A 57671-nucleotide genomic window follows, 5' to 3' on the forward strand; every position below is an offset into this window, starting at 1 on the left:
GGCCCAGATGACGCCCCGCAGGGGTGTAAGATCCAAAATGGCCGGAAAAACACTCTGAATATTCGGCCATATATCGTCGAGAGTAAAAATCACCTCAGAACCTTGGGGTTATTCAGACTCTCCCTAGCTTTTCTGATACGTTACGAGCCACTTTTAGCGGATCATCTACCTCGATCATAAGATGATCTATTTCAAACATTTTGTATCTACCTCATTCGGTCTATGTCTCGGTTCACTTTGGTATTGCAGCATTCTTGTGTAAACCGTGTAGTAGCCAGCTACGCATTTTTCAATTTCAAATTCCCGAAGATACCTCCTCCAGCCCACTGATTCCAGTGCGAAAAATCCCGGAAATTCGAACTATTAAATTCACTGTTCATGGCTAGATCAACACTGGCTTCCGCGATAGCACAGCTGTAAACGCTTCGTTACAGACAGCACCTCTAAAAGCCCATTTTCTTCGCTGCAAACCCAATTAATGTAGCCGGTTATTCACCACGCAATTTATCACCATGCGCTATTAAAAAAACTTCTTTTATACATTATATGAGCCCGCTATCAATCGTATAAATTTTATCCATTAACACTCCCCCCATTCCTTGGCTACCATGATTAGGCGGTATAAAAAATAAGCAGCGGGCTTGCTGCGCCTAAAAATTACTCTGAGGAGAAACGCTATGTCATTAAAAGGCTCAAAAACAGAGCAGAACCTGAAAGACGCCTTTGCGGGTGAAAGTCAGGCGAATCGTCGTTATCTCTATTTCGCCGCCAAAGCTGACGTTGAAGGCTACAACGATGTCGCAGCGGTGTTCCGTTCTACTGCTGAAGGTGAAACCGGTCATGCCCATGGTCATCTTGAATACCTGGAAGAAGTAGGAGATCCGGCAACCGGCCTGCCCATCGGCGGAACCTCATTAAATTTGAAAGCCGCTATCGCGGGCGAGACTCATGAATACACCGACATGTATCCGGGCATGTGCAAACAGGCGCGCGAAGAAGGTTTCGATGAAATTGCCGATTGGTTCGAAACCCTGGCCAAGGCTGAGCGTAGCCACGCCAATCGCTTCCAGAAAGCTCTGGACAACCTCGACGCCTGAGTCTGAGTGCAGCAGTTTTTGAGGGCTATCTGACAGGCCCTCACATTCTCAAAATAATAACAGTGCACTGGAGTGGGCGCGGATCAACTTTCCCTTGACGGGACAGGCTCCCGCTCCAGGCACAATACTGTGCTTACTCTTGAGGAGTCTACCTATGAGCCAGGAAAAGACGACACGAGAAGGAAGTCTTGAGGCCCCTACCCGCCACGCCCTTGATTGGCAATCACCGGACTTTTATAACGAGGAATCACTCAATAAAGAGCTGGAGCGCGTCTTTGACATCTGTCACGGCTGCAGACGCTGTGTCAACCTGTGTCAGTCATTTCCGACGCTATTTGATCTTGTCGATGAATCAGACACCATGGAGGTTGATGGCGTCGACAAAGCCGATTACAAGAAGGTCGTTGACCAATGCTACCTCTGCGACCTCTGCTATATGACCAAATGCCCTTACGTGCCGCCGCATGAATGGAACGTGGACTTTCCCCACTTAATGCTGCGTGCCAAAGCGGCACACTTTAAAAATCACGGCGCTTCATTCAGGGACAAGGTTCTGACAAGCACTGATGCTGTCGGAAAAATGTCGACGATTCCGGTGATCAATACCGTGGTTAACACCATGAATGAAAATGCCGGCTTCCGGAAAATTCTGCAAAGCCAGTTGGGAGTACATGAAGACGCTGTCGTCCCCAAATACTATTCACCAACCATGCGGCAACGATTGAAGAACACCAAAGCATCCGGGCAGACTGACGCCAAAGTTGCCCTGTTCTCAACTTGCTATGGCAACTACAACAGTCCCCATCTGGGTGAAGACTTGGTCAAGGTGTTCCAACACAACAATATTGACGTTGAACTGGTTCCCAGCGAATGCTGTTGCGGCATGCCCAAACTTGAATTAGGAGATCTGGAAACGGTCAAGCAGCACAAAGAATACAACATCCCCATCATGGCCCGACTGGCAGACCAGGGATATAAAATTACAGCGCTGGTCCCTTCCTGTGTACTGATGTTCAAGCAAGAGCTTCCGTTGATGTTTCCTGATGACCCGGAAGTGAAGAAGGTACAGGAGGCGTTCGTGGACCCATTTGAGTATCTTTTCATGCAATATAGAGCCGGGGTATTAAAGCTCGATTTCAAGGAATCCCTGGGAGACATCAGTTATCACGTTGCCTGCCATCTTCGCGTACAGAATATCGGCCTTAAAGCCAGAGATATTCTCAGTTTGATACCGGATACCAACATTCATCCGCAGGAACGTTGCTCGGGCCATGACGGCACCTATGCCGTCAAAGTGGAGTCCCATGAAAAAGCCGTCAAGATTGGCCGCCCGGTAGCACGCAAGGTGGATCAATTGAAATCTCCACACTTCGCCAGCGATTGCCCGATGGCTGCCAATCACATCGCTCATATTTCAGAATCTGTCAGCGAGGCCAGGCACCCTATCTCTCTGTTAAGACAAGCCTATGGACTTTGAGGAGGACAACATGCAAACCTCAATCAATAAACTCACCCACGAAGATCTGTGGTCGCTGGAGGAATACGATACCCGCCGCCAGGATTTTCGTACCGAGGTGATGCACCACAAAAAAAATCGTCAGGTGGCACTCAACGAACATATGCGACTCTACTTTGAAGACCGTATCACCGTGCAATACCAGATTCAGGAAATGCTGAGAATCGAGAAACTGTTCAAGCGAGCTGAAATCCAGGACGAGTTGGATGCCTATAATCCTTTGATCCCGGACGGCAATAATTTGAAAGCCACGTTTATGCTGGAATACGATGACCCGGCAGAGCGCAAGGTGGAACTGAAACGTCTGCGAGGCATTGAAAAGGCTCTTTCGTTGAAGATCGCTGGATATGGACTGATATCTGCGATCGCGGATGAAGATCTTGAGCGGGAAGATGATGAAAAGACCTCATCCGTTCACTTTCTTCGCTTCGAACTTTCTCCGGAGATTGTGTCTGCGATCAAACAGGGAGCCGATATTGGATTTGTCATCGATCACCCGGAATTTCATCAGACACTGGAAGCGGTACCGGAAAATGTCAGGAAATCACTGGCTAATGACTTGGCAGGGGAAGTGGTATAGAAAGGCTTTGAACGATAGCGGCTGGTATTGTTATTACTCATAGTACGGCCGCCAGATTTCTATATACTTGGTCCCTGGCTTTAGTCATCGCACTACCTCTTATTTATTTAAGCTTGGTAAGCATGAAACGAAGTGGGCTCAGTTCTTTCGCATCACATTAGTATTGCGCCAATAGTTAGCCCACCCTCGTGAACACGGTAAGGAAAAACAGTGAATAAAGGCGAATGGATCTGGGTAGCCATACGTATTTTCGGGATATTTCTACTTGTCCTGGGCATCAAGGCAATCCCTGACGCCGTGAGTGGCATTTATGGGTATATCCAAATATCTGCAGCAATAGGCGATAACGCTGAACTGGCACAAGTCGTGGCAGCCACTCAAAAAGCTGCGCTTACAGGTAGTGTGAAAGCCATTACAAGCATTCTGGTATATTTACCCTTCTCCTATTACTTTCTCAGACATGGAAAGTGGTTACACAGGTTGGCCTCTTCAGAAACGGCCTGATCGTGCTTGACGCTGTCAGGTATCCACACGAGTAGACAAACTTGGTTGCAAGTGAGGTAATCTGGACGCCTCTTGGTTAGAGACCAATCAGCAGACATAAATTCAACCCAATAAGAATCAGAAAGTGTTTCCCTGTATGGGTGGCACGACATACCTCAATGGAGAAAAAATGAAAATTTCAGGAACGTTTGACGTAAAACTCACTCCTCTGGAATCCTATGCTGAAGGAGTGGATGGGGTTAACCTTGGGCACATGTCTATAGACAAAATTTTTCACGGCGATCTCGATGCCACGAGCCAAGGGGAAATGCTCAGCGCAATGACAACGATCCAGGGTTCAGCAGGATATGTGGCTATCGAACAGGTCAACGGGACGTTATCCGGTAAGAAAGGAAGCTTTGTGTTGCAGCATTTTGGCACCATGAATAAAGGCACCGACAGACTGATACTTGAGGTCGTTCCTGATTCAGCATCCGGAGAGCTTATTGGCTTGACCGGTAGCATGAAAATCAATATCGAAGGTGGCCAGCACTTCTATGAGTTTGAATATGAGTTGGTGTAACGGTGCGTCACAACTAATGGCGTAACAAGGATATTGGCCGCCTATTCCCTCCCCTTTAAATTCGATTTAGCATGGACGCTCATACAATCACTAACAACTAACCACTAAAAGAAGAAAGGAACATCCTATGACCTACAAAGGAAGCTGCCATTGCGGAAAAATTTCTTTTGAAGTTGAAGGAGAGCTCGCTGGCGCTATGTCCTGCAATTGCTCCATCTGTTCACGGAAGGGTGCACTGATGTGGTTTGTTCCTCGAGCCGCTTTAACCGTGACAGCTGCAGACGAAGACATGGGTACCTACACTTTCAACAAACACGTCATCAAGCACCGCTTCTGTAAACATTGCGGTATACACCCCTATGGCGAAGGTGTTGACCCTAAAGGAAATGAAATGGCTGCGATCAATATCCGCTGTCTGGGAGACATTGATCTGGCGTCAATTCCCGTTCAGGAGTTTGATGGACGATCAGTTTAAGGAAACTCAGATCCGGCAAAATCTATGAACGTTGAACAAGTCAGGGCATTCTGCCTTTCTTTGCCCGAAACCTATGAAAAAGTCAGTGGCGAGCCCGCTAACATTCACGTATTCAAAATACGGGATAAGCAGTTTGCCTATTTCAAAACCAGCGAACCTGAGAAGTGGCGCTTCAGCCTCCGGGTATCTCCAGAACGGTTTCTTGAGTTAACCGATCAGGAAGGTGTTAAGCCCGCCAGATATATGCATCGGTATCATTGGATATCCGTTGTTGAAGTCGATAAATTTGATGAGAACTATCTGCGGGAACTGATTCAGTGGTCTTATCATAAGGTGATCGCTTCGCTTTCCAAAAAAGATCAGTTACAGATAAAGTCTGCGATCGAATACGACTCTCAATAAACCAGACATCAGGATTGAACCAGGACAACCCAATGATCGTCATCTATGGAATCAAGGAATACCTTAATCCAATCAAGGCACAATTGTCTGACGCCATTCATCAATGCATGCAGGATGTTCTCGGTATGCCCGAAGATAAACGGGCGCATCGGTTCATCCCCATGGAAAAAGAGGATTTCTACTACCCCGGCGGTCGCAGCGATGCCTATACTGTGATCGAAATCAACATGATGGAAGGCCGGAAAGTCGAGACCAAGAAACTATTAATCAAGTCCCTGTTTTCCACTATCGGGCAGCGACTTGATATCCAGCCGGTGGACATTGAAATCATGATCAAAGAACAGCCGCCCCACTGCTGGGGATTTCGTGGCATGACCGGTGATGAGGTTACGGACCTGAAGTATCAGGTTAATGTTTGAGGAATTACGACATGCTTGGAATTGAAGATCTCTGGTTCTTTCTAACCGCCAGTATCATCCTCTGGATCACTCCAGGCCCGGATACCATGTACATTCTGGGCCGTACCATTTCCCAGGGGCGTACCGCCGGTGTGGTTTCGGTATTGGGCATCGGTGCGGGAATTCTGGCCCATACATTTTTTGCTGCGGTAGGCCTTTCTGCGATCCTGATGGCTTCCGCAACGGCCTTTACTCTGATCAAGGTGGCCGGAGCCGCCTATCTGATATATCTGGGTATTCAGACCTATCGCAGTGGCAAAGAACTCAAAGCCGCCCACCCGCTTCCCCATCAGAAACACTGGAAAGTATTTCGCCAGGGGTTTCTTACCAATCTTCTGAATCCCAAAATCGCCATATTTTTCCTGGCCTTTCTTCCGCAGTTTGTTTCTCCTGCGGAGCAACACCCGGCAGCCGCTTTCACCCTGCTGGGCGGTATATTTGTTGTTGGGGGAACTCTCTGGTGTTTGTCACTGGTGCTGTTCGCAGCCAGATTTACTCGCATGGTACGCTCCAATGAGAGTCTGTCTGCGCGGATTAATCGTATCGTAGGGGTGGTTTACGTGGGTCTGGGACTGAATCTTCTCAGCAGCAAACTGCAATCATGAGGTCCAGCTATTTACCAAAACGACAATCTATGGAAATTTGTGGGTTGAAAACCGGAACACGATCCCCATTTACAACGATTACGGGTATCGATGCAGTTCCTGACCGGGAATCGGTGGATACCTAAAGTCGAAACCAATAGGAGAGCAACATGGCACGAGCATCCGCACGCCACATTCTGGTAAGTACTGAAGATCAGTGCAACCAACTGAAAACCGAGATCCAAAACGGCGCGGACTTTGCCGAATTGGCTAAAGCACATTCTACCTGCCCATCCGGCCGCCAAGGCGGTGAATTGGGTGAATTTGGTCCTGGTCAGATGGTTAAAGAATTTGATGAGGTCGTCTTCAGCGCCCCCGTAGGTGAAGTTCAAGGTCCGGTGAAAACCCAGTTCGGTTTCCACCTGGTCGAAGTTACCAAGCGTACTGACTGAGACTCACTTCAATTAGTAGAACAGTTTATTCAGAAGGGAGCCACGGCTCCCTTTTTTGGGTCCGAAAATTCGTTTATAAGCCTCCTCGATTCAGTATGACCTGGCGGTCTGAAGAACGATCGGCGAACAGGCACTGAGCTGGTGCCACCACAACCCTGGACATGCGCTTAATATGCAGAAGACCCGCTGGCGTGCCATTCGGATGGCTTCACAATTTCTGTCGCCCTACCGAAGACAAATTACTTACGCCCTTTCAGCCCTGCTCTTCACTGCCGCTATCACACTTTCCATCGGCCAGGGTGTCCGGCTCTTGATTGACCAGGGGTTTGCCACCGCATCGGCGGAACTTCTTACACAGTATGTCCTGGTATTTCTGGGTCTGATTGTGGCTTTGGCAGTTGGAACATTCACCCGCTTCTATTGGGTCACCTGGCTGGGTGAGCGGGTCGTTGCCGACATCCGGGAAAAAGTCTTCCGGCATTTGGTCGAGCTACATCCAGGCTTCTTTGAACAGAACCGCAGCATGGAAATACAATCCCGCCTGACTGCGGACACCACACTTTTGCAGTCAGTGATCGGTTCTTCTGTTTCGACGGCCCTGCGTAATCTGATCATGATGATGGGCGGCATCGTGTGGCTGTTTATCACCAATATCAAGCTCACCGCTATCGTCATGATCTCCGTTCCTCTAGTAGTCACTCCCATTCTTTTCTATGGACGCCAGGTTCGCCTTTTGTCCAGAATCAGTCAGGACAAAGTCGCCAACGTTGGCGCTTATGTGGGAGAAATCCTTGGACAGCTGAAAACAGTACAAGCCTATAACCACCAGGAAATAGATAAGCAACGCTTTCACCAGCACGTGGAAGAAGCCTTCCAGGTGGCCAAGCACAGAACTGTGAAGCGGGGATTATTGGTCACCTCTGTCATTGTCCTGGTACTTGGCGCTGTCGCACTAATGTTGTGGATTGGCGGCCTGGATGTGATCGAAGGAAGGATTACGGGCGGCGAGCTGGCAGCTTTTGTGTTTTACAGCGTGATTGTCGGTTCCGCCGTGGGCTCCATTTCAGAGGTGATCGGAGAACTGCAAAGAGCCGCCGGTGCCACAGAACGTATTGTCGAGTTGCTGGAATCGCGCAGCGAAATCCTGTCACCGGAACATCCGGTGGCGCTGTCTCAGCCGGTGCGGGGAGAAATCAATATCCAGCAACTCGAGTTTGCTTATCCCTCACGCCAGGAGCAGCCTGCCATTAACAGTTTATCGCTAAGGGTCTCCGCAGGCGAAACCCTTGCGCTTGTCGGACCGTCCGGCGCAGGCAAATCTACATTGTTTGATTTACTCCTACGCTTTTTCGACGCCAATAAAGGCTCCATTCTCCTGGATGGCATCGATACCCGAGAATTGGCTACAGGTGACCTGCGCCGCTGCTTTGCCCTGGTATCACAAAACCCCGTGCTTTTCTTTGGCACGGTTGAGGAGAATCTCAAGTATGCCCGACAGGACATTTCAGATGAGGAAATGATTGCGGCAGCCAAAGCGGCTCACGCTCACGACTTTATTTCCGCCCTTCCCGATGGTTATCAAACCCGCCTGGGTGATGCCGGCACCGGACTTTCCGGCGGCCAGAAACAACGCCTGGCGATTGCCCGGGCGATTCTGGCGGATGCGCCGATACTATTACTGGACGAGGCGACCAGTGCCCTGGATGCACAAAGCGAGCACTGGGTTCAGCAGGCTCTGGATCAGTTGATGATCGGCCGCACCACCCTGGTGATTGCCCACCGGTTGGCAACAGTGAAGAATGCTGACCGAATAGCGGTACTTGATCAGGGCAAACTCGATGCCCTGGGAACCCATGATGAACTCATGCAGAAGAGTGGTCTTTATGCCCGTCTGGCATCCCTGCAATTCAGGGACAGAGCGCCGGGCGAAACCGAATATGAGGGTATTAATGAATGAGGAATTTAACAGCGAGGTAACAGCAGCTTAACCCACAGCCGCCCCAGCCTGTTGTTGCACCAACAGATCGTGTATGGCCTGACCTGCTTCAAGAATGTGTTTTCTCAGCAGTTCAGTGGCTGATTTCTTGTCGCGCTTACGACAATGTTCAAGCAATGCCATATGCTCACGTTCGGCTTTATCGATTCCCGTGGTCAATAAAAGTTGTAACCGGATATAACGGTCCGATTTGATATTGAGGTTATGTATCACTTCCATAGCCTGAGGAAGATTGGCCGGCTTATACAGCGCTGCATGCAACTCATAGTTGAGATCACTCCAGGTTTGCACTTTGGTGCCACTCTCCACAGCTTCCTCGAACGCTTTGAGAACTTTGCCTGCAACTTCCAGATCCTGGTCTGTCATGTTGTCGATGGCCTGCTCCAGAACGTAGCACTCAACCAACGCCCGCAATTCAAAGAGTTCACGTATTTCTGACGGCAACAATTCCGTCGCCGTTGCACCTTTATGCGGTTCAAAACAGACAAGCCCTTGGGCTTCCAGCTGCAATAATGCCTCCCGGACCGGAATGCGGCTGACATTGAACTCCTTGGCAATCGCATCCTGGCGCAGGGGCTCACCCGCAACGATTTCACCGGAGAGAATTTTCTTACGCAGAATATCTGCCACCATCTGGGTGCGGGTTTTATATACGAGATCAGAATTCATAGAACTAAGACAGATTACCTTGGATATCTGAGGAGTGGAGCAATAGTAACATTTATATTCCTCATCGCTGTAGTAGAAAGCCTCATCGTTGTAGCGAAAAGCCTGGTTGCTGAGATAGACAACCCAGACACTGCGGGAGATAACGGCCGGTCGTTACCTCCGGACCCGCCGTGCAGATTGTCGGTTATTTCACTTCAAAGCCATGGGCATAAGGATCTTCACTGTCCACCCAGATGGTATTGTGACCATAGACTCTGGCCCACCCCTGCACACTTGGCATGATGCCCTCATACCTTCCCACTTGAGCAGCGCCTTCAATTCTTCCTTCGAAGGTACTGCCGATAATACTTTCGTGAACAAATTGATCGCCAATGCCCAATTTTCCCTTGGCATACCATTGCGCCATACGGGCACTGGTCCCGGTACCACACGGAGAACGGTCAATGGCACGATCACCGTAAAATACCGCATTGCGGGCATCCACACCGGGTCTGCTCGGCTCTCCGGTCCAGAGCACATGGGACACGCCGCGCACAGTCGGGTCATCCGGATGCACACATTCAACCGCTTCATCGACAATTCGCCGAACAATCGGACTGAGATGCAGAATCTGGTCGACACTGAAATGTTCCAGACCAGGAAAATTCTTTTGTGGATCAACAATGGCATAGTAGTTTCCGCCATAGGATACATCCACCACCAATTCCCCCAGATCAGGCACTTGCACAGCAACCCCGGTATGAGCGAGGTAGGCAGGCACATTATAAATACGCACCTTCTCCACTTTGGCTCCGTTCTGTTCGTACTCCACGGTAATTTTTCCGGCAGGCACATCCAATATCAATCTGCCCGGAACCCGCGGGCGGATAATGGCATTCTCAATGGCGGCGGTGACGGTGCCGATAGTGCCGTGACCACACATGGGCAAACATCCGCTGGTTTCGATAAACAGGATTGAGGCATCCGCATCATCAGAACATGGAGGGTATACGATAGAGCCTGACATCATTGAATGACCCCGTGGCTCAAACATCAGTGCATGGCGAATCCAGTCATAATGTTTCAGAAAGAATTGGCGTTTCTGGCTCATGGTTTCCCCTTCCAGCGCCGGATAGCCTCCGGCAACCAGTCTTACCGGGTTCCCACAGGTGTGCGCGTCAATACAGAAAAACGTGCCTTCTCTCATATCGAAATACCTTATTTAATCTTATTGGTCGGTGGCGCTTTTCAGTCTCTCATTGTACGAGAATTAAAAACTGTATATTTTATACAATATTTACAACAGCAAATGAAGAGGAGTTTTTATGCAAAAGCTGGATACCGATATTGCCGTCGTTGGCGCCGGAATCGTTGGCGTAAGTTGTGCCCTCTCCCTGCAAAAGGCCGGCCTCAGGGTAACCTTGATTGATCGCCAGGGTATCGGTGAAGGCTGTTCACGCGGAAACGCCGGTCATTTTGCGACAGAACAGGTTCATCCCCTGGCGACGCCGGGCCTGCTATGGAAGATTCCCGGCATGTTGCTCGATCCTCTGGGACCGGTGGCCATCCGCTGGTCCTATTTGCCGCACATCACTCCCTGGTTGATCCGCTTTATGCTCAATACCCGAAAGCGTCCGTTTGACAGAGGGAGTCAGGCACTACAGGCACTGAACGAAGCCTCCCTGCCCGCCTGGAAACGCCTGCTTGAAGGAAGTGGGGTGGAGAATCTAATCCGAGTTAATGGCTCTTTGCTCACCTTTGAACAGGACTCGAGCTTTTACAACTACCAAGCTTCCACCCTGGAATCCCTTCGTAACCATGGCGTCAAAGCCCAGATATTGGACGGTGATCAGGCTCGTGAACTGGAACCGGGATTGAGCTCGACCATCCGTCATGCCGTGCTGTTTCCCAATACGGGCCATACCGCCAATCCCTACCAACTGGCACATTCCCTAGGAGAACTCTTTCAGCAACGGGGCGGGCAAGTGCTTCTGCAGCCCGCCAGTGAATTCAAGCAAATCGACGATGGCGTTCAGTTAAAGCTCAATGGACAGCCTGTCCAAGTACCCAAGATCGTTTTGGCTACCGGGGCCTGGTCTAAACCAATGGTGAGGGAGTTAACCGGCAGATCAATTCCATTGGATACGGAGCGAGGCTATCACCTGATGCTGCCCAACTCAGGTGCTTCCCTCTCCATGCCAGTCACTTCTGCCGAGCGTCGCTTCATCATGACACCCATGAGCGAGGGGTTACGTTTGGCAGGTACAGTGGAGTTCGGGGGACTGGATCTTCCGGCTAATATGCAGCGTGCCGCCATGCTGGCTTTTCATGCGAAGGCCATATTGCCTGGGTTGGATGACTCACCGGGAGAGACCTGGATGGGCTTCCGTCCCTCCCTGCCCGACTCTCTCCCGATCATTGACCAGGTAGGCAGCCGGAATCAGATTGTGCTGGCTCTTGGCCATCAGCATCTTGGCCTGACCCAGGCGGCTCTGACCGGCGAATTGGTGCGAAAGTTGGTCACCAATCAACCAACAGGATTGGATTTGACACCTTTTGGATTGAACAGATTTTAATCGCTTTCGTGTCAAAAAATTTTGTTTTTGTATATTGTATAAAATATACATATCCCATAGGATAAAAAACACTCCACCAAAATCGGTGCCGGAAATTAAGAGTTTGACCTCAGATATCCGGCCCTTAATCCAACCAATCCGGAGAGAAGTGCAAAATGAAAAACACAATAAAAAACTTATCCTTTGCATCTGTGGCGCTGCTGCTCAGCAGCCAGGTACTGGCGGATAACAGCCTGACCGTGGTGTCCTGGGGAGGCTCCTTCACCAAGAGCCAGGTAGAGGCTTACCACAAGCCGTTCACGGCCAAGACCGGCACCCATATAGTGTCGGAAGATTTCAGTGGAGGACTTGCGGAGATCAAGGCCCAGGTGGAATCCGGTAATGTGACGTGGGATCTGGTCTCACTGGACAAGCCCGATATCGTGCGCGGTTGCGCCGAAGGTCTACTGGAACCGCTGGACCCCACTATCCTGCTGACAGGCTCTGACGGCACTCCCGCGAAAGAGGATTTTGTCGATGGCGCCATCCATGAATGTGCTGTCGCCTCCATCGTGGTCTCCAACATCCTCGCCTATGACAAAACCCGGTATGAAGGACAGGCGGCGCCATCAAAGCTGGCTGATTTATTCGATCTCAAGAAATTCCCGGGACGCCGTGCCTTGCAAAAACAACCTCAGGGTAACCTGGAGTGGGCCTTGTTGGCGGATGGCGTCGCGCCAAACCAGATCTATAAAACTCTGGAAACCCGCGAAGGCCGTGATCGCGCCTTCAAGAAGCTGGAATCTATTAAGAGCAATGTAGTGTGGTGGACAACCGGCGCGCAGCCAGCACAGCTTCTGGCTGACGGCGAAGTCATCATGACCTCTGCTTTTAACGGCCGCATTGATAGCGCTCAACACGCAGAAGGCAAGCCTTTCAAAATTATCTGGGACCACCAGATTGGTTACATGAACGGTTGGGCCATTCCCAAAGGCACCAAGCATCTTCAGAAAGCCTTGGAATTCGCCGTATTTTCTTCCAGCACTCAGGCTCTGGCCGACCAGGCACAGTGGATTGCCTATGGTCCGACCCGTAAATCCTCCGCCGCCATGCTAGACCAGGAACTGCTGGCCCGCCTGCCGACTGCTCCGGAAAACTACAAGACAGCCTTTCTGTTTGATGACGAATGGTGGATCGACTACGCCGACGAGTTGAACGAGGAGTTCAATACCTGGCTGGCACGCTGAGCCCTAAGAAATTTAGGAATATAGAAAACGTCAAAACATAGGGAACTTCGAAAAATAGAAAACTTCGGAATATAGGGAAATTCGGAATAGATGGCTGAGCGCTTGCGCTGATGGTCCGTTAGTCAAAGCCTCAGCCTTCACACTGACAGAGTAGAAAATAAGAATTCAGGTTCTGCAGAATGAGTACGCTAGATAACAGTTATGTGCGTTTTCAGAACGTGCGAAAAACCTACGACGGCGAAATTCTGGTCGTCAAAGATTTCAATCTCGATATTGCCCAGGGCGAATTCGTGACGATGCTGGGCCCTTCCGGCTCAGGTAAAACCACCTGTCTGATGATGCTGGCCGGTTTTGAGAGCGCCACTCAAGGCGAAATATATATCGATGGCACCCCCGTCAATAACCTGGCTCCCCATAAAAGGGATATCGGTATGGTGTTCCAGAACTATGCCCTCTTCCCTCACCTGACCATTGCCGAAAATCTGAGTTTTCCACTGAAGGTCAGGAAGCTCTCCAAAAGTGATATTGAGCAAAAGGTCAAACGCGCACTGGACATGATTGAACTGCCGCAAGTGGCCGGCAGACGACCGGGACAACTTTCCGGTGGCCAGCAACAGCGTGTTGCCCTGGCCCGGGCGCTGGTATTTGAACCCAAGCTTGTCTTAATGGATGAACCACTCGGAGCGCTGGACAAACAACTGCGTGAGCAGATGCAGTATGAGATCAAACATCTGCATGAACGTCTTGGCATTACGGTGCTTTACGTCACCCATGACCAGACCGAAGCCTTGACCATGTCGGACCGTATCGCGGTATTCAATCAGGGGGTCGTGCAACAGCTGGCCTCTCCAACGGAACTGTATGAGCAACCGGCCAATTCCTTCGTTGCCCAGTTTATCGGTGAGAACAATAAATTATCCGGCAAAGTGGAAAAAATCGGCAATGACCGCTGCGTCGTCAGCGTCGAAGGCTGCAATGTCCAGGCATTGCCGGTAAACGTATACCAATCCGGTGAAGCCACCACCCTGTCTATCCGTCCGGAACGCATCCAGATCAATCCGGAAAACGATTTTGACAACCGCTTTGATGCCCGCGTTCTGGAGCTGATTTATCACGGAGACCATATGCGGACCCGTGTCGAGCTCATGAATCATGACCAGTTCATCGTCAAGGTACCCAATGGTTCACGTCCACTGGAGATCAGGAAAGGAGACCTGGTCCAGGTCGGCTGGCTCAGCCGCGACTGCCGCGCACTGGATGCCTCAAGCGGACAGGCATAGCGGAGAGACTCGTCATGAAATACGAAGCAATCACGACCAGTACCCTGGTAGAGCCACCCTTGGATATCGACGCCAGAAAGCGGCTCAAGCAGCAACTACGACAGGCTGAACGCTGGAATCGCAGCAAAGCATTCCTGCTGGTGGTACCGCTACTGCTGTTTGTCGGCATCACTTTTGTTATGCCCATCATCGAGATGCTGCACCGCAGTGTCTACGATCCACTGGTTGCCGACAGCCTGCCCCGCACCGTTGCTGCGCTAAAACAGTGGGACCGGCAGCAACTCCCGGAAGAAGCCATCTATGCAGTATTGGCCGAAGAGCTGGTATCCCTTCAGGAACAGCATGAACTGTCCAAGGTAGCGGGTCGCTTGAATTCCGAATATTCCGGTATGCGCAGCCTGTTGAGCAAAAGTGCACGCCGGTTATCCCGTAAGGACACGATAACCCGCCTGATCGATACGGGAAGCGTCCGTACTGCCATGATTGATATTGACCAACGCTGGTCAGATATTGCTCCCTGGGCGGCCATCAAGAACCTGAGCAGCCGTTACACGCTCAGCTACTATCTGGCAGCGCTGGATATGCGCTATGACGAAAACGGGGAGATCAGCGCTCAGCCTGAACAACGCCAGATCTACAAGACGTTATTGTTAAAGACATTTGCAATATCTGCGCTGATTACAGCGCTTTGCCTGATCCTGGGTTATCCCCTGGCACATTTGCTCGCCACCCTTCCCGAGAGTCGCTCCAACCTGCTGATGATCATGGTGCTGTTGCCTTTCTGGACGTCTTTATTGGTAAGGACAACTTCCTGGATCGTGCTGCTGCAGACTGAAGGCGTCATTAACGATGTTCTGATTCACCTCGGCCTGATCAGTGAACGCCTCCGCATGATTCACAATATGTTCGGTACGGTGATCGCCATGACGCATATACTGCTGCCGTTTATGGTTTTGCCCCTGTACAGCGTGATGAAAAATATCTCACCGAGCTACATGCGTGCAGCACGCTCTCTCGGTGCCAAACCGGGCTATGCCTTTATCCATATTTATCTCCCACAAACCCTGCCGGGAATAGGTGCCGGGGCGATCCTGACCTTTATTCTCTCGATTGGTTTCTACATCACTCCCGCCCTGGTTGGCGGACGCAGCGGCCAGATGATCTCCAATTTCATTGCCTATCACATGCAGACCTCCCTTAACTGGGGACTGGCTGCTGCTTTAGGCGGCATTCTTCTCGCCATGGTGTTGCTGCTCTATTCCGTCTACAACCGCCTGGTCGGCATCAATAATCTGAAAGTGGGGTAATTCATCATGTCACTACCCAGCTATGCAACACCTCTGGAACGGGTGGGCTTTCACAGCTACCGCCTGTACTGCTTTGGGGTACTGTTTTTCCTCATCATGCCGGTGCTGATCATTATTCCCCTGTCCTTCAATGCGGAGCCCTACTTTTCATTTACAGAGGGCATGCTCAATCTGGACAGCAGTGCGTTTTCCCTGCGCTGGTATGCGGATATGGTTAATAACCCGCAATGGGTCAACGCCCTTAAAAACAGCATCATTATTGCCTCCGCCTCCACACTACTGGCGACCACTCTGGGCACCATGGCGGCACTGGGTCTGTCCCGTCGTGACATGCCTTTGCGCAACGCCGTGATGGCATTGCTGATTTCGCCAATGATAGTTCCCGTGATCATTGCGGCTGCGGGCATGTATTTCTTCTACACCAGCCTGGGTCTTGCCCAGACATATACCGGAGTGATTCTGGCCCATGCGGTGCTGGGAATCCCCTTCGTGGTCATCACCGTCACGGCAACCCTGACCGGCTTCGATCATAGCCTGACCCGCGCTTCCGCCAACCTCGGTGCAGGCCCTGTATATACCTTTTTCAAGGTCACCATGCCGCTCATTCGTCCCGGAGTGATTTCCGGTGGTCTGTTCGCTTTCGGCACGTCTTTCGATGAAGTCGTGGTCGTGCTGTTTGTCAGCGGTGCAGAGCAACGCACGGTTCCACGGCAGATGTGGTCCGGAATCCGCGAGCAGATCAGCCCCACCATTCTGGCGGTGGCCACTCTGCTGATCGTGATGTCCGTACTGCTGCTGATCACGCTGGAGCTGCTAAGACGCCGCAACGCACGAATGCGTGGCCTCAGAGAATAAGCAGAAAGCCAATCCGATTTATTCGATGTCCCGCGTTACCTGACGCGGTAATTCAACCCGTAGTTATGTGCTCAGGCAGAGCACTTAGAAACTTTGTCTCATGCAAGAGGAAAAAGAATGAACATAAATGGCGTATTGGTCCCGGTAGTAACCCCCTTCGACAACCAAAACCAGATTGACTATCCCGCACTGGGCCGCCTGCTCGATTATCTGATCGATTCCGGCGTCCGGGGTATCGTCGCCTGTGGTACCACCGGCGAATACTACACTCTGAGTGCCTCCGAGCGCCGCGATCTGATGTCCTATATCGCCAGCCACGTGGGTAAGCGAGCTCTGTTAATCGCCGGAGTCAATGATACCCACACCGCCGGCTCCATCGCCAAAGCTGAGGAAGCCAAGGCCTTGGGTTATCAGGCCCTGATGTTGGCTCCACCGATTTACTGTCTGCCCCAGCAACATGAAATCGTCCACCACTTTAAGACGGTCAGCGCAGCCGTGAACATGCCGATCATCATGTACAACTTTCCGGCACGCTCGGGAGTGGATATCAGTATTGAGTCCGTACTCGAACTGGCGAAAGACAAAAACATCATCGGTATCAAAGAAAGCAGTGGAGATTTCAGCCGGGCGCTGACCCTGATCAATGCCCATATGGATAACTTCCAGGTGGTATGCGGTTCCGATGATCAGGCAGCCGATTATCTGTTCTGGGGTGTGCGTTCATGGATTGGAGGAGCCGCCAATTATCTGCCGGGAGAACATGTCGCCATGATCGAAGCTGCCGATGCCGGTGAATACGAGCGCCTTCTGGACATCATGTGGCGCATTCTACCGGTGATCAAAAATCAGGAAGCCGCGGATTACAACCAGAAGGCCAAGGTGGGATGCCAATTTATCGGTTTACCGGTTGGCGAGCCCCGTCCGCCATTGCTGCCTATCAGCGATGAAGACAAAGAATCGTTTCTGGCCCTACTGGCAACAGCTATCAAGTGATAGGAGAACATGAAGTGAGGGGAACCCAAGAAATGATGAGAGTACAAGAAATAGTAAGAGTACAAGAAATAATAGGAGTACAAGAAATAATAGGAGTACAAGAAATAACAGGAGCACACTATGCCAAGCACTAAAGAAGATATTTTCCAACAGGCCAAGGACAGCCTACTGTACGCCGGCGCACTGATTCCCGGAACTGACCGGACTGAGGCTCAGCACTTTGAAACGCTGAATCCCTTTGATCACAGCGTGATTGGTAAAGTTCAGCGGTGTAACGGCGAGCATGTGGATGCCGCAGTGAAAGCAGGCCGTGAAGTCTTTGAATCCGGTGCCTGGGCAAAGCTTTCTCCAGGAGAGCGCAAAAGCATCATGTTGCGCTGGTCAGCACTGATGGAGCAACACAAGGAAGAGCTGGCGGCTCTGGACTGTGTAGACGCAGGCAAACCCATTACAGAATGCCTGAATACCGATATTCCGGACACGATCCAGACTTTCTCCTGGTATGCCGAAGCCATCGATAAACAGTTCGGAAAGGTTTCGCCGACAGCCAACGACAAGCTGGCCCTGATCGTCAAAGAGCCGATTGGTGTCGTTGGTGCGGTCCTGCCTTGGAATTTCCCGGCACTGATGTTTGCCTGGAAAGTAGCACCGGCATTGGCTGCCGGCAATTCGGTAGTGGTGAAACCGGCAGAATTGACGTCCTTGAGCGCCTACCGCATGGTTCAACTGGCTCACGAAGCCGGTGTACCGGAAGGTGCCCTGACCTTGGTTACCGGATTCGGTGAAGAGGTGGGTAAAGCCCTGGGGCTTCACCCGGATGTGGATGTGGTGTCCTTTACCGGTTCCACGGAGGTAGGCCGCCTGTTCCTGACCTACGCCGCCCAAAGCAATTTGAAAGAAATCATATTGGAATGCGGCGGCAAGAGCCCCCAGGTGATATTTGAAGACGCCTACGACCTGGAAACCATTGCAGATGACGTCCTCTCCGCTGCGTTCTGGAATATGGGCGAAAACTGCAGCTGCGGCTCCCGTTTGATCGTGCATGAAAGTCTCAAGAACGACTTGCTCGGTATTCTGAAACAACGGCTGTCTGACGGCTGGAAGGTCGGTAATCCCCAGGATCCGGAAACCTCGATTGGACCGATGATAGAACCGGCACATTTCGATAAAGTCTGCCATTACATCGATACTGCCAAGAAGGAAGGCGCAGAGCTGATTCAAGGTGGTGATGTGCTGGCATTAGGCGCTGGAATGACCATCGAACCGACCATTTTTGACGCTGTCACCTCAGAAATGAGTCTGTTCAGAGAGGAGGTTTTTGGTCCGGTGCTTGCCGTCTCCACTTTCGAAACCGAAGCTGAGGCCATTGATCTGGCCAATGCTACCAGCTATGGCTTGGCGGCATCGCTCTACACCTCGGATGTCCGCAGAGCCCACCGAGCCTCGCAGGCAATCAAAGCCGGTACCGTATCGGTCAACTGCTTCTCGGAGGGTGACATAACCACACCATTTGGGGGTTACAAAACTTCCGGATTCGGCGGCCGGGACAACGGACTTGAGGCCTTTGACCAGTACGTGCAGACCAAAACGATCTGGTATGCTAATTAGCAGGAAAGCCGGGCTTGCCCGGCTACAATCTTTATGGAGAGTCAGTACGGTTACACCTGGTTTGGAGTCACCGTGTGATTGAAGAATACGTGCCACCTACTGCAATAATTCCAACATTTTCTCTGTTGTGGTCCTGGTTCTTATTCTCTTCTTCCTGAAGCTTTACCTGCAATCCCTGATAGGAAATATCCATCTGCCTTGTAACCACAGGGTCTTTTCCATTTAGTGTTTGGCTTTGGCTGAATACAACCGGAGGCTGTTGAAATGGAGCATCGAAGTTAACTTCATTAAATGAAAGCTTCATGCTCTTTGTTTTTGCCTGCAGAGTCACTCCATGATCTAAGTTATGTACCCCGGCCTCAAGCACGATGAACGAGATATCTTCCATGTGGTGTACTCCATCAAGGTAATCCCACTCTTCGACTTTATACTCAAAGGAATTCGCATTCACATTTCTCAGTCGAATATGCGCCGGCTCCAGTCCCTTAGTGGAATTCATCATTGCAACTAAAACCGGGTTTACGTAATTTTTGGTCAGACCTGTAAAGGTACGCCATTCATGGTCGCCTTGCAGCCTTCCTGCCTCACCCACCTGAACCCCTCTATTATTTAATATTTTTCCCTCAAGTAAGGCCAGATAACCGATTGTTTCGTCATTATGAGTAGTCTCCTCATCCAATGAAATTTCCTCTTCAACCATTACATTAAACCCGGTTTCATCTAGGCTCTTGATACGCAAACCTGCGGTATCAATACCCTCATAGGTCTGCATGGCTGAGAAGACAACGAGATTTCTATATAAAGCGGCCTCTGGCTCAATTTCAACTGTGTCTCCAAACGATATTTTCTTCCAGTTGTGATCGGCCGTATTTGAGTATGAGTATTCTATGATTTTTGCCGGTGCAGCAGATGCTTCGACATTCAATTCAAACGTTGCCACCAGCGGCCAGTGATCAGACTGATCAACCAAGCTATCTCCATATTTAAAATGGGTCTGGTCAACTTGAATCGATTTTGGCTCAACATTGATTACGTCTGAGTTATCACCCTGCTTCAGATATACGTAGTCAATCCTGTCCGGTCCATTCGATTTTGGATCGTATATCTGTACAAGAGAGTTTTCAGCATCATATACCGTATAGGCTTTTTCGAACTCAACATTGGTATAGGTCACCTCGCCGTTAAGCTCCTCCCAAACATCATAAGCATTACGACTTTCAAATACGTCATTCATAGCGTCGTAATGACTAATATGCGTATTTAAATCTCCCATCAGGAACGCCGGAGTTGCCCCATCAAACGGTTCATCGTGCCCCCATTCCACTGCAATTTGTATGGGCGGATTGGTGGGAACGGAGACTAGCCTCCAATGTGATGATCCATCTAAGGTGCCGTTCACAAACTCACCAATATTTGAGAAATCAGCCAACTCTACCTGAGTACTGGTGTGGCTCACGCCAATGCGTGACTTAAATGAAAGACCAAGTGTTTCAAAAAATATAATATTGGCCGTGAGATAACCTTTTTCCGACCACCAGTCATCACCAACGGTAAATACATCAAGGTACTTTGTTAGATCATTTTGAGCGGTGCCGTTAAGTGTTGAAAAAAGATGATTACCGGTATTTTCCAGACGAAATTTACTCAGCAGCACGAGACCGTTACTGATCTTGAGGGTTTGCATGGCATGTGGAGCATAATGGTATGGATATGTAGTCTTGAGCTGATTAATGAACCAGTCTTTCATTGAGTTTCCCCACACTTCCTGTAGCGCTACGACATCCGGATCAAGATCCCAGATCGATTGCACTATGGCTTCTCTTCGTTTGCTGTCATCCCACACATGAGAGGACGAAAAATCACCAACCAAAGATTCTTTAAACAGATGAGTGTTATAGGACAGGAACGTTACCCGATTTGTTGAAGGACGAATCCTATATTGGGCAACAGAATGGTTACCCGAGTTCTGGATACTGATTTCTATGTTTCGAGACTGGCTATGACGTCTATTGATATCCGGTACATGGAAATATATCCACACCAACTCACTGTTAGCCATTTCAAAAACAAGAGTGCCCTGGATGGTACTCCCCACTGACTTGGCCTTGAAGCTTATTTGTTCACCAGCAGAAATATCCTCAGGGAGCTCCAGCATTTCACCATGATATAGATGCCCCGTCTGAGCCCCAAGTCCTCGCGGGTTGTCATCAGTTCCTTTGCTGTACCATAGAAATTTTAATGGCCCGCCCGTATCGTTCGTGATATAGCCGGTGTACTCATAATTCGCTGCCAATGCAGATGAACCGAAACCCAATAAAAAGATTAGAAAGAGAACCACTGACCTTGTTAATAGTAAGCCACTTTTCCTTTTCATTTATTTCTCCTTATTTTTACACGTCTTAGTCACCGGCGAACGACAGAAGAAAGAAACGGACAATATGCTGTTTGAGCTACTGGAGTTCACCGATGCAGGTAATAGTAAGGGAGGTAAAAGTGGCAGGTTGTCGATCATGTTGTAAGCGTTATCGAAGTTGTTGCGATATTCAGAATGCCTATGAATCCTCCTTCTCCTGGATAGGAACAAGATTAAATTTGAACGAGAATCGGTAGCGAAAAGGAACAGGCATTCATTGCCTGGGATCTGAGAATAGGTACCCAGTGACATAAAAAAAGCACTAACTCCCTTCAGATAACAGACCTGAAGCAGAGTAGTGCCGGCCACACACAAAAGACCTGAATGAGCGTCGTTTACTTCTGACTTACTTTAAAAAATCTCCGCCTGAAAAAGGCAGACTTTCAGGCCACACCTGACAACGTTGTAAAGCCTCTCCGGGCTAGAGAGGTTTCCGGTAACAAGGAAAGCACCGCCTGCCGCTCACGAAGTAATTCCTGTTCGGTTTCGCGGATCATCTTTTTGCAGAAATCATCCAGTTCCAGGCCTTCCACAATATCCACGTTTCCATGACGGCAGGTCACTGGGAAGGAGAAAAACAATCCGGGCGCCACGCCATATTCCCCATGGCTGAACACGCCCATGCTGACAAAATCTCCCGTTGTGGTGCCGATCATCCAGTCACGCAGATGATCGATAATCGCCTGCGCGGCTGACGCCGCACTGGTCCGCCCTTTCACATTGATGACAGCTTCACCGCGCAACTGCACTTCACCAATCATGATTTCACGGTACCAGTCAATATCCAGCCCACGCCGCAGGGGCTGGCCGTTAATATGGACATGGCTGGCATCAGGAAACTGGGTGCTGGCATGGTTACCCCATACAGCCAGTCTTTCCACACTCTGTGGGCTCACCCCCAGCTTACGGGACAGGAAACCCTTGGCCCGGTTGTGGTCCAGGCGCATCAATACGGTGAATTGGCTGGGTGACAGGCGCTCCGCATTAGCCCAGGCGATCAATGCGTTAGTGTTGGCCGGATTCCCGACCACCAGAACCTTCACAGACGGCTTGGCATAATGACCAAGCGCTTTACCCTGCTGGGCAAAAATCTCGGCATTATCCTGCAACAGGTCTATCCGCTGCATACCTGCGGTGCGGGGTTTGGCACCAACAAGAATGGCATAATCGCAATCGACAAAACCGGACTCGGGAGTTTCATGGAGGGTAACGGACTCAAGCAACGGAAAGGCACAATCTTCCAGTTCCATTGCCAGCCCCCGGAGCACCTGCATGGCATCGGGTCGTTCAATCAATTGAAGACGTATGGGGCGTTGCCCAAACGGTTCACCAGCCGCCAGACGAAACAGCAGAGACTGACAAACACTACCTGCCGCACCGGTCACGGCTACGGTCAATGGCTGAGACATAACATCCTCCACGAATGTATATATGAAGTCCCTTTCATTGTACGTCGAGCACCCCGTTGGTGTAGTTTCCACTATGGTCGAAACCAGCTTAGACATTAGGCTAAGCGTCTTTTCCATCGTGACATTTGGACGTCTTCATGGTGACATTCAGGCACTTTTTCCCAATACCCTACTGCACTAAAAACGAGCAAGTGAAAGCACCGAAATGGCACAATTCACCGCGGTTACCCGATGAGCATATCTGTAGTATGATGCTCAAAAAAATTGCTTTAGTGTTTGGCAATACTTACAAATCAATTGATTAAGTAGATATCTATGAACAAGTTGAAATTTGTCCCGATTCTCGCCGTCCTTACCGTAGCTTCCTGTGCAACGGTCAAGCCAACTCCCGGCTCTGAAAACGTCAAACTGCTCACCACTGAAGAAGCCTCCCAATGTGAGCGACTGGGTACCGCTTCAGCCCAGGTGCTGGATAAGGTCGGATTCCTTCCCAGAGGCGAAGCTCCCATGGCTGATGAACTTCTGGTACTCGCTAAAAATGAAGCCATCAAAATGGGCGGCAACGCGCTAGCCACGGCCAGCGAAATTATCGACGGCACCCGTGAATACATCATCTACAACTGCCAGTAGAGATTTTTATTGCTGTTGCAGAGCCTGCTATTACGATGGCAGGCTCTGTTATTTCATATCATTGAATGACTAAACCCCCAATCTAAAACACATGTCACACGCTTTTCTGCTGACCCGCCAATGGGATGATGCTCCAGCCAATGGAAGAGGTTCGAAGAAACTGCAGCTGACATTATGGGCTACGGGACCGGACGGCCCTATCCGCTTGCACTACCCTGCTCAGCAGGCCGTATGTTTCCTCGATACCGAGGAAGTGGAACAGGCCAGAAGCCTTTTATCCCGGGACTACGGTCCTTCTCATGCCCCAGACCCTGTCTGGCATGACAAACCGGTGAATTTGCTCAGTTTCAAAGGCAAGCCCGTCCATGCGTTTTACTTTAAAGAACAACGGGTTCTCTATCGTGCCCGCGATCTCCTTCAGAATACCGGGCTCACGCCTCTGGAAGCCGATATTCAACCTCATGATCGCTTCCTGATGGAGCGCTTTATTACCGCGTCCTTTGAATATAAAGGGGCTCCTGCCAGACACGGAAATTTCAGCGAACTGGTGGATGCACCTCTGAAGCCGGCTCATTATCGGCCGGACTTTACCGTGCTGTCCCTGGACATCGAAACCTCGATGACCGGTGATCATCTGTATTCCATTGGCCTCGTCATGACCCGGAGTCTGGCTCCCGGGGATCCGGAAAAAGACCACAGACGGTCCGAAAACGAACAGGTCATCGAAAAGGTATTTATGGTCGGGTCCCCCGACCATATTAACGCCTCAGAAAATCAGCACCCCATACCGGAATACCTGGAACTTTGCCTGGATGAACGTGACCTGATGCATCGCTTCCTGCAATGGTTTGCCGAGGAAGACCCGGACATTATCATTGGCTGGAGCGTGATTAACTTTGACCTCCGTTTTCTGCAAAAGAAAGCCGACAGCCTGGGGATTCCGCTCAATCTCGGACGGGGTAACAGTCCCCTGGACTGGCGCCAGTCACGCAATGATGAAGGTCACTATACCCTCTGTATGCCAGGAAGACTGGTGCTTGACGGCATAGAAACACTGAAGTCGGCCACCTATGTCTTTGAAAGCTTTTCACTGCAGAGCGTGGCCAACACTCTGCTCAACCGGGGCAAATTGATTCACGATGTGGACAACCGCGGTGAAGAAATCACCCGATTGTTCCGCGAAGACAAAATCTCCCTGGCGGCTTATAACCTGGAAGACTGCCAATTGGTCTGGGACATTTTCCGCCACACCGAGCTGATTGCATTCGCGGTCGAGCGCGCGGAACTGACCGGCCTGGCGATGGATCGATTCGGCGGCTCAGTCGCCGCCTTCGATCATCGCTATCTGCCACGTCTGCATCGGGCGGGCTACGTTGCCCCCAGTCTGGTCAAGGATCCAATTGGTGTCGGCAGTCCTGGCGGTTATGTCATGGACTCCATACCGGGGCTGTATGAGCATGTACTGGTGCTGGATTTCAAAAGCCTGTACCCCAGTATCATCCGCACATTCAAGATCGACCCCCTGGCCCGCATCAAGGGAATTCTGGAAGAACCCACACCAGCCTATGACCGGGACGATCAATGGGACCAGAGGGAAACGCCCGAAGTGCCGAAATCTGATTTCGTTCCGGGATTCAATGGCGCGGTATTCAGCAAAGACTCCCCTATTCTGCCGGATCTGATCGGGGAACTCTGGCAAGCGCGGGATCAGGCCAAGCGCCACAAGAATGCGGCCATGTCCCAGGCAATCAAGATATTGATGAACTCTTTTTACGGCGTACTGGGAACTCCTGGCTGCCGCTTCTTTGACTACCGATTGCCAAGCTCAATAACACTGCGTGGCCATCGCATTCTGAATCGCACAAAGGCACTGATTGAGGCAGAGGGTCATGAAGTCATTTACGGCGACACCGACTCGGTTTTTGTGCACCTGCGACAGGTCAAGGATCTGGATAACCAACAGATATTTGCCATCGGTGAACAGCTGGCCAAACACCTGAACCAGTGGTGGCAAAAGGAATTAACAAACCAATACCAGATTCAGAGCTATCTTGAAATTGAGTTCGAAACCCATTTCACCCGCTTTGTCATGCCCACCATTCGAGGTTCAGAGAAAGGCAGCAAAAAACGCTATGCCGGTTTGGTCGTGAAACCGGATGGTAAAGAAGACTTGGTATTCAAGGGACTGGAAACGGTCCGTACTGACTGGACGCCGCTGGCCAGGGAGTTCCAGAAAGAACTCTACCGGCGCATTTTCTATTACGAACCCTATGAAAGTTATATTCAGGGAATCGTTCAGTCCATCCGTAACGGCGAGCGGGACGAGCAGCTTTACTACCGTAAACGACTGCGCCGCAAAATCGATGAATACCAGCGTAATATTCCTCCCCACGTGCAAGCCGCCCGTCGCGCCAACCTGCATCGAAAGGAACTCCATCAGCCGCCGCTTTATCGTCGGGGTGACTGGGTGGAATATGTGATGACGCTTAACGGGCCGGAAGCTTTGTCTTATCGACAATCATCACTGGATTATGATCTGTATATTGACCGGCAAATAGCCCCGATTGTGGATGGGATATGCCATTTTCTGGGTACATCGTTTGAGGAGATTGCAAGTCCGCAGATTGGATTGTTTTAAGAATTTTGCTCAGAAAATTCTAGTATGAGGCCACTCAGACAAGATCTGATACCTTCGACATAATTGCGATACACAGGATGGCCAGTATTCCCCCCAAAACCAGAGCAAACTTATCTACTTTCTTCGTTGTCTTCTCTACGTCTGAAATAAGCACATACTTTCGGGGTACGAGTTTTGGATTTTGGACAAAAGCAACTGTGAGAATGAATAGAACAAGAATTAGCTTTATTGCGAATTCGCCCATCTTACTCTCCGGACTGAATACCTCTGTGAAAACAGAGTTCAATATAAAGTAACCAGCCAATAAAAGGACTCCTGGAATTCTCTTTTTCAATCCGCCGACGGCTTTATAGGAAACAGGTCGATAGGAAGAGCCGCACTCCTTACAGCTGATCCCCCAGGAAAACCTTTTTCTCCTCGTAGCCTTTTTGCAGCCGGGACAAATTACGTTACGACCCATGTTTACTTCTTACCATTCAATCCGTATTTCAGTTCCAATATTCACCAGCTGCATGAACTCATCCATATCAGAGTTGATCAACGCTATACAACCGTTTGTCCAGTTAAACATTTGAGTAATTGGAGCAAGCCAGCCCAGCCAGTTCCGCTGGCCGTGAACCATAATAAATCCGCCGGGCGATACACCCAGATTCTTTGCATTCTCGACATCCTGCTCATTGGGATACGAAATATGCATGGCCCTATAGAAGGATGAGTCCTCCTTTATATAATCCAAAATGTAGGTTCCTTCAGGCGTTTTCTCATCTCCTTCCTGTTGTTTATGTCCCTTCGGGTTTGCCCCAAGTGCCACGCTGTACTCCCTGACAATTTCATCGCCTTCCAGCAGATACATTTTTCTTTCAGATTTATCTATCTTGACCAGATCAACTCCCCAAGCAGTGGAGCTAACCAAAATCAGAGCCAGAAAGGTTATATGTGTCATATCCTAGACTGCCATATGCGAAAAACGGATCGGGATTGTACAAGCCTTCCCACTCAACTCCTATCCTTAACCAAGAATAAAAGTAATCATTGCAAACCTGAGAATAATTACCGCCCATTTATCCTGAGCTCTGATATGGTTAGTCATAACGGGCGGCACAATCTTCGTGTTATTGGCTGGAATCAGGACAAAAACAGGAATAACAGGCGTGAATACAGGCATTGTGAAATATGAGGCAAATGGGCCTATTGCCAACATCAAGATGGATGACGGTAAGCGGAACGTGATATCCCCCACCATGATCAGTGAGCTTCATGACGCACTGGATCGGGCTCAGAAAGATCAGGCAGTGGTCGTGCTGACTGGGCGGGAGGATGTTTTCAGTGCCGGCTTTGATCTTAAAATTCTCAAGGGCGGCAATCTCGATACGATCACCATGCTGACCGGAGGGTTTGAGCTTGCCAAACGCCTGCTTTCATTTCCGACGCCGGTTGTAATGGCCTGCAACGGTCATGCCCTGGCCATGGGGGCATTTCTTCTATTGTCGGGAGACTATCGTGTGGCAGCGAACGGGCCGTTTAAGATCGGCGCTAACGAAGTTGCAATCGGGCTGACCATGCCTCGGGCAGGGATTGACATCTGCCGGTATCGTCTAACTTCCGCCCACTTTACCCGGGCAGCACTTCTTGCAGAAATTTATACGCCTGAAGGTGCAGCGGATGCGGGCTTTGTCGATCAGGTTGTACCAGCAGACGAGCTTACTTCTGTTGCCAATGAATTAGCACTGAAGTTCGCTTCCCTTGACCTTCGCGCGCATTACCAGACCAAGTTGAGTGCCCGCCGACAAGTATTGCTCTCGCTGAAAAAATCCATAAAAACCGATCGTATCGGTTTTCTCATGCAGGGCGCGAATATCTTTGTTAAAGGGATTCTCCCCGGATCGACGTCCAAGAAAAAACATACACCATGAAAACATCAGGACGATTGAAGTCTGGCATTAAGAAGATGATTGAAGCCTGATATCATGATGATGAAACCTCGCGACACAACCTCTTACTTGAATGGATACAAACGATGAAGCTGGATTGCCATTGTGGAAATATCAGAATTGAAACCAACCGCGAGCCGGAAGAAATTACCCGCTGCAATTGTTCCATCTGCAGGCGATATGCCGCCCAGTGGGCATACTTTGATCCATCTGAGGTGACCATCACTTTTGAGAAGGAAGCATCAGAGTTCTATATCTGGGGCGACAGGGAATTGGAATTTCATCGGTGTGGTATCTGCGGCTGTGTCACTCACTATGTTACGACCCCCAAATGTCCCGGAGCGATAACCGCCGTTAATGCCAATATGGCCTCACCCGAAGTACTTGAGGTTCTGCCGGTAAGACATGTGAATGGAGCGGAATTCTGAGCTCTCACCTTACCTCGTCTTTATTGGTTTTCCGCCTGAGCTTCCCCCCACTCATAAAGCTTCTGCAGGATAGGCATTAGCGACTGTCCTTTTTCAGTCAGAGAATATTCCACCTTGGGAGGAACCTCAGGGTAGACTTTCCTGTTGACCATCTCGTCGGCTTCCAGCTCACGCAACTGCTGAGTCAGCATCTTCTGGCTGACGGGAGGGATGTTACGTTTGATCTCATTAAATCTCATTGTCCCCTGAGCAAGCATATGCAGGATGATGGGTTTCCATTTCCCCCCAACCATATTGAGCGCAATGACCATGGGGCATTGCAACGGGTTATCCAGGTGCCAGTTTTTTTTCATCACAGTTACCTTTTGGAAACTCAGGCACCAGAAAGTGCGTTCTTGTCAAAAAATTCCCGAGGAGTAAACATATTCAGCGTCTTTCAAATCTCTCTAATCCACCAACCTATTGACGCTGAGCTTCATATGGATATACATAAAATTATTCAGATCCCCATCCTACCTGCCGGAATGGTCAATTCCCACCTTGTATTGGGCAACCGCGGCGCTATTCTCGTCGATGCAGGGCTACCCGGATCTGAGGCACGCATCAGTAAAAAACTTTCCGAGCATGGACTAGGTTTTCAGGACATCAAACTGATCGTGATTACCCACGCACATGTTGATCATGCGGGCAATGCCCTTCGTCTACGGGAGTTGTGTAGAGCACCGGTCGTCGGGCACGCTGGTGATTTGCCGTTTTACCGGCAGGAGAAACAAATGACGTTTTGCCCAACCGGCTGGTTCGGCAGACTATTCAAACTGACCAGAGCCATTCAGCAACCCTACCAGGCTTTCGAGCCTGATATTCTGCTCCACGACAACGACAGTCTTCACCTGCAGGATTACGGCATCAACGGAGAGGTTCGTCATACGCCAGGCCATACTGCCGGCTCTGTATCAGTGGAACTCTCCGACCAGCAGGCTCTGGTCGGTGACCTGATCGCATCAGGGATATTATTGGGGGGGATATTTTTAAAACACCGTCCCAAACAGCCCCCCTTTGAAGACAATCCCATTGAGGTTGGCAGAACACTCAGGCAGATGGTGGAACGAGGCCATCACACCTTTTACATGGGACACGGCGGCCCTTTACCTGCAACAGCCGTAAAACGGCATGCCAGCAGATTATGCTGCCATGATTCAGCGTAATCATTTCAGCTGCTCCAACAACTCACAGGCCCGCTCGAGCGTGCTGTCATCTTTGCCGAAACAAAAGCGGACCAGATGCTCTCCCCTGCCTTCCTCAAAGAAGGCACTACCGGGAACACACGCAATGGAGGCTTTGTCCAAAATATACATCGCGGCTTCTTTCGAAGACCGGCAACCGAGTTTACTGACATCCGCCAGTACATAATACGCCCCCTGGGGAATGTGCGGAGTCAGCCCTACTCTGGCCAGCGTCGAGCAGAACAGGTCACGCTTTTGCTGATGTTCTTCGGCCAATCGGGAATAGAAATCGGGCCCCAGTGAGTCCAGCGCTCTGGCGACAGCATATTGAAGTGGAGCGGGAGCACAAGCGTAGTAAAGGTCGTTGGCGATACCAATGGGAAGCATCAGATGATCAGGCCCCGTGGCATAGCCAATGCGCCAGCCGGTGATACTGAAGGTCTTGGAAAAACCAGCCAGGGTGACCGTACGTTCCCACATGCCGGGTATTGTGGCCATGCTGATATGCCGGTAACCATCGAACAGGAAATACTCGTATATTTCGTCAGTAATACACAGCAGATCATAGCGCTGGCAAATTTCGGCGATCGTTTCCAGCTCCTGACGACTGAAGACATGACCGGAAGGGTTTGAGGGCGTGTTAACGACAATTGCCCGCGCACCTTTCGCCAGTTTTTCCAGACTGTCCACATCCAGAGAGAAGTCCTCGCCTCGCGTAGGGACAAACACCGGCTCTAACCCCGCCAGCACCGCCGCATTCATATGATATCCGTAATAGGGCTCGAACATCAGAATACGGTCTCCGGGATCACTGAGGGCATTGATGATACAGGTGAAAGCACCTGTGGTGCCGGAAGTCACCACAAAGTTGGTTTCCGGATCAAGGACAAGACCGGAATCACGCTTCACCTTAGCGGCCAGTGATTCACGCAGAGGCTGGATACCGTCAAACCTGGTGTAACTGTTATATCCGTTGTTTACCGCCGGTATCAGGTTATCCAACAGTACCGAAGGCGGCGGAGTATCACAGATCCCCTGCCCCAGGTTGATTCCCCCCTGCTCCTTACATTCCTGTGTCATGGCCCGGATATCCGACTGGACCAGATCAGCAATACGTCGGCTTTGAAATCGCATATAAACTTCCTGTTAGCTTTGAAAGGATTGCCGACAGACTAGCAGTCAAATAGTGTTTTAGAAAACCCGGGAGGCAAAGTCAGGCAGGGTTAATATAATTGAAACCTAGCGGTGGACACCGTTTTCGTCGATCCAACCCGTCATAAGTTTTTTGGGAACAGGTTCGAAATAAACGTTTCGGGTGTCCAGATGATCTCCCACCGGTGCATGTATTTCACTGATATCCATTTCTTCAAGGGGAACATCTTTAAGCTTACAGTTTCTATGCTTGAATGTGTCTGCCAGCACCCAAAGAGGTTTACCCTGGTCTTTAGCTGCCAGAGCCATCAGGTAGCTGCCACACTTATTGATGAATCCTTCAGCCGGGATCAGCGTATCGCAACCTATCACCAACAAATCACATTCGTTGATAAACATCCCTATTTGCGTATCCGGCACGATCACCGTTTCAACTTCCAGCTTTTCCATTTGAACAGCCAGTTTATTCCCCTCCAACCCCGGATAACTGGTCGTCAGAACAGCACTGAACGGCACGCCTTCCAGCACCAGATATTCAAACAGAGTTGAAATAGCGGAACTGTAACTATGGGTCATCAAGCGGGGACTTTCCGGCAGAATTTCACGGCAGTGCTGGGCGATTTTCTGGTTCACGGAAACCAGATCCTCCACGACTTCCTGAAGCTCCTGAATTATGGCAGTTTTAACATCAAGAGAGGGAGACAATGATTGCAGGCGCTCATGCCAACGGGTGGCGCAATTGCCGATTGGAGCCATGCTCGGCCGACAAGTCATTAACACCTGAGCCACTTCGTCCATTTCGGTCAAAAACGTGGAGTCCAGTTCCTGTACCCATTCTTCCAGACGCTGGAGCATTTCACGGGCGAGCTGGTTAGCGCCGTGGTCCCGGTCTGTTTTGACAAAGTCGATAATGGCCTGAGCTCTAGGGTCCATCTTCCTTCTCATATCAAGGGATATAGAAAGTATAGAAAATGACCTTCGACTTTTCAGGCAGGATTATTGATCTGTTTAAAATATCGGTGTCACGCCCGGTGAAAAGTGTTGGCGCAACACCTTATTAAAGCCCCAGTGTCAAACTGAACAAGAGGAACATTCAGCCATTACCGGCTTTGACATAGAATGCTTCGTTGGCGTAGCGAATATAAAGACTCAGCTCATTATTGGCTTCCCTAATTGAGCTGAACGGGCCTTCCTGGGTGTTTTCTCTGGTCACGAAATACCAACCGTCGGCGGTATGAATAAAACGGTCGCTACGAAACCAGGGACGTTCTGCTTCTCCAGATCTTACAGTCATGGCACCCTCCACAGACATACAGCTTACAATCTGAGATTAGGTTATTTTTTGCACAACCCCCAAGTATTCAATTGTCAACAAATGAAAAACGGGGGCTTTATTCCCTAACCAACCTGTCTGTGTAGAGAATCAATGTTTTTCGGCCGGCTTACAGCAAGCCAGGGCCCATTCACATTAATTGTCCAGTCGTGGTATCAGCATGAGCAGATCCGTTTCACCGGGGTTGATGCCATGCTGGCTCAGTAACGTGGTTATCTGCCCACGATGATGAGTCTGGTGATTGAAGAAATGCTGGATCAGCAAGCCAAATTCCCGAGCCATGGGTTGCCCGGAGCTATCCCCGTAATGCAGGGTAAAATCCAGGTCCTCTTCTTCAAGATCTCCACACCATTCAATGATGATCTGGTCCAGCCGACTGCGACGTGCTCCCAATTCAGCAATTTCGGTTTCCAGAATCTGGTCAAGGGAATTAGGGGTGGGAAAATTATCCAGATGATTCAATACCGGATATTTGCGGGGATGGTTCCGGTAACGGTTAAGCCAGAGAAGATCCCCCACCATGATATGGTTGAGCGTCCCCAGAATCGATTTGAAAAATGCCCCATTGTCCATCCACAGAACATCCCTGCTCAGGGTACTGGCGGCATCGTATATCTTCCGGTTCATCCACTGATTGTACTTGGCCATCAACCGATAGTTATCCACGAGCATCGTTAACCTCCTTGATATTGTTTTGTTTCAGGAGCATATACCTTTGGTATGTAATAGAAAATGATCTACAACAGCAAATGGCTGACAATAACAAGCGATCCGCTTCAGCAAACCGGTTCCGGCCTGTTAAAAAGTATCCCCCAGAATCCGAGTGCAGAAGAGCTGATGTCTAGAAGAGCTAATGTCCATAAGAGCTATTGCCCAGAAGCACTATTGCCAGGCCTTGATCGCATCCTCGTAGCTTAGTGTCTTGCCCGGAGGGTGTTCATTCCTTTCTGACTTGGGTGAACCCGGCTGTCCCAGCCAGTATTCCCTGGGTGACGGTGGATTAAGCCGGGGTGAACAGGCTCCGGGAGACTCTTTGCCGATCGCCTCCAACTCCTCATCCATGGCGCCTGCCAGATCGTGCATGACATCTTCCACGAGGGGATTGCGATTCAGCGCCTGGGTCATGTATTTCCACCATAATGGGGATAATTTCGGATAGCTGGGCACATTGGTTCCCGTGGGAGTCCAGTAATAACGGGCATTCGAGCGATAGAATTCCACCAGCCCCCCAAGATACGGCGCCCTTTCCGTCATGGCTTTGGAGTTAATATCCGACAGGCGAATGGGAGTAAGACCGACCAGAGTCTTTTTCAACGAGACTGTTTTGGATACCGTAAATTGCGCATATAACCATGCCGCCTTACGGCGTTTTTCCGGCGTGTTTTTCAGAAACGTCCAGGAACCGGCATCCTGATATCCGGACTTCATTCCCTTTTCCCAGTATGCCCCCAAAGGCGACGGGGCGATTCGCCATTTCGGGGTGCCGTCTTCATTGACGACCGGCAGACCAGGTTTGGTGATCTGTGCCAGATAAGCGGTATACCAGAAGATCTGTTGGGCCACGACACCGGAGCCCACCCACTCCCCCATCACTTTGTCGGTGACGTTTCTGGCCTCCGGAGGCGCCAGCCTGAACCAATCCAGGAACTTACGGATGGCATACACCGCTGCCGGGCTGTCCAGAGCACCACCGCGGCTGACACTGGCCCCAACCGGTCTGCAGTTTTCCACCCGGATACCCCAATCATCCACCGGCAGACCGTTGGGAAGCCCCTTGTCCCCCATTCCTGCCATCGCCAACCAGGCATCGGAAATACGCCATCCAAGTGAGGGATCTGTCTTCCCATAGTCCATATGCCCCCACACACGATGACCATCCAGCTCCCTGACATGAACCGTAAAAAACTCCGCGATATCTTCATAAGCAGACCAATTGACCGGCACTCCCAGCTCATACCCATATAGTTTGCGGAATCGGTCCTGCAGGTCCTTGCGGCTGAACCAATCGTGCCGGTACCAGTAAACGCTGGGAAATTGTTGGTCAGGTAACTGATATACCTTACCGTCGGGCCCGGTGGTAAACGAAAGCCCGATGAAGTCAGACAGGTCCAGTGTCGGCAGGGTGACATCCCGCCCCTCTTCGTTGATATAGTCAGAAAGGGCCACAACAGCACCTGATCGAAAGTGTCCTCCGATCAGATCAGAGTCGCTGATAAATCCATCGTAGATGTTGTACTGGGTTTCGATCTGGGCCAACAGTTTGCGAACGACGTCGTCCTCCCCGGTGATCTCGTGAACGACGTGGATACCGGTAATATCCTCAAACGCTTTGACCAGGGTATCTGCCTCATACCAATGGGTATCAATCGGCTCAGATATCACATAGATTGTCATACCTCGAAACGGCTTCGCAGCGTCATGAAACCACTCGAGTTCCGCCAACTGTTCATCACGGGTGAACGTGGACTCCTTAAATTCATTATCGACCCATTCCTCCGCCGTTTGGGCATAGGATGAGGCTCCCGTCAGCAACAGCAGGAACATGACAAGAAGCATTCCCATCACATGGGAGAATGTTTTCTCCAACTGATAAGAGTATGTTGAGCAGGTCATCTTCCTGCTGAGAGTTAATCGCCCCATCACGACATTCTCATTAGGTATCATTCACAGTCATTGGGTATCACTCACTATTACTGAGTATCGCTCACTATTCTTGGATATCACTTAGCTGGGGTGGATGAGTGCCCAGGTAACTCTGATACAGCGTTTCCACGGAGCCGTCCTGATACATTCCCATCAGTTCGCTTTGCAGTCGGCCGACAATCTCCTGGGGCAGACTCAGATGACATCCCATTGCGCGCAGGGTTGTCAGAAATGTGTGCACCAGCTTGAACTGCAAATCATTTTCATAGATGAGCCGCGCAGCGGAAATGGTATCCGTCGCCCACAGATCCACCCGCTTACGCTGCAGCTTAAGGATATTGAGATCGTTACTGGAAACGAAATCCACGTTGAAGCCGTATTTTTCCAGGTACTCCCCGACACCGCTGCCCAGGTAACTTCCGATCACGTATGGCCGGGCATCCTGAAGGGTTCGAATATCGTATTTATCCGAGGCATTCGAATAGAAGCCGTGGCGGGTAATCAGAATCGGGCTAATCCACTGAAACAGGGCTTCAATCGTCTGAGCCCGTTCAATCGCCAGCATGCAATGATTTGGAGAGGACTGAGCGGTGACATAGGCCCGTTTGGGTGGAACGAAGTTAATGTCGTAGTCAAACCCGGCACGCTCCATCAGCAACTTGACCACATCCACCGCCAGCCCCAGGGGTTTGTTATTACGTGATTCCATGAAGGGTGGCTGTTGATAGGCCAGAATATGAATAACAGTGCCTTCCGCACTCGCCAGTGCCGATATGACCGACAGCCATCCTGCCAGCAGCAGAGACACTGTTCTTGAACTCATGTTTGACACGACCATCTGCAACTGTCTCCAGTCCGTATATGGATGTTGCTCAGGATCAGATTGGTTTGGATCGGGTATCTATGAGTCTAGTATAGCGTGACAGAGACGGCGAATTGTCGAACGGGAGGAACAAAACAACTTCCGGACCGGCCCTTTAGACCGATGTGAATTATTGACCTGAGACTCAGGCAACTTGCCTGGCAGGCTTCCTTTCAGGAGCATAGCTGAGGCGATCACGCCCCTCTTGCTTGGCTTGATATAGCGCATCATCCGCCGCTTTTAGCCAGGTTGCCAGAGATTCACCGTCTTCACACTCTGCAACCCCGATACTGATTGTCACCGCTTGGGCGATATCAAACGGATGCTCGCGGCAACATTGAATCAGCTGTTGAGCCAGCTCCCCTGCCTGGCGCAGCCCTGTATGCCTCAGCAATAACAGAAACTCTTCTCCCCCCAGCCGGGCCAGCAGATCCGATGAACGTACTCTGTCTTTCATCAAACGGGAGAAGGTGACCAATACTTCGTCCCCTTTAATATGTCCATTGTGGTCGTTGATCTTCTTGAAATGGTCAAGATCGATAATCATCAGGGTGGAACTCTGACCATAACGAGACTTGATATCCAGGGCATACTGCAGGGAACGCATGGCTTCACGTCGGTTATAGAGCCCCGTCAGGCTGTCGGTTGTGGCCAGTTGTTTCAGTCGATCTTCATTGACCTGACGATCATGGGCAAAGAAGATGGCAAAGCCGTTGGCCAAAGCATGGGCGGCGATAAATCGTGCCAGCATGGGAGCATCCAGATATTGCGTCAATATCAGGGTCAATCCTCCCACAAACACCAAGTTGGCCGTAATGGCACGACACAGATTTAGCTGGAAGTACAAAAACAGCATAAATGGGAATGACCAGTAACTGGCGTAGGTGGGGTTAAAACTGACAATCCACCATATCACTAAACCGGGTCCCATCGCCGTCAGGGCTCTGGCATAACAGGAATAACGATGTTTCTCAGGTGTCAGAAATGAAAGAAAGAAGAAAACAGACGCAATGATAGCGCCGGCAACGTTGCCTGCATTGCCGTTCCAGAGTCCGCCGAAGCAAAAGGGAATCAGCAGTAGGACAGCAAACAACTCAAGCTTTTTATGAAGACTCAAACCCATTAACCACTGCGGCATGACGCGCGACACCTGAAACACGAAACGAGTCAAATGGTAGCAACATTCCTGTGATTTGCCTCTAAGTATTCCAAACTTTTTAGTTATTTTACGTTTCCGATGGCGTCTATACTGCCTGAGGTTAATTGGATTAAATCCTGCGGTGACAATTCGATTTCCAGGCCCCGGCGTCCGGCACTGACAAAAATAGTTTCAAATTGCTCGGCCGACTTATCCAGTACCAGGGGCAGGCACTTCTTTTGCCCGATGGGACTGATTCCCCCCACCACATAACCCGTGGCACGCTCAGCGATCTTCGCGTCTGCCATTTCAGCCTTCTTGGCACCGATCGCCTTGGCCATGGCTTTGAGGTCCAGCATTCCGTTCACGGGCACGACCCCTACTGCGAGGGTGTGCTTTCCACCCGACAGCGATACCAATAGTGTCTTGAATACCTGGCGTGGATCCAGCCCCAGTAGATTAGCCGCTTCTTCACCATAGGACTCTGCCTTCGGATCATGGTGATACTCATGAATACGAAAGGAAACACCGGACTTTTTCGCGGCATTGATTGCGGGAGTCATACCATTATCTCCAATTCCTAACTACCTCGTCTCTCCAATTCCTGACTACCTCGGGCCAGCTCCCCAAAATTCCAACCGGAAGCCTGAGACTAATATGCTGCCACATTTTGCCATATTTGGTCCCCCGGTCTGACATTTAATCCTCCTCAATTTGTCCGGTTCATACGGAATACTGCCTGCAAAACAATATTTCCATTCAATCTTTTTACGCTCAGGAAACTCTACTATGGCTATCGTGCATTCTGCGCAACGCCTTCAAAACAATAAACAACAAGGCAAATCAGACAATCCGAATCCAGTCACCGGCAAAGACTGGTCATTACTAATTTCTATTTGGCTGGGACTGCTGGTCATATCCATCTGTAACACAGCACATAGCGCCCAAATCGATTACGATCGAGTCAAAAGCGGCGAGCTGTATTTCCTGGATCAGGAAAATCGAAGCTTTACCCCATCTGTGGCCATGTACTCGGACTACGACACCGAAGTGACCGGTCTGATATCCCAAACCCGGCTTGAACAGCAGTTTCATAATTCCTCTACTGAGTGGCGGGAAGCGGTCTATGTCTTCCCGCTTCCGGACGACGCGGCGGTGTACCGTATGGAAATGCTGATCGGAGACAGGGTCATCGTGGCGGAAATCAAGGAAAAGGAGGAAGCCGAAAAGACCTATCAACAGGCTAAACAGGCCGGACAGAAAGCTGCGGTGGTACATCAGCAGCGCCCCAACATGTTTACTCATAAAATCGCCAATATCGCACCGAATGAAACCATCACCATCCGACTGTATTACCAGCATAATATTCGTTACCACGCTGGACAGTTTTCCCTTTCACTGCCGCTGACCATCACTCCGAGATATATGCCCGGCAGCCTTCAGCTTTCAGACGATGGCATGGAATCTCTCAGAAGCCGCATGGGGGGCGGACTGAACCCAACCACTACAGGTTGGGCTACTCCAACTGATGAAGTCCCGGATGCGGATAAAATCAGCCCGCTGACTGTGCCGGAGGCAAGCCTGACCTCTCCCTCGCATAAAGCAGCGATTCACATCAGCATAAATGCCGGCCTCGTTCTGAATCAGATTGAAAGTATTTCCCATGATGTCGACTGGAGGCTGGACGGCACCCATTATCAGGTGGACCTGAAACAGACTGAGGTCCCCGCAGATCGCGACTTTGTACTGACCTGGCAGACTGAGGATGCTCAACGCCCGCAAGCCGCCGTATTCAAGGAAACCTCAGATCAGGCGACTTATGCCCAGATCATGTTGGTTCCCCCACTGCAGGAAGACGAAGCACTTACCTTGCCCAGAGAAATGATCTGGGTGATAGATACCTCAGGCTCCATGGAAGGGGTATCCATCGAACAGGCCCGTCAGGCCTTATCCCAGGCACTGGGTACGCTGACACCCAAAGACCGTTTTAACGTTATTGAATTCAACTCCGATGCCCACGCCCTGTTTCCCCAGGCAGTTCCCGCACAACAGGCCGCTCTGCGTCAGGCCAGGTCCTATGTCAGTTCTTTGCGTGCAGATGGCGGTACCGAGATTTCCAGAGCGTTGCAACTGGCGCTGCAGGGTTCAGCCCCTGCAGGCTACGTGCGTCAGGTTATATTTCTGACTGACGGCAGCGTCGGCAACGAGACGGCACTATTTCAACAGATCAACCAGGATATCGGTGATTCCCGTCTGTTCACCGTCGGTATAGGTTCGGCCCCCAATCGCTTTTTTATGCGCAAGGCAGCCCAGTTCGGACGTGGCAGCTACAGTCACATCAATGACCTTAACGAAGTACAGCAGAAGATTACTGACCTGATGCAGGACTTACGCTACCCCAACCTGCGGGATATTCAGTTGAAGGATCAAGAAAGCAAAAGCCTTTCCGCAGAAATGTACCCGGAAAAAATTCCGGATCTTTATCATGGTGATCCCATCATGGTGTTGGTGAAGCTGGAGCCAGAACAGGCAGAACTCCCATTAAAACTCCAGGGTTACAGCATGGGCTTCGTAACCGATCAGCAAGCGCTCTGGACACGTGGGATTGATCTTGCCGGTGCCGCCGGGGGCAAAGGTATCGGACGCGCTTGGGCACGGGAAAAAATCGCTTACTGGATGGATCAGAAAACCCTCGGAACTCCGCAAGAGGAGGTCAAAAAGCAAGTCCTTCCATTAGCTCTGGAGTTTCAGTTGATGAGCGCTTATACAAGCTTTGTCGCCGTCGACAAAACGCCTGTGCGCCCGAACCTTGAGGACCTGAAAACCACAGCAGTGCCTAACCTGTTGGCCAAAGGAATGTCCAATAACATGGCCCGCTTCCCAAAAACAGCCACACCTTCGTTACTGCATCTGCAGTTGGGTGCAGCATTACTGGTGGTTGGTCTGCTACTCATGGGCTTTCATCGTCGACCCAAATCCGAAACAGGCCGTTAAGCATGAAACGTATCGGTATGGCAATGGTTCTGGTTGCCGGCGTTCTGCTGGCGAATGGGGGCTATATCCAGCTAAAAGCCATGCTTGCCCAATGGCTGCTGACAGATGCCTGGACCAGGACGCTACAGGAAAGCCCGGATTCCGGGCTTTCCGTTCCGGAGAATAAGCCGTGGCCCTGGGCCGATACTTATCCGATTGGAGAACTCAGCATCCCGGCCCTGGACAGTCATTGGATTGTCCTGGCAGGGAGCAGTGGGCGGAACCTGGCCTTCGCACCAACCCATATGAGTGCTTCAGCTCCTGTCGGAGCCTCTGGGGTCAGCGTGATCTCCGCCCACAGGGATACACATTTTTCTGCCTTGCAGGCACTTCTGCCCGGCACCAGCGTGTATTGGCAGGATCACCATGCAAACAGGCTACATTATCGGGTGGTGAGTGAAGCCATCGTCGATGTGAACAAAGACCGTATCAATCTGGAGTATGAAGGGCCGGATAATCTCTTGTTGCTGACAACCTGCTATCCGTTTGGAGCAGAACCCGGAGGGCCATTGCGTAAAGTGTTTTATTTACAGCCTGTGCCTGAGGATGAAGCAGCAGGGGGTGCCAAACCGGAAATCGCGTCGCTTTGATGATCGCTATCAATCACACGCGTCAATCACCCGCATCGTTCAACAGCCACTTGAAGCCTTCACTGGAGTACTTCTCATAGATGAGATTGATGGAGCCGTCTTTGTACATCAACAACAATTCCTCATGCAGACGGGCAATCCAATCAGGGTTAATGGACAGATGGCATCCCATGGAGCGCAGTGTTGTCAGAAACACAAGGGCAAGCTCCACATCCTGCTGGGCAAATTGGTTATGCCAGGAGACAGAGATAGTATCCGTTGCCCACAGGTCAATACGGCCTGCCCTCAGCTTCTTGAGGTTTAAGTCATCATCTGCCACGAGATCCACATTGAATCCACGCCCCTCAAGATACTCCCCTGCACCACTTCCGAGAAAGCTTCCAATGGCGTAACGCCGGGCGTCTCCCAGCGTCAGCAATTCAATTTTACTGGTATTTTTTTTGTATAACGCGTGCCGGGAAATCACCAGAGGACTAACCCAGGCAAACTGGGACTCCCTCTCCTGGCTGCGCTCAATGGCCAATACGCAGTGATTTTTTGAAAACAGGGCTGTCTGCAGGGCGCGCTTGGGTGGCATAAAGGCAATATTGAATGGCAGATCAGTGCGCTTAAATAATAGCGTCACGACATCGATTACCAGTCCTCGGGCAGATCCTTCCTGATCAATCATATAGGGCGGATCGGGGTAGGCGACCAGGTGAATCATATTGTCTTCACCGGCAGCCCAGGTTCTGGCGGTTCCTATCTGGGCCAGGCAAACCACCAGGCACCAGAGGAGCAGCGGTTTATTGCCACACACGAATGGACTCTTCATAGCTTACAGTTTTACCTGGTGGTCGTTCGTTTCTTTTCGCCTTGGGAGCCCCCGGCCGGTTAAGCCAGATAGAAGGGTCCACTTTGAGATTTAACTGTGGCGCACAATGGGATTTCGACGTCTTACCAATTGCCGCCAGTTCCTCATCCATCGCTGATGCCAGATTTGCCATGACTTGTTGAACTTTCAGCTCGCCGGACACAGCCTTGGATATGTGTTGCCACCATAAAGGAGACAGGCGGGGATAGTCTGGTACATTGGTACCGGTCGGGGTCCATACATCCCTGCCCCGGGACCGATAAAACTCAATCAGGCCACCATATTGAGGGGCTCTCCGGGTCATCTCATCGGAGAATAGATCTGATTTCCGGATCGGAGTGAGTCCGACAATGGTTTTCTTTAACGAAACGCTTTTGGACACCGTAAATTGTGCATACAACCAAGCGGCCTTACGACGTTCCAATGGGGTGCTTTTCAATATGGTCCAACTGCCTGCATCCTGGTAACCGGACTTCATGCCATCATCCCAATAAACCCCCAATGGCGATGGGGCCACCCGCCACTTTGGCGTTCCATCCTGATTCACAATTGGCAGGCCCGGTTGGCTGGCCTGGGCGACAAACGCGGTGTACCAGAATATTTGCTGGGCGATCTGACCGGTTGAAACCCACTTTCCAGCCTCGGTAAAGTTTAAGTAGGGCGCTTCCGGCGGTGCGTATTTAAACCAGTCCACAAACTTATTGATGGCATAGATGGCGGCAGGCCCGTCAAGCGCCCCTCCCCGGGACACAGAGGCCCCAACCGGGCGACATCCTTCTACCCGGATACCCCAGTCATCGACAGGTATACCGTTTGGCAGTCCCACATCCCCCATACCAGCCATGGATAACCAGGCATCGGAAATGCGCCACCCAAGGGAAGGATCATTCTTGCCGTAATCCATATGTCCCCAGATTCTCCTGCCTTCCAGCTCACGAACATGTACGGTAAAAAACTCTGCTATGTCTTCGTATGCCGACCAGTTCAGGGGGACTCCCAGGTCATACCCATAGAGAGACTTAAAACGCTGTTTCAGGTCTTTGCGGTTGAACCAGTCGTACCTGAACCAGTACAGGTTCGCAAACTGCTGATCCGGCAGTTGGTACAACTTGCCATCCGGGGCTGTGGTAAAGCGCAGGCCGATAAAGTCATCCAGATCAAGTGTCGGCAGGGTCACATCAGCTCCATCTCCCGATATGAAATCGGATAAAGCCACCACCTGATCACTCCGGTAATGTGTCCCGATCAGATCAGAGTCATTCACATAGGCATCATAGATATTGACCCCGGTTTCAGATTGCGCCAGCAACTTTCGCAGCAAATCATCTTCACCGGTCAACTCATGTATTACTTTGATACCCGTCAACTCATAAAAGGCCCGGGACAATGCGGTGGCTTCATACTCATGGGTATCGATTCTCTCCGATACCACATAGATGGTCATACCCGCATAGGGTTTTGCTGCCTCACTGAACCACTTCAGTTCGTCGAATTGTTGGCGGCGGGATAGTGTGGAAGGGGTAAACAGGTCGTCGATAAAAGAATAGATTTGATCATCGGTCACCTGGGCATGCGTGGGCAAGGCAACCAAAACGAGACTCAAAATCATTAGGCAATGAGTCAGCGAGTCTTTTATCACTGGTAAACAAAGACAGACGTTTTTTCCGCAGCCTGAGGTAAAACCGCTGATGCGCTGCATTATTATCAAACCCGGTAGCTATAGACGTGTCAAACCCATACTCATCAAGTATAGACACACCATTGGAAAAGGCACTGAAGAACTGACAACTCTACGCAATTGCCGGAACAAGCTTGTTGAAGAGCATCTAGAAATTGAAGAGAGTCTGGTTATTTATGAGAAACCAGTGATTAAAGAAAGTCTGGTGATTGAAAAGAATTTGGCGCTCTTTGTTGAGAAAATCAGGCGATCGTATGTATCGCCTGATTCCAATTGAACACTTATTGGTTAGCCACCAGAAAGGCGTCCAGTCTATTCATGAATCCAGCACGTTCAGACTCGCTGACAAAGCTTGCCTCGAAGCTATTTCGGACCAGCGATGCTGCCTGCTCCTGAGTCAAATCCAATGCTGCGTGTAACGCCAGGAAGTTCTCGTTCATGTAGCCGCCGAAATATGCGGGATCATCCGAATTCACGGTCACTTTGACACCCCGGTCAAGCAACTGCAGCAGATTATGATCTGCCATTTTTTCAAACACGCAGAGCTTGATATTGGACAACGGACATACCGTCAGCGGCATTTTTTCCGCAATCAGCCTGTCGACCAGTGCGTTATCCTCGATACAGCGTACTCCATGATCGATTCTGCTGACTTTCAACAGGTCCAGTGCCTGCCAGATATACTCCGGAGGACCTTCCTCACCAGCGTGCGCTACGGTCAGAAATCCTTCCTCCCGGGCACGATCAAATGCCGCTTTAAATTTCTCCGGTGGATGGCCGACCTCAGAACTATCGAGGCCGACACCGATGATGCGATCACGGTATGGCAATGCCTGCAATAGAGTCTCCATAGCGGCTTCGCCACTTAGATGACGAAGAAAGCAGAGTATGAGGCGGCTACTCATGCCCCACTCATTTTCCGCATCCTTCAATGCACCGCATATACCATTAATCACCACGCCGATATCAACCCCTCTGTCAGTATGTGTCTGGGGGTCAAAGAATATTTCTGCATGGATAACATTCTGCTGTTGGCATCGGCGCAGATAAGCCATGGTCATATCGTAAAAATCACGTTCATACAGCAGGACATTGGCTCCTTGATAATAGATATCCAGAAACTCCTGCAGATTGTGAAACTGGTATGCCGCCCGTACATCTTCAACGCTGGCAAAGGGCAGTTTCACGCCATTGCGCTGGCCGATCTCAAACATCAATTCAGGCTCCAGGGAACCTTCTATATGTAGATGTAGTTCGGCTTTGGGAAGGTTCTCCAAAAACTGTTTCATATCAGCCATGATGTTTTTCCTCTGCAAATAACAAAAAACACCAGAGCAATACCCCTCCGGGGACATTGCAATGGTGCTGTTTGTTTTGTTGGTGCCATTCGTCTCATTATAGACGTTTCAGGTGGAGGCTATTTGGGGATACTTCCCTCAATGCCTTCCACATACCAGTTCATACCTGCCAACACATCATGGGCCAGCACTTCGCCTTCCTTGACTTTCAATTCACCCTGCTGGTTTTTAATAGGGCCGGCAAACGGATGAATTTTCCCGGATTTGATTCCGTCAATCAGCGCATTGGCTTCATCGGCCACATCCTTGGGTATAGCCGGATTCATGCTGGCAATCTCAATATCACCGTCGGCCATTCCTCCCCAGAAATCCTCAGACTTCCAGGTTTTATCCATCACTTCCTGAACGGTCTTGATATAGTATGGACCCCAGGAATCCACGACGGATAGCAAGTGCGCTTTTGGACCGAAACGGGACATGTCAGAGGCTTGCCCGACAGCAAATACCCCACGCTGTTCAGCGATCTTCATCGCCGCAGGACTGTCAGTGTGCTGCAGGATAACGTCCACGCCCTGGTCAATCATCACATTGGCGGCGTCTGCCTCCTTGGCCGGATCGAACCAGGTGCTGACCCACAGGATCTTCAATTCGTAGTCGGGATTCACCTTGTTCATTGCCAGGCGAACCGCATTGATGTCTCGAATAACTTCCGGAATCGGGAAAGAGGCGATATAACCGATCTTACCGGTCTTGGTCATCCGTGCAGCCACATAACCAGAAACATAGCGACCTTCATAAGTATTGGAAATGTAGGTTCCCATGTTCTTGCTGCGCTTGTAACCGGTCGCATGCTCAAATACCACCTTGGGGAATTGCTTGGCCACTTTGGCTGTCGCATTCATGAACCCGAACGACGTGGTAAATATCAGGTCGTGACCTGACTTCGCCAGATTACGGATGACCCGCTCGGCATCGGCACCTTCCGGTACGTTTTCCACGTAGGTGGTTTTGACTTTATCACCAAAATATTTTTCGACGGCCAAACGTCCCTGGTCGTGTTGATAGGACCAGCCATGGTCCCCGATCGGGCCAACATAAACAAAACCTACTTTAAAAGGTTCATCGGCGGCCATGGTTCCTGCGCTGAACAGAGACACAGCCAAGCCGAAGCTCATAGCCAATTTCCGGGTCCACTGTCGGACACTGCCTTTTAACATGTTGCATACACTCCTTTTGGTTGGAGATTGTTGGTGGTTTAGCGAAGTCGCCTGTTTAAGCCTGACCATCTGGTCAGATTTTCGAGAGCTAAAGCAATTTCCTAACCAAATCAGGAAAATTGCCAACACAACGGTTTATTACTTCTATAGCACTGAATAATAAGTGTTCCTAATTGCCGTCATTTGGTGCAATCGGCAAATTAAACGCCCCAAACCCGAGCCAGATGTATCAAAATTTGACCAATTGGACAATATGTTCCACGACAAATTAACACAATCCGCATCAGATTGATCCCGGGTTTTCAGCTTTCATTCAAATTCGGCTCACCCCCACTTCGAGGGCGGTGGTTCATACGCTTCCAGAGACTGGAGCAGCGTCAGCGGATTGTCTTCAACGATCAACATGTCCTTGTAACTCTGGCGTACAAAGGATTCACTCACCATGTGCTGGATGAAATCGATCAACTTATTGTAGTAGCCGTTCACATTCAGAAAGGCACAGGGCTTTTGATGATATCCGAGCATTGCCCAGGTCCAGGCTTCAAATATTTCTTCCATTGTCCCAGCCCCACCCGGCATGGCAACAAATGCATCAGCCAGAGAGGACATCATTGCCTTTCGCTCATGCATGTCTTTCACCACATGGAGTTGAGTCAGGCCAGTGTGAACAATTTCCCTATCTTTGAGAGCAGTAGGAATCACTCCGGTTACTCGCCCTCCTGCAGCCAGCACCGCATCAGCCACAGTCCCCATCAACCCCACATGACCGCCACCAAACACGAGCTCCATGTCACGTTCCGCTAATAATGTTCCCAATCTGACTGCCTGCTCAGCGTATACAGGAAGCCTGCCATGGCCGGAGCCGCAAAATACCGCTACTTTCATTCTGTGTTTTTCTCACTCCTGCATTCGTGATCTTTTCAATCTGCGGAATCTGCCAGGATCCATTCCTAGTTCAACGGAATATCCTGCTGGTCTTTCCGCTGCTGATAATTATCGGACATCACGCCATATTGGGATTTCAACTTTGCCAGCCTGTCCAGCCAATGAGTCCGCTGTTCTTCACTGCCCTGTTGAATCATGTCGAGCAGATAGTGAGCGGTCCAGTAATGGTTCTGACGGCAGTAATGTCCGTCCTTGCAATCGAAAACCTCTTCAAGGATTTTCAGATCATGGGGAATATTGAAGCTGTCACGGGAATCAAAATAACTAAAGACGTAGTAAAAGTTATCGAACCCACTCCAGGTGATGGCAGACAGGCACAGAGAACACGGCTCGTGGGTGGAAAGAAACAGGCAGTCTTTTGGATCAGGACGCTCTTCAGCGGGCATCGCCCAAAACTGGTTAAGACAGGAAATTTCGCCGTGGAACAGAGGATTTTGGGTTTCCTGATTGGTGGCAGCCAGCACCAGAGAATAATCGGATTTACGCAGAATGGCGGCGCCGAATACCTTATTGCCCGCCTCGGTCCCGGCCTTGGTCAGAGGAAGAATATCCTTCTCCATGACCTCCAATAATCTGTCGGTAAGCTTATCGCTCATTCTCTACTCCTCTCACCATGGGGGTGTCTGATGATTATCCCGAAAACGCCGGACACACCCAAAGGTATGAACTCCGGCATTCTTAACAGGGAGAGAAGGTTACAACGAACAGAGATAAGAGCAAAGACTAAAAAGCCCGGCGGCGTCCCCGCCCCATCAGCCCAACGATCATGGACTGGATCACTAGCAGAAAAATCACAAAGATCAGGATACTGTAAAAAATGGCTGGGTTTTCGTTTTTGAAGGTGATCAGCTTATAAAACCATCTGTAGATAAAGGGAACATATTCATCTCCCCCATAGGAATTCATCTGGCTGGCATTGCGTCCTGACCGGTCCCTGCCTGAATCCCCATAATTCAGGGCCCGCCTCTGATATTGCTCCCGCTCCAGAAGGTCTGCCCCCACTAACCCGCGGATTTCATCCAGCTGAGCGCCGATCGTACTTCTGATGCTTTTTCCAATACCCCGCACATCGCTTTGCAGGCTGCCCCACTTCTGAGCGATAGCCTCGCTGTCCATCACATCACTGACACTCAGGTTACCTGAAGCTCCCCATACCTGATCTTCCCACAGATCATTTTCAGGAAATGCGCCGCCTCCGGAAATGTTACCGTATCCGTCATATCCGGCTCCCCGGCTTCCCCAGCCCGACTCGGAGCGGATGTCGACAAATGAGGAATTATCCCAGTATTCAACATCGTCGTACTGGGCGCTCAGATCTGACAGGGATTCGTCTTCAAACACTTCTCCGGGAACCAGATATTCCACATTACCGGCGAAATCTGCATCAGACAAAGAACGGGACGAGTCCCCCTTAGCTATATGACCAGCTAAACCGGGAGCCATTTCAATAGCATATGGGACTCCACTGAATGCGAGGAGTGCCAAAACAATAATGATGTGTTGATATATATATTTCATACTCTTTCGGACGATCCTGTTAAGTCCGACCCGCTACCAGCCTGGGCAATGAATTCCTGATTTCAGCGACCCCAAGGTCATACAGGCTGGTGAAATTAAAATGCCTTCTGGCATTTTATCGGATTCTACGCTCTATAGTTAACCCTTCTGTCACAAAGACCGGGTTTATTCTGATTATCTGAAAATATACGACTCTCTAGCCTAATTGCCTGTTAGGCAAAATAAACGCCAGAAAACGATTCGCTTTGTATTTCAAAAAGTTGATTTCTTCGGAGGAATCAAATTGTAAAAATATTCGACAGATTTGAGGTCATTGATGGTCCTTTATCAGTAGGTTGAAACAGGGCACGAATAAGCACTCAGGAGAGTAGCTTATTCATCATTTTCCTTGGGAGATACTCGCTCACGCGCTTTCGAGGCCAGCTCTTTTCCTCTGGTCCCCCTGACAAAGCCAATATCATAGTGAAGCGCTGTTTTCGCCAGCATATGGGCGGTTACCGGCGCAGTAATAAACAGAAACAGTGTGATCAGCAACTCATGAACACTAAGCTCTGCCTCAGCAAGGCTAATCAGGGCAATGGATGCGACAAGAAGGCATCCCATTCCCAGAGTAGTTGCTTTAGTCGGGGCATGCAGACGGGTATAAAAATCCGGTAGCCGAACCAGGCCAATGGATCCGATGAGCGCAAAGCCTGCACCAGCGACAATCAGAATGGAAACGAGCAGCTCTACCAAAAAACTCATGCGGTTGCTCCCTCACTCGCCATATGGCCACGGCCTATCAACTGCTCTTTATCTTTCAAGAGATCTTCACCTGCCATGTAGCCCTCATCGTCTAATCGACCCTTGGCAATAACCGTTCTATTCAATGATGTCGCCTCTCAAAAGGTATTTGCACAAGGCAGCGGTGCCCACAAACCCCAGCATTGCGATCAACAGTGCTGCCTCAAAAAACAGGGATGACCTCAGGAATATGCCGAATAAGATAATCAGAGCGATGCTGTTCACATACATCGTATCCAGCGTCAGAATCCGATCTGGAAGATCGGGTCCCAGATACAGCCTCCAGAGATTGAGTAGCAGGGACAGACAGATCATCCCAACGGCAATCATGATGGCCCAGTTCAGCATCCGAATACCTCTCTCAATTTGCGCTCGTATCGCTCTTTGATCTGTTGGATCAGCGCTTCTTCATCTTCCATATGCAAGACATGGACATATAGCCATTTCCTGTCCTTGGTAACTTCTGCGCTAACTGTCCCCGGTGTCAGAGAAATCGTGCTTGCCAGTATAGTCAGCATCAACTCATTGTGGGTCTCGATCGGTACGGCCACAAACCCTGGCTTCAGGTTCTTCATTGGTCCCAGAATTCTGATCGCCACCTCGATATTGGCAACGACAATGTCATACATCACCATCAAAACATAACGGCATGCCAGTCCATAACGTTGTACACGCGGCTGCGGCGTATGCAGCCCGGCAACCACTAAAGGAATAAGAAAAGCGAGAATCCCTCCTAGCACAATGTGTCCGGGAGCGAGTGTATTGTTCAACCCCAACCACACCAGCAGCAGGAATATGCTGTGTAAGGGCATGGGGAAGAGCCTGAAGGAAGATTGCGCTTTCATGGTTCATACCCTTCCGGCAGTAAAGCATATACCGACTGCGATCGATCGTGCAGTTGATCCGCCGCTGCCTGGGAATATTCCACCATCGGACCGCCGAATATCACCAGCAGGGGGGATGCGGCAAGTAACAGGTAAACCGCTGCCAGCTTAATGCCTGCAATCGGTTCGCCTGGCAAAGGATCACCATGGCACCGCCAGAATAGACTGGTTCCGGCTCGGGAAAGTGCGATCAACGCAGCCAGACCACTTAATAACAGCAACGGCCATATCCATCCAATCGTTGGCCAGGCCACAGTGGACTGCAGCAACATCAACTTGCCGACAAAGCCGGACAACGGGGGTAATCCAACCACCGCCATCGCCGCGATGAAAAATGCGATACCCACCGCCACCGGCTGACGCATTCTTCTTGCGAGAACAAAACGGTCTTCCGCTTTACCTCTTTGCTCCCAGATCAGATCGGCCAGCAAAAACAGCGCCCCGGAAATCAACGTGGTATGCACCATATAATACAGAGCGGCTGCGGTAGCCTCAGGGGTCTGCAGCGCCACAGCAATCAGCAGAGTGCCGACAGAGACAACAACCAGATTAGCCGTCAGAATTCTCAGGCCTGGACTGGCAAGGGCTCCAATAGCGCCAACAACCAATGTCAGCAGAGCCAAAGGCCATAACCATGGTAGAGCGATATGAGCCAGCTCACCGGCGCCGGCACCGAAAATCACCGTATGAACCCGTAGTATGCTGTAGATCCCCACTTTGGTCATGACAGCGAAGAGCGCCGCTACCGGCGCAGCAGCAGCGGAATAGGTGCGCGGCAACCAGAAATGAAGTGGCAGCATTGCCGCCTTGAGGCCGAACACCAGAAGCAATAGCATCCCTCCGGCCTTTGCCAATGCCCGCTCGGCAGCATCAAGCTGGGTGATTTTGATGGCCATATCCGCAATATTCAGAGTGCCTGTTGTGCCGTAGAGCATACCCAATGCAAATAGAAACAGCGTTGAGCCAATCAGATTCAGTGTCACATAGTGAAGTCCGGCACGGGTCTTGTGCTTACCGCCGCCATGAATCAAAAGTCCGTAGGAAGCAATCAATAACACTTCAAAAAACACAAACAGGTTAAAAATATCCCCGGTCAGAAAGGCTCCGTTAATTCCCATCAGTTGGAACATGAACAGAGGGTGAAAAAAGCGTCCTCCCTGATCATCCCCTCCACAGGCATAGAGCAACGCACCAAACGCCAATACAGCCGTCAGCGCGACCATCAGTGCAGCTAACCGGTCAGCGACCAGCACAATTCCGAACGGAGGCTGCCAGTCACCCAGTACATATAACATGGTCCCCGACACCTGGCTCTTCATCATCAACAAAACAGCCACAACCACCACAGCACCACATGCGGCCAGTCCAAACAGCCTTTGTTTCTGAATAGAGTTCTGGACGGGCGGCAGCAATAACAGCACCCCCGCCAGCATTGGCAGGATGATGGGGAGTATTGGCAGATGCTCGATCAAGATTTATACCCCCGATGCCGGTGTAAAGCGGATTCCTCAGAGGGAATGCGACCATCAACATGGTCGTTACCCAGGTCCGCCCGACCGCGCATAGCGAGAATCACCACGAATGCGGTCATCGCAAATCCGATCACAATGGCGGTCAGCACCAGCGCCTGTGGCAACGGATCAGTATAGTCACCGGTACTGTTGAGCACGGCTGCCGCTGCCAGTTTGAGACGGCCACTGGAGAATAGAAACAGGTTGACCGCATAGGATAGCAGCGTGATGCCGATCACCACGGAAAAGGTTCTTCCCCGTAACGTCAGAAAGACACCGCAGGCGGTCAGCAGCCCGACACAAAATGCATAAACAGCTTCCATAATCTTAATTCGCTCGACGTTATCCGGGATTAGTGTTGCTCTGAAGGTATCCGTTCACTGGTGGTCAGTTGTCCAAGATTCGCCAATATCAGCATCGTGGCACCAACGACCGTCAGGTATACCCCCAAATCAAATAAAATGGCGCTGGCCAGCTCAAAGTCACCGACTATCGGGAGATGAAAATGATCAAACCATGAAGTCAGGAACGGCCGGTCAAACATCCAGCTCCCTCCCCCGGTGAGTCCGGCAATCAGGATGCCACCCGCAATCATCCACTGGTAGCTCATGGTTATTCTGGGCTTCACCCATTCCACCCCGTTGGCGATGTACTGTTGAATGATCGCCACCGATGTGATCAGCCCGGCAATAAACCCTCCCCCCGGCGCATTATGCCCGCGCAGGAATATATAGGCCGACACCAGCAGCGCCAACGGCAGTAAACTCTGAGAAATGACAGACAAAATCAACGGTCGCCGGTCCAGACTCCAGGTACGCCCCGTTTCGTCACTGGACGGCATATACAACCGCATGGCAGCAATTAACTTGAAAATGCCCAACGCGGCTATGCCCAACACGGTTATCTCGCCCAAGGTATCGAAGCCGCGGAAGTCCACCAGGATGACGTTTACCACATTGTCGCCACCACCGCCGGTCTTGCTGTTTTCCAGGTAGTAATTAGAAATGGTGTCAGGCGCGCGTGTCATGATGGCGAAGTTAATGGTTCCCACGACACCACCGATCAGCAATGCGATAGCAATATCCCGGGTAATTCGTTTCGGGCTGGATTCCTTCGGCAGTTTCTGGGGCAGGAAAAACAGAGCCAGCAACAGCAGGATGATAGTGACGATTTCAACCGCCAGCTGAGTCAATGCCAGATCCGGGGCAGAGAAATAAGCAAAGGCGATGGCCACCACCAGTCCCACGACGGACAACATCAGCAATGCCATCAACCTGTCACGGTGCCAGATAACCGTGGCCACCGCTCCCATGGATAACAGCACAGCACCGGTCAGTACCACACCATTGAGCTCCAGCAGTTGTCTGGCTCCCTCGGTGTGCTTGAGGTCCAGCAATGGTCCGGCCATAAAGATCAATGCCATCACCATCATGATGACGATGTAACGCTGTAGGGAGCTGTTATCGATGTATTCGATAAACTGCGCGCATCGATTCACTAACCGCTGCACCCAGCGTTCAAAAATAAACTTGGCATCCTGATCCTCAAACTGGGCCTGGAACTGAAACAGATGGCGCCGGTTATAGTAGACAATCAGCCCTCCGGCCATGGCCAGACAGCTCATTAGCAGAGGCAGATTGACCCCATGCCAGATGGCAAGACTATACTCCGGCAGTTCGCCGTTAAGCACAGCGGAAGAAGCCGCCGCCAGGATGCCGGATACAATATAGGTGGGAAAAATCCCGACCAGCAGACAGAGGCCTACCAGAATCTCCACCGGTATTTTCACATATCGTGGAGGCTCCTTTGGCGTCTTGGGCAGATCGATCGGCTCACCATTAAAGAACACGTCATGAATAAAACGCAGCGAGTAGGCAACGGAGAATACTCCACCAATCGTTGCCAACACCGGGATCATCCATGACAGGGAGCCCAGAGTGTCCTGGTCAAGTGTTTCAGCGAAGAACATTTCCTTGGATAGAAATCCATTCAGCAACGGCACACCCGCCATGGACAATGCTGCGACCATTGCCAGGGCTGCCGTATGGGGCATGTATTTCCATAGGCCATTTAACTTGCGCATGTCCCTGGAGCCGGACTCATGGTCGATAATGCCGGCGGCCATGAACAGAGAAGCCTTAAAGGTTGCGTGGTTGATGATATGAAAGACTGCGGCCACCGCCGCCAATTGAGTATTCATACCAAACAACAGCGTAATCAACCCCAGGTGACTGATCGTTGAATAAGCCAGCAATCCTTTCAGGTCATGTTTGAACAACGCCATGTAGGCCCCGAATAGCAAGGTGGCGAGGCCCGTCATACTCACCACGATAAACCACAGCTCTGTTCCGGAGAGCACCGGATAGAACCTGGCCATCAGGAAAATGCCGGCCTTAACCATCGTGGCCGAGTGCAGATAAGCACTGACAGGTGTGGGGGCGGCCATGGCATGAGGCAACCAGAACTGGAAGGGAAACTGGGCAGACTTGGTAAAAGCGCCCAACAACACCAGAAACAGAACAAACGGATAAGCCTGATGGTCTCTTAACAGGTCTCCGCTGTTGAGAATATCATCCAGGTTATAGCTGCCGACCAGATGCCCCATCAACAGCAGACCGGCAAGAAGTGCCAGCCCCCCTGCCCCGGTCACCGTGAGAGCCATTCTGGCGCCTTTTCTGGCATCAGACTTGTGGGACCAGAAGCTGATCAGCAAAAATGAGCTGATACTGGTGAGTTCCCAGAACATCCACAGTTGGATGACATTGTTGGATAGCACAATCCCCAACATGGCGGTCATGAACAGGATGAGGTAGGCATAGAAACGCCCAATGGAATCATTGGAGGACAGGTAATATCTGGCATAAAGAATCACCAGCAACCCGATTCCCAATATCAGTCCGCAAAATAAGAGACTCAGGCCATCCATCCTGAAGGCGATATCCAATCCCAGAGAGGAAAGCCACTTGGCGTGGTATTGAATGGTTTCACCCTGCAATACGGAGGGAGCAGTCAGCAGCGCCAACACCATGGATACGGAAGGAAGGACCGCAACGGAAAAAGCACAGACATTTCGGCCAAAGCGGGAAGTCAACAAAGGGACCAGCGTACCCAACAAGGGTAACAACGGAATCCATATAAGACTCATTAAGGGTAACGCTCCTGTTTACGACGTTTTACTCCTCAGTGCCTGGCCGGCGATCCGCCAACAACGACAGTGAACAGATTTTTCTGTTTATCTTCTTGGTTTTCGGGGATTTAAACACAGAGAAACTGACAAAATTATCCCGTCAGTTCAAGCTTTTTAGAGAATATTAATTTTCTTTTATCTCTTGGGACAGTGCTCGTTTGTCTCTTGTGATAGTGCCCGCTTGTCTCTTGAGATAGTGCCCGCTTGTCTCTCGTGATAGCGCTCGCTCCCCCCACGATCAAGACGTACTCACGTTAGACAAAACCCGGCTCCTGACGCAGTTTCGCCCATCTGATTTTGCCTGATACAACGCATCATCCGCCTGTTGCAGCAGACCTCCCTCATGCGCCGGGTCCTTCGGTATACAGCTCGCCACCCCAAAACTGGCAGTCAGGTGAATATGTTGGAGGCCCTGAACCATGTCTGCTTCAGCGATTTTCTGACGGAGATTCTCCGCCATGGTAACAGCGGCTTCCAGTGGCGTATTCACCAGCAATACAACAAACTCCTCTCCCCCGTATCTGGCCAGCACATCACCAGACCTGGAAATGCTTTGCCTGAGAATTCCCGCAAACTCCTTCAGGCAGTGGTCTCCGGCCAGATGCCCATAGTTGTCGTTAATACTCTTGAAGAAATCAATATCGCAAAGCATCAGGGACAAAGGTATTTGTTGGCGATGGGCACGGGCATACTCCCGCGAATACTGCTCGGAAAAATAGGCCCGGTTATGAATGCCGGTAAGAGAATCCGTAATGGACAACGCATGCAGTTTTTCGTTGGCTTCTTCCAGTTGGCCCAAAGTATTCCGCAACTCCATGGTTCGCTCTGTGACTTTCTGCTCCAGGTTTCGGTTTGCCTCTTCCTGGGTACTAATCAGCTTCTCCTGTGAGCGCAGCAACATCTGCTCCTGAATCAACACTTCTGCCTGTGCGTTAATACGCAATTGTTTTTCCCTGTTTATCCTGTCCGCCAGCGCAAACGAAAGTAACGACACCTGCATCAGTGCAGCAATCTGTGCGGCATTTTCGGTCCAGAAGTTGAGAACGACCAGGCCGAATTTCCCCAGCACCAGTATGGAAATTCCCAAAATAATGGCTGTCGACGCAAGACAGAAATAACGGGCATGTTCTCCCCCCTTCAGCCAGACCCAATACCCCGAAAACATGGCCACGGCACAGACTGGCAGAACCAAGCCTGTCGTGACTCGAATGGTAATGGTATAGGGGGCGAAAAAAGTGGCCAGGGTAACAAAGGCACTGATAATCACCAGTGCCTGCAATATCAAATGACCAATGGGAAACATCTGCTTTAACCGCAGGAAGTGGCTGCTGAACAATGCAAAAAACAACTCAGAGAAGCCTACAAAGGTGGCAATGGCAAAACTGTTGAAATGCACGGAATTTGGCCAGAAATAGGCATACCCATATCCTTTCAGGCAAATCTGGAAGAACAGGAAGCTGATAACAAAACCCACATAGTAGAGGTAGCTGGCATCCCTGACGGAGAAATATAGAAACAGGTTATACAGCACCATAATCCCCATGACACCGGCAAACACACCCTGCAAGAGGCGTGCATCCCAGGTCAGGGAGTAAAAAGTCTCCGGTTGCCACAGGGTCAAGGGAGCTTCCACCGTCCCTGCAGACTGCACTCTCAGCAGGAGCTCGTTTCGTCCTGGTGCCACGGACAGTGGCATGACAAAATTCTGATGCCTGACCGGGCGATCCATGAAAGGCTTCAGATCCCCCACTTCATATGACTGCTGCAGTTTGCCATCCACAAAATGGTAAAGCCGAACGTCGTCCAGAAAAGGGATAGGAAGTTCCATTAACTGGGTAATCGCCGTTGAGCCGGAATGATAGAGATCGAAGCGAAACCAATGCGCCCGATCGATAAAACCAAAATTCGGGGATTCTTTGTCGATTGTCTGCCAGCCCTGCACCTGCATCAGCACGTCTTCCAGGGTCAGCCGATTATTGCTGTCAACCAGCAATAACATTCTCGGACCGACACTTATTCCGGTATCAGAACGACCATCCGGCGGCAATTGTATTCGCGGGACCAAATGTTCGCCTATACTGATTTCCAGGACAGGCTGATCGAGTGCCACTGCCCCTTGCACCGGCAAGATCAGCAACAGGATTGCAATGATAGCGAAACGTATGAGGAACATGAGTTTCCTTGCGCCAATATCCCAAGACAGAACTACTGGATATTGCACGTTTTTATAACTATATCATTGGAGTATAGACAGATTCCGGCATCAGGCCCTACAAGGCAATTGCCAATTTGTGAAATTGTGTCATGCTTTAACTAATCAGAGCTGTACGACTCAGGGTCTTTCCATATTCCACAAGGCCCGGTAGGCGATTCATCATTTTGCTCCACAGGATCAGGAGGATAAATGAACACAAAAACCACCAAGTCCAGTTCGAAAAAAATCGCGAAGTCTTCTCGGGACATACCCGATACCATTCTTGATACAGAGGCTCCTGATACAAAGGCTAAAGAGCCGCCTCCGGAACAACCTTCACAAGCGGTTCAGCCTGACGAGGTACAGGCGGAATCTCAATTATCAGCCATCCGGGACCTTCTCTACGGCGCCCAGGTTCGCCAGATTAATCTGGATATCGATACCCTGGCTGAAAAAATGAATGATAGGATGCAGCAACTATCCGACAAGCTTGAGCAGTCTATCCAGGAACTCAACAGCACCTTCTCTGCCAAACTGGATGATCTGGGCAAACACCTGGAGTCACTCAACAAACAGAGATGTCAGCGAGAAGATGATCTTTCCGCGGACATTGATGACCTGCGTAATAAACTGAATGAGGCTCATCAGGAATCAGAACAGGCAGATCGGGCGTTGCACGACGAACTGCAGGCCGAGGCAGATCGCCTGACACGGGAAATGGCACGCCAGCACAGCCAGGCCATGGCGGAATTGAAAAAATCCTCACAGGAACTCTCAAGCAACAAAGCTGACCGGAAGACATTGGCCAATCTGCTTGCCAGCATGGCCGATAACCTAACGACTGATAAAGTGGGTTGACAGTGTCCACCAGCACTTCATCCACATCCTCCGACAGCCCTATCAGCTCACAGGATGAGCTGGACCGTTTACGGCAGTTGGTATTGGGACCTGACTATGAGCAGGCACTCAGGACCATGCTGTCCCAAAGTGATACTGAACGTATAGCCGCCACGATTTCCGAAGCCATCATCCAGCGCAATCTTAGCGATAAAAGTGTTGCC

The 57671-nt window shown here is 50.5% G+C and carries 58 protein-coding genes (1 of these 58 running past the window's edge); 28 read left to right on the forward strand and 30 right to left on the reverse strand.

The window, feature by feature from the left end:
- The first annotated feature begins 677 nt into the window (after nt 1-677).
- The 11 genes from BTA51_RS12545 (at nt 678) to BTA51_RS12595 (ending at nt 8587) form a co-directional block, all read left to right on the forward strand.
- Nucleotides 678-1097 carry a rubrerythrin family protein gene (locus BTA51_RS12545; protein WP_094707818.1) on the forward strand — a complete coding sequence of 140 codons (420 nt, stop codon included), beginning with the start codon at nt 678-680 and terminating at the stop codon, nt 1095-1097.
- Nucleotides 1098-1251: 154 nt separating this feature from the next.
- Entirely contained in the window at nt 1252-2574 is a 1323-nt protein-coding gene (locus BTA51_RS12550) for a heterodisulfide reductase-related iron-sulfur binding cluster (protein ID WP_094707819.1), read from the forward strand.
- Between the two features lie 10 nt (nt 2575-2584).
- Complete coding sequence (locus BTA51_RS12555; RefSeq protein ID WP_094707820.1) at nt 2585-3193, forward strand: DUF3501 family protein; 609 nt, start codon at nt 2585-2587, stop codon at nt 3191-3193.
- Nucleotides 3194-3403: 210 nt separating this feature from the next.
- The gene (locus tag BTA51_RS12560) at nt 3404-3697 is read left to right on the forward strand and encodes a hypothetical protein (protein WP_094707821.1); all 294 of its coding nucleotides are present in this window, start codon (nt 3404-3406) and stop codon (nt 3695-3697) included.
- Between the two features lie 169 nt (nt 3698-3866).
- Nucleotides 3867-4259: a DUF3224 domain-containing protein gene (locus tag BTA51_RS12565; RefSeq protein WP_094707822.1), complete on the forward strand. Its 393-nt coding sequence runs from the start codon at nt 3867-3869 to the stop codon at nt 4257-4259.
- 127 nt (nt 4260-4386) lie between these two features.
- Nucleotides 4387-4734: a GFA family protein gene (locus BTA51_RS12570; RefSeq protein WP_094707823.1), complete on the forward strand. Its 348-nt coding sequence runs from the start codon at nt 4387-4389 to the stop codon at nt 4732-4734.
- A 24-nt stretch (nt 4735-4758) separates the two neighbouring features.
- Nucleotides 4759-5136: an MmcQ/YjbR family DNA-binding protein gene (locus BTA51_RS12575; protein ID WP_094707824.1), complete on the forward strand. Its 378-nt coding sequence runs from the start codon at nt 4759-4761 to the stop codon at nt 5134-5136.
- A gap of 32 nt (nt 5137-5168) precedes the next feature.
- Nucleotides 5169-5555, forward strand: a complete 387-nt coding sequence (locus BTA51_RS12580) for a tautomerase family protein (RefSeq protein WP_094707825.1) — start codon at nt 5169-5171, stop codon at nt 5553-5555.
- A gap of 11 nt (nt 5556-5566) precedes the next feature.
- A complete protein-coding gene (locus tag BTA51_RS12585) occupies nt 5567-6199 on the forward strand; it encodes a LysE family translocator (protein WP_094707826.1) in 633 nt (210 codons plus the stop codon).
- A 149-nt stretch (nt 6200-6348) separates the two neighbouring features.
- Entirely contained in the window at nt 6349-6630 is a 282-nt protein-coding gene (locus BTA51_RS12590; RefSeq protein WP_094707827.1) for a peptidylprolyl isomerase, read from the forward strand.
- A gap of 172 nt (nt 6631-6802) precedes the next feature.
- Entirely contained in the window at nt 6803-8587 is a 1785-nt protein-coding gene (locus BTA51_RS12595) for an ABC transporter transmembrane domain-containing protein (RefSeq protein WP_094707828.1), read from the forward strand.
- Nucleotides 8588-8614: 27 nt separating this feature from the next.
- On the opposite strand, the gene BTA51_RS12600 is transcribed toward BTA51_RS12595, so the two are convergent.
- Both BTA51_RS12600 and BTA51_RS12605 read right to left on the reverse strand, forming a co-directional pair.
- Nucleotides 8615-9295, reverse strand: coding sequence for a GntR family transcriptional regulator (locus BTA51_RS12600; RefSeq protein WP_094707829.1), 681 nt, complete (start codon nt 9293-9295; stop codon nt 8615-8617).
- A gap of 184 nt (nt 9296-9479) precedes the next feature.
- Nucleotides 9480-10481 (reverse strand): 4-hydroxyproline epimerase, encoded by a 1002-nt coding sequence (locus tag BTA51_RS12605; protein ID WP_094707830.1) that lies wholly within the window; start codon nt 10479-10481, stop codon nt 9480-9482.
- Between the two features lie 118 nt (nt 10482-10599).
- Between BTA51_RS12605 and BTA51_RS12610 the strand changes: the two genes are divergently transcribed.
- From BTA51_RS12610 to BTA51_RS12640, 7 genes are all read left to right on the forward strand, one after another.
- Nucleotides 10600-11850 (forward strand): FAD-binding oxidoreductase, encoded by a 1251-nt coding sequence (locus tag BTA51_RS12610; protein ID WP_094707831.1) that lies wholly within the window; start codon nt 10600-10602, stop codon nt 11848-11850.
- Nucleotides 11851-12005: 155 nt separating this feature from the next.
- Nucleotides 12006-13076 (forward strand): ABC transporter substrate-binding protein, encoded by a 1071-nt coding sequence (locus BTA51_RS12615; protein WP_094707832.1) that lies wholly within the window; start codon nt 12006-12008, stop codon nt 13074-13076.
- A gap of 179 nt (nt 13077-13255) precedes the next feature.
- Nucleotides 13256-14356 (forward strand): ABC transporter ATP-binding protein, encoded by a 1101-nt coding sequence (locus tag BTA51_RS12620; protein ID WP_094707833.1) that lies wholly within the window; start codon nt 13256-13258, stop codon nt 14354-14356.
- Between the two features lie 14 nt (nt 14357-14370).
- Nucleotides 14371-15663, forward strand: coding sequence for an ABC transporter permease (locus BTA51_RS12625; RefSeq protein ID WP_094707834.1), 1293 nt, complete (start codon nt 14371-14373; stop codon nt 15661-15663).
- A 6-nt stretch (nt 15664-15669) separates the two neighbouring features.
- Nucleotides 15670-16518 carry an ABC transporter permease gene (locus tag BTA51_RS12630; RefSeq protein ID WP_094707835.1) on the forward strand — a complete coding sequence of 283 codons (849 nt, stop codon included), beginning with the start codon at nt 15670-15672 and terminating at the stop codon, nt 16516-16518.
- A gap of 117 nt (nt 16519-16635) precedes the next feature.
- On the forward strand, nt 16636-17511 hold the full coding sequence (gene dapA / locus BTA51_RS12635) for a 4-hydroxy-tetrahydrodipicolinate synthase (protein WP_094707836.1): 876 nt from the start codon (nt 16636-16638) through the stop codon (nt 17509-17511).
- A 120-nt stretch (nt 17512-17631) separates the two neighbouring features.
- Nucleotides 17632-19119 carry an aldehyde dehydrogenase gene (locus BTA51_RS12640; RefSeq protein WP_094707837.1) on the forward strand — a complete coding sequence of 496 codons (1488 nt, stop codon included), beginning with the start codon at nt 17632-17634 and terminating at the stop codon, nt 19117-19119.
- A 67-nt stretch (nt 19120-19186) separates the two neighbouring features.
- Here the strand turns inward: BTA51_RS12640 and BTA51_RS12645 are convergent, their stop codons facing one another.
- Together BTA51_RS12645 and BTA51_RS12650 are read right to left on the reverse strand one after the other, a co-directional pair.
- A complete protein-coding gene (locus BTA51_RS12645; RefSeq protein WP_094707838.1) occupies nt 19187-21493 on the reverse strand; it encodes an endonuclease/exonuclease/phosphatase family protein in 2307 nt (768 codons plus the stop codon).
- A 422-nt stretch (nt 21494-21915) separates the two neighbouring features.
- Nucleotides 21916-22941 carry a malate dehydrogenase gene (locus tag BTA51_RS12650; protein ID WP_094707839.1) on the reverse strand — a complete coding sequence of 342 codons (1026 nt, stop codon included), beginning with the start codon at nt 22939-22941 and terminating at the stop codon, nt 21916-21918.
- 315 nt (nt 22942-23256) lie between these two features.
- Between BTA51_RS12650 and BTA51_RS12655 the strand changes: the two genes are divergently transcribed.
- Nucleotides 23257-23571 (forward strand): DUF4156 domain-containing protein, encoded by a 315-nt coding sequence (locus BTA51_RS12655; RefSeq protein WP_094707840.1) that lies wholly within the window; start codon nt 23257-23259, stop codon nt 23569-23571.
- A gap of 91 nt (nt 23572-23662) precedes the next feature.
- Nucleotides 23663-26209, forward strand: coding sequence for a DNA polymerase II (locus BTA51_RS12660; RefSeq protein WP_094707841.1), 2547 nt, complete (start codon nt 23663-23665; stop codon nt 26207-26209).
- A 34-nt stretch (nt 26210-26243) separates the two neighbouring features.
- Here BTA51_RS12660 and BTA51_RS29925 read toward each other — a convergent pair whose 3' ends face one another.
- Both BTA51_RS29925 and BTA51_RS12670 read right to left on the reverse strand, forming a co-directional pair.
- Entirely contained in the window at nt 26244-26669 is a 426-nt protein-coding gene (locus BTA51_RS29925) for a hypothetical protein (protein ID WP_141215589.1), read from the reverse strand.
- Nucleotides 26670-26678: 9 nt separating this feature from the next.
- Complete coding sequence (locus BTA51_RS12670; protein WP_094707843.1) at nt 26679-27152, reverse strand: murein L,D-transpeptidase family protein; 474 nt, start codon at nt 27150-27152, stop codon at nt 26679-26681.
- 208 nt (nt 27153-27360) lie between these two features.
- Here BTA51_RS12670 and BTA51_RS12675 point away from each other — a divergent pair, with 208 nt between their 5' ends.
- Complete coding sequence (locus tag BTA51_RS12675; protein ID WP_210404824.1) at nt 27361-28122, forward strand: crotonase/enoyl-CoA hydratase family protein; 762 nt, start codon at nt 27361-27363, stop codon at nt 28120-28122.
- A 104-nt stretch (nt 28123-28226) separates the two neighbouring features.
- Nucleotides 28227-28568 (forward strand): GFA family protein, encoded by a 342-nt coding sequence (locus BTA51_RS12680; protein WP_094707844.1) that lies wholly within the window; start codon nt 28227-28229, stop codon nt 28566-28568.
- A 20-nt stretch (nt 28569-28588) separates the two neighbouring features.
- Here the strand turns inward: BTA51_RS12680 and BTA51_RS12685 are convergent, their stop codons facing one another.
- On the reverse strand, nt 28589-28921 hold the full coding sequence (locus BTA51_RS12685) for a helix-turn-helix domain-containing protein (RefSeq protein ID WP_094707845.1): 333 nt from the start codon (nt 28919-28921) through the stop codon (nt 28589-28591).
- Nucleotides 28922-29047: 126 nt separating this feature from the next.
- Here BTA51_RS12685 and BTA51_RS12690 point away from each other — a divergent pair, with 126 nt between their 5' ends.
- A complete protein-coding gene (locus BTA51_RS12690; RefSeq protein ID WP_094707846.1) occupies nt 29048-29773 on the forward strand; it encodes an MBL fold metallo-hydrolase in 726 nt (241 codons plus the stop codon).
- On the opposite strand, the gene BTA51_RS12695 is transcribed toward BTA51_RS12690, so the two are convergent.
- The 8 genes from BTA51_RS12695 to ybaK form a co-directional block, all read right to left on the reverse strand.
- Nucleotides 29774-30925 (reverse strand): pyridoxal phosphate-dependent aminotransferase, encoded by a 1152-nt coding sequence (locus tag BTA51_RS12695; RefSeq protein WP_094707847.1) that lies wholly within the window; start codon nt 30923-30925, stop codon nt 29774-29776.
- A gap of 105 nt (nt 30926-31030) precedes the next feature.
- Nucleotides 31031-31876, reverse strand: a complete 846-nt coding sequence (locus BTA51_RS12700) for a translation initiation factor eIF-2B (RefSeq protein ID WP_168188158.1) — start codon at nt 31874-31876, stop codon at nt 31031-31033.
- A gap of 160 nt (nt 31877-32036) precedes the next feature.
- Nucleotides 32037-32237, reverse strand: a complete 201-nt coding sequence (locus tag BTA51_RS12705; RefSeq protein ID WP_094707849.1) for a DUF6316 family protein — start codon at nt 32235-32237, stop codon at nt 32037-32039.
- A 174-nt stretch (nt 32238-32411) separates the two neighbouring features.
- Nucleotides 32412-32948: a DinB family protein gene (locus tag BTA51_RS12710; RefSeq protein ID WP_094707850.1), complete on the reverse strand. Its 537-nt coding sequence runs from the start codon at nt 32946-32948 to the stop codon at nt 32412-32414.
- A 210-nt stretch (nt 32949-33158) separates the two neighbouring features.
- Nucleotides 33159-34820, reverse strand: a complete 1662-nt coding sequence (locus tag BTA51_RS12715; protein ID WP_246841036.1) for an ABC transporter substrate-binding protein — start codon at nt 34818-34820, stop codon at nt 33159-33161.
- Between the two features lie 163 nt (nt 34821-34983).
- A complete protein-coding gene (locus tag BTA51_RS12720; protein WP_168188159.1) occupies nt 34984-35742 on the reverse strand; it encodes an ABC transporter substrate-binding protein in 759 nt (252 codons plus the stop codon).
- A gap of 184 nt (nt 35743-35926) precedes the next feature.
- On the reverse strand, nt 35927-36919 hold the full coding sequence (locus BTA51_RS12725) for a GGDEF domain-containing protein (protein WP_094707852.1): 993 nt from the start codon (nt 36917-36919) through the stop codon (nt 35927-35929).
- An 83-nt stretch (nt 36920-37002) separates the two neighbouring features.
- A complete protein-coding gene (gene ybaK, locus BTA51_RS12730; protein WP_094707853.1) occupies nt 37003-37482 on the reverse strand; it encodes a Cys-tRNA(Pro) deacylase in 480 nt (159 codons plus the stop codon).
- A gap of 226 nt (nt 37483-37708) precedes the next feature.
- On the opposite strand from ybaK, the gene BTA51_RS12735 reads away from it, so the two are divergent.
- Both BTA51_RS12735 and BTA51_RS12740 read left to right on the forward strand, forming a co-directional pair.
- Entirely contained in the window at nt 37709-39913 is a 2205-nt protein-coding gene (locus BTA51_RS12735; protein ID WP_094707854.1) for a marine proteobacterial sortase target protein, read from the forward strand.
- Nucleotides 39914-39915: 2 nt separating this feature from the next.
- The gene (locus BTA51_RS12740) at nt 39916-40542 is read left to right on the forward strand and encodes a class GN sortase (protein WP_094707855.1); all 627 of its coding nucleotides are present in this window, start codon (nt 39916-39918) and stop codon (nt 40540-40542) included.
- Between the two features lie 22 nt (nt 40543-40564).
- Here BTA51_RS12740 and BTA51_RS12745 read toward each other — a convergent pair whose 3' ends face one another.
- Nucleotides 40565-41356 (reverse strand): ABC transporter substrate-binding protein, encoded by a 792-nt coding sequence (locus BTA51_RS12745; protein WP_094707856.1) that lies wholly within the window; start codon nt 41354-41356, stop codon nt 40565-40567.
- The gene (locus tag BTA51_RS12750) at nt 41328-43004 is read right to left on the reverse strand and encodes an ABC transporter substrate-binding protein (protein ID WP_094707857.1); all 1677 of its coding nucleotides are present in this window, start codon (nt 43002-43004) and stop codon (nt 41328-41330) included. Before BTA51_RS12750 ends, BTA51_RS12745 begins: the two co-directional genes overlap by 29 nt.
- A gap of 79 nt (nt 43005-43083) precedes the next feature.
- Here BTA51_RS12750 and BTA51_RS12755 point away from each other — a divergent pair, with 79 nt between their 5' ends.
- The gene (locus BTA51_RS12755) at nt 43084-43350 is read left to right on the forward strand and encodes a hypothetical protein (RefSeq protein ID WP_094707858.1); all 267 of its coding nucleotides are present in this window, start codon (nt 43084-43086) and stop codon (nt 43348-43350) included.
- Nucleotides 43351-43354: 4 nt separating this feature from the next.
- Here BTA51_RS12755 and BTA51_RS12760 read toward each other — a convergent pair whose 3' ends face one another.
- The 13 genes from BTA51_RS12760 to BTA51_RS12815 form a co-directional block, all read right to left on the reverse strand.
- Nucleotides 43355-44362: an adenosine deaminase gene (locus BTA51_RS12760; RefSeq protein ID WP_168188168.1), complete on the reverse strand. Its 1008-nt coding sequence runs from the start codon at nt 44360-44362 to the stop codon at nt 43355-43357.
- A gap of 128 nt (nt 44363-44490) precedes the next feature.
- Entirely contained in the window at nt 44491-45588 is a 1098-nt protein-coding gene (locus BTA51_RS12765; protein ID WP_094707860.1) for a BMP family ABC transporter substrate-binding protein, read from the reverse strand.
- 324 nt (nt 45589-45912) lie between these two features.
- Nucleotides 45913-46473: a TIGR00730 family Rossman fold protein gene (locus tag BTA51_RS12770; protein ID WP_094707861.1), complete on the reverse strand. Its 561-nt coding sequence runs from the start codon at nt 46471-46473 to the stop codon at nt 45913-45915.
- 65 nt (nt 46474-46538) lie between these two features.
- A complete protein-coding gene (locus BTA51_RS12775) occupies nt 46539-47129 on the reverse strand; it encodes a nucleoside deaminase (protein WP_094707862.1) in 591 nt (196 codons plus the stop codon).
- Nucleotides 47130-47256: 127 nt separating this feature from the next.
- Complete coding sequence (locus BTA51_RS12780) at nt 47257-48051, reverse strand: hypothetical protein (RefSeq protein WP_094707863.1); 795 nt, start codon at nt 48049-48051, stop codon at nt 47257-47259.
- Between the two features lie 372 nt (nt 48052-48423).
- A complete protein-coding gene (locus BTA51_RS12785; RefSeq protein WP_094707864.1) occupies nt 48424-48795 on the reverse strand; it encodes a Na+/H+ antiporter subunit G in 372 nt (123 codons plus the stop codon).
- Nucleotides 48792-48920, reverse strand: coding sequence for a hypothetical protein (locus BTA51_RS30775; protein ID WP_256385721.1), 129 nt, complete (start codon nt 48918-48920; stop codon nt 48792-48794). The genes BTA51_RS12785 and BTA51_RS30775 overlap by 4 nt, the downstream gene beginning before the upstream one ends.
- Nucleotides 48913-49182, reverse strand: a complete 270-nt coding sequence (locus tag BTA51_RS12790; RefSeq protein WP_094707865.1) for a K+/H+ antiporter subunit F — start codon at nt 49180-49182, stop codon at nt 48913-48915. Before BTA51_RS12790 ends, BTA51_RS30775 begins: the two co-directional genes overlap by 8 nt.
- On the reverse strand, nt 49176-49679 hold the full coding sequence (locus tag BTA51_RS12795) for a Na+/H+ antiporter subunit E (RefSeq protein ID WP_094707866.1): 504 nt from the start codon (nt 49677-49679) through the stop codon (nt 49176-49178). The genes BTA51_RS12790 and BTA51_RS12795 overlap by 7 nt, the downstream gene beginning before the upstream one ends.
- Entirely contained in the window at nt 49676-51187 is a 1512-nt protein-coding gene (locus BTA51_RS12800) for a monovalent cation/H+ antiporter subunit D (RefSeq protein ID WP_210404833.1), read from the reverse strand. Before BTA51_RS12800 ends, BTA51_RS12795 begins: the two co-directional genes overlap by 4 nt.
- Nucleotides 51187-51552 carry a Na+/H+ antiporter subunit C gene (locus BTA51_RS12805; RefSeq protein ID WP_094707868.1) on the reverse strand — a complete coding sequence of 122 codons (366 nt, stop codon included), beginning with the start codon at nt 51550-51552 and terminating at the stop codon, nt 51187-51189. Before BTA51_RS12805 ends, BTA51_RS12800 begins: the two co-directional genes overlap by 1 nt.
- A gap of 29 nt (nt 51553-51581) precedes the next feature.
- Nucleotides 51582-54374 carry a monovalent cation/H+ antiporter subunit A gene (locus BTA51_RS12810; RefSeq protein ID WP_094707869.1) on the reverse strand — a complete coding sequence of 931 codons (2793 nt, stop codon included), beginning with the start codon at nt 54372-54374 and terminating at the stop codon, nt 51582-51584.
- A 280-nt stretch (nt 54375-54654) separates the two neighbouring features.
- Nucleotides 54655-56589: a diguanylate cyclase gene (locus tag BTA51_RS12815; RefSeq protein ID WP_094707870.1), complete on the reverse strand. Its 1935-nt coding sequence runs from the start codon at nt 56587-56589 to the stop codon at nt 54655-54657.
- Nucleotides 56590-56820: 231 nt separating this feature from the next.
- Here BTA51_RS12815 and BTA51_RS12820 point away from each other — a divergent pair, with 231 nt between their 5' ends.
- Together BTA51_RS12820 and BTA51_RS12825 are read left to right on the forward strand one after the other, a co-directional pair.
- Nucleotides 56821-57468, forward strand: coding sequence for a hypothetical protein (locus tag BTA51_RS12820; protein WP_094707871.1), 648 nt, complete (start codon nt 56821-56823; stop codon nt 57466-57468).
- A gap of 2 nt (nt 57469-57470) precedes the next feature.
- Nucleotides 57471-57671 carry the start of an OmpA family protein gene (locus BTA51_RS12825; protein WP_094707872.1) on the forward strand. 1569 nt of this gene lie beyond the right edge of the window, so 201 of the gene's 1770 nt are visible here — the first part of the coding sequence; the start codon lies at nt 57471-57473; the stop codon falls past the right edge of the window.

The sequence above is a fragment of the Hahella sp. CCB-MM4 genome (assembly GCF_002260525.1).
In the GTDB taxonomy this organism is placed as follows: Bacteria; Pseudomonadota; Gammaproteobacteria; order Pseudomonadales; family Oleiphilaceae; genus Hahella.

Excerpts from the sequence above, each read along its gene's own strand:
- BTA51_RS12700 (WP_168188158.1), bottom strand. The coding sequence starts at position 31,876 with ATGGACCCTAGAGCTCAGGCCATTATCGACTTTGTCAAAACAGACCGG.
- BTA51_RS12790 (WP_094707865.1), bottom strand. The coding sequence starts at position 49,182 with ATGCTGAACTGGGCCATCATGATTGCCGTTGGGATGATCTGTCTGTCC.
- dapA (WP_094707836.1), top strand. The coding sequence starts at position 16,636 with ATGAACATAAATGGCGTATTGGTCCCGGTAGTAACCCCCTTCGACAAC.
- BTA51_RS12680 (WP_094707844.1), top strand. The coding sequence starts at position 28,227 with ATGAAGCTGGATTGCCATTGTGGAAATATCAGAATTGAAACCAACCGC.
- BTA51_RS12755 (WP_094707858.1), top strand. The coding sequence starts at position 43,084 with ATGCGCTGCATTATTATCAAACCCGGTAGCTATAGACGTGTCAAACCC.
- BTA51_RS12745 (WP_094707856.1), bottom strand. The coding sequence starts at position 41,356 with ATGAAGAGTCCATTCGTGTGTGGCAATAAACCGCTGCTCCTCTGGTGC.
- BTA51_RS12820 (WP_094707871.1), top strand. The coding sequence starts at position 56,821 with ATGAACACAAAAACCACCAAGTCCAGTTCGAAAAAAATCGCGAAGTCT.
- BTA51_RS12720 (WP_168188159.1), bottom strand. The coding sequence starts at position 35,742 with ATGAGTTCAAGAACAGTGTCTCTGCTGCTGGCAGGATGGCTGTCGGTC.
- BTA51_RS12660 (WP_094707841.1), top strand. The coding sequence starts at position 23,663 with ATGTCACACGCTTTTCTGCTGACCCGCCAATGGGATGATGCTCCAGCC.
- BTA51_RS12765 (WP_094707860.1), bottom strand. The coding sequence starts at position 45,588 with ATGTTAAAAGGCAGTGTCCGACAGTGGACCCGGAAATTGGCTATGAGC.
- BTA51_RS12785 (WP_094707864.1), bottom strand. The coding sequence starts at position 48,795 with ATGAGTTTTTTGGTAGAGCTGCTCGTTTCCATTCTGATTGTCGCTGGT.
- BTA51_RS12650 (WP_094707839.1), bottom strand. The coding sequence starts at position 22,941 with ATGTCTCAGCCATTGACCGTAGCCGTGACCGGTGCGGCAGGTAGTGTT.
- BTA51_RS12705 (WP_094707849.1), bottom strand. The coding sequence starts at position 32,237 with ATGACTGTAAGATCTGGAGAAGCAGAACGTCCCTGGTTTCGTAGCGAC.
- BTA51_RS12760 (WP_168188168.1), bottom strand. The coding sequence starts at position 44,362 with ATGAAACAGTTTTTGGAGAACCTTCCCAAAGCCGAACTACATCTACAT.
- BTA51_RS12625 (WP_094707834.1), top strand. The coding sequence starts at position 14,371 with ATGAAATACGAAGCAATCACGACCAGTACCCTGGTAGAGCCACCCTTG.
- BTA51_RS12795 (WP_094707866.1), bottom strand. The coding sequence starts at position 49,679 with ATGAAAGCGCAATCTTCCTTCAGGCTCTTCCCCATGCCCTTACACAGC.
- BTA51_RS29925 (WP_141215589.1), bottom strand. The coding sequence starts at position 26,669 with ATGGGTCGTAACGTAATTTGTCCCGGCTGCAAAAAGGCTACGAGGAGA.
- BTA51_RS12615 (WP_094707832.1), top strand. The coding sequence starts at position 12,006 with ATGAAAAACACAATAAAAAACTTATCCTTTGCATCTGTGGCGCTGCTG.
- BTA51_RS12610 (WP_094707831.1), top strand. The coding sequence starts at position 10,600 with ATGCAAAAGCTGGATACCGATATTGCCGTCGTTGGCGCCGGAATCGTT.
- BTA51_RS12710 (WP_094707850.1), bottom strand. The coding sequence starts at position 32,948 with ATGCTCGTGGATAACTATCGGTTGATGGCCAAGTACAATCAGTGGATG.
- BTA51_RS12555 (WP_094707820.1), top strand. The coding sequence starts at position 2,585 with ATGCAAACCTCAATCAATAAACTCACCCACGAAGATCTGTGGTCGCTG.
- BTA51_RS12585 (WP_094707826.1), top strand. The coding sequence starts at position 5,567 with ATGCTTGGAATTGAAGATCTCTGGTTCTTTCTAACCGCCAGTATCATC.
- BTA51_RS12600 (WP_094707829.1), bottom strand. The coding sequence starts at position 9,295 with ATGAATTCTGATCTCGTATATAAAACCCGCACCCAGATGGTGGCAGAT.
- BTA51_RS12640 (WP_094707837.1), top strand. The coding sequence starts at position 17,632 with ATGCCAAGCACTAAAGAAGATATTTTCCAACAGGCCAAGGACAGCCTA.
- BTA51_RS12695 (WP_094707847.1), bottom strand. The coding sequence starts at position 30,925 with ATGCGATTTCAAAGCCGACGTATTGCTGATCTGGTCCAGTCGGATATC.
- BTA51_RS12725 (WP_094707852.1), bottom strand. The coding sequence starts at position 36,919 with ATGCCGCAGTGGTTAATGGGTTTGAGTCTTCATAAAAAGCTTGAGTTG.
- BTA51_RS12590 (WP_094707827.1), top strand. The coding sequence starts at position 6,349 with ATGGCACGAGCATCCGCACGCCACATTCTGGTAAGTACTGAAGATCAG.
- BTA51_RS12815 (WP_094707870.1), bottom strand. The coding sequence starts at position 56,589 with ATGTTCCTCATACGTTTCGCTATCATTGCAATCCTGTTGCTGATCTTG.
- BTA51_RS12690 (WP_094707846.1), top strand. The coding sequence starts at position 29,048 with ATGGATATACATAAAATTATTCAGATCCCCATCCTACCTGCCGGAATG.
- BTA51_RS12575 (WP_094707824.1), top strand. The coding sequence starts at position 4,759 with ATGAACGTTGAACAAGTCAGGGCATTCTGCCTTTCTTTGCCCGAAACC.
- BTA51_RS12740 (WP_094707855.1), top strand. The coding sequence starts at position 39,916 with ATGAAACGTATCGGTATGGCAATGGTTCTGGTTGCCGGCGTTCTGCTG.
- BTA51_RS12545 (WP_094707818.1), top strand. The coding sequence starts at position 678 with ATGTCATTAAAAGGCTCAAAAACAGAGCAGAACCTGAAAGACGCCTTT.
- BTA51_RS12735 (WP_094707854.1), top strand. The coding sequence starts at position 37,709 with ATGGCTATCGTGCATTCTGCGCAACGCCTTCAAAACAATAAACAACAA.
- BTA51_RS12630 (WP_094707835.1), top strand. The coding sequence starts at position 15,670 with ATGTCACTACCCAGCTATGCAACACCTCTGGAACGGGTGGGCTTTCAC.
- BTA51_RS12565 (WP_094707822.1), top strand. The coding sequence starts at position 3,867 with ATGAAAATTTCAGGAACGTTTGACGTAAAACTCACTCCTCTGGAATCC.
- BTA51_RS12655 (WP_094707840.1), top strand. The coding sequence starts at position 23,257 with ATGAACAAGTTGAAATTTGTCCCGATTCTCGCCGTCCTTACCGTAGCT.
- BTA51_RS12570 (WP_094707823.1), top strand. The coding sequence starts at position 4,387 with ATGACCTACAAAGGAAGCTGCCATTGCGGAAAAATTTCTTTTGAAGTT.
- BTA51_RS12715 (WP_246841036.1), bottom strand. The coding sequence starts at position 34,820 with ATGTTCCTGCTGTTGCTGACGGGAGCCTCATCCTATGCCCAAACGGCG.
- BTA51_RS12775 (WP_094707862.1), bottom strand. The coding sequence starts at position 47,129 with ATGAGCGATAAGCTTACCGACAGATTATTGGAGGTCATGGAGAAGGAT.
- ybaK (WP_094707853.1), bottom strand. The coding sequence starts at position 37,482 with ATGACTCCCGCAATCAATGCCGCGAAAAAGTCCGGTGTTTCCTTTCGT.
- BTA51_RS12550 (WP_094707819.1), top strand. The coding sequence starts at position 1,252 with ATGAGCCAGGAAAAGACGACACGAGAAGGAAGTCTTGAGGCCCCTACC.
- BTA51_RS12750 (WP_094707857.1), bottom strand. The coding sequence starts at position 43,004 with ATGATTTTGAGTCTCGTTTTGGTTGCCTTGCCCACGCATGCCCAGGTG.
- BTA51_RS12605 (WP_094707830.1), bottom strand. The coding sequence starts at position 10,481 with ATGAGAGAAGGCACGTTTTTCTGTATTGACGCGCACACCTGTGGGAAC.
- BTA51_RS12595 (WP_094707828.1), top strand. The coding sequence starts at position 6,803 with ATGCAGAAGACCCGCTGGCGTGCCATTCGGATGGCTTCACAATTTCTG.
- BTA51_RS12810 (WP_094707869.1), bottom strand. The coding sequence starts at position 54,374 with ATGAGTCTTATATGGATTCCGTTGTTACCCTTGTTGGGTACGCTGGTC.
- BTA51_RS12805 (WP_094707868.1), bottom strand. The coding sequence starts at position 51,552 with ATGGAAGCTGTTTATGCATTTTGTGTCGGGCTGCTGACCGCCTGCGGT.
- BTA51_RS12670 (WP_094707843.1), bottom strand. The coding sequence starts at position 27,152 with ATGACACATATAACCTTTCTGGCTCTGATTTTGGTTAGCTCCACTGCT.
- BTA51_RS12645 (WP_094707838.1), bottom strand. The coding sequence starts at position 21,493 with ATGAAAAGGAAAAGTGGCTTACTATTAACAAGGTCAGTGGTTCTCTTT.
- BTA51_RS12685 (WP_094707845.1), bottom strand. The coding sequence starts at position 28,921 with ATGAAAAAAAACTGGCACCTGGATAACCCGTTGCAATGCCCCATGGTC.
- BTA51_RS12780 (WP_094707863.1), bottom strand. The coding sequence starts at position 48,051 with ATGAAATATATATATCAACACATCATTATTGTTTTGGCACTCCTCGCA.
- BTA51_RS12620 (WP_094707833.1), top strand. The coding sequence starts at position 13,256 with ATGAGTACGCTAGATAACAGTTATGTGCGTTTTCAGAACGTGCGAAAA.
- BTA51_RS12580 (WP_094707825.1), top strand. The coding sequence starts at position 5,169 with ATGATCGTCATCTATGGAATCAAGGAATACCTTAATCCAATCAAGGCA.
- BTA51_RS12770 (WP_094707861.1), bottom strand. The coding sequence starts at position 46,473 with ATGAAAGTAGCGGTATTTTGCGGCTCCGGCCATGGCAGGCTTCCTGTA.